The following is a 57,671-nucleotide window of genomic DNA, read 5'->3' on the forward strand; positions in this document are numbered from 1 at the left end:
GAGATATTAGCCAGTACCTGATGGGCCACTACAACTGGCTCCGGCCCCATCAATTCAACAATGGACTGGCTCCGGCCAAAGCTGAAGAAAAACTCAAAACCGTGTCCGGAATGAGTTGACCACTACAACCACCTCCCGGTCAGTCAGCAGATTGACACTGACCTTGGCCGGATTGTTGAGGGTATTGAACAGGTCAGTACGGACTTTCTCGATATTTGATAGGCCTGCAACGCTGAACTGCCCATCCTTTTCGCGCACGCCAAGCAGTACCACCCCACCCTGAGTGTTAGCAAAAGCAGAGTAGGTCAACCAGAAATCCTTAGGCAACTCTCCCTTCCCATCCTGCCCCTGAGCGAGCTTGCATTCGAGCTCGACAGATTCAACCAGCGAGGGCAGGTCTTCAAGGGTGTGGGGATTGAGTGACATCAAAGACTTCCTAAATGATCAGCCCGCTTCACGTAGCTGCAAAAGGTCGAAGAAAAAAGATACGTGCAGGGATTGTACTCAGTCTTCTATACCAGTATGCAACTTGACGAGCGGAGACTGATCGTGGACGGGTGGAACCGATTCCCAGTGACCCATCAGCAGGAGGATGTCACTCCTCACGACTGTTTAGGCGCAGTCCATGCAATCAGTGCTGGGAAACCGGCCTAACTGCATACGAAACACCGAAAGAGGCTCACCGCAAGGTGGGCCTTTTTTGTGTGTGCTTAAAAAACCCCACCATGCTGTCTTCCCTGCCTAGCGACCCGAGGCATTCCCTGCTGCCTGCAAGCAGCCCGCTTACGGATTCGCAGCGCCCTGCCCGTCATGTCCCGTAGTGAATGATTGCCATCATTCAACAGTGTTAATTAGCCATCATCTCCTTTAAGATCGCCGCGCTTTTGTGTGTGGCGCTTGGCCATCATTCGCTTTAAAAAGCACATGCATGGAAGCGCCTGGATTATCAGCCGATGTTTAAGGAAGAATTTGTGTCCCCTGTTCTATTCCGTAAAAGCCTGCTTGCTCTCGCCATCACGACCTGTGCCCTGCCTGTTCATGCGCAAACGCTGCAACTGACCGATGCCGGCCTGACCCTCGAACGCCAGCAGTTCAGCGAAAACGTCGAAATCACCGGGTCGATGAATCACACCCAAGAGGGTGTGGACGCGCTTCATATCCTGGGTTCGGACTTCGCCAAAGACCTGGTCTTCAACGCCACGATTACTTCAAGCAATAGCTCGGGTGGCGGTATCGACATGGACAGTTGGTACAACCCCAACCCGTCGAACGGCGACGTGATGTGGGCCAACAACACGGTCGGCGGCAACCTGATCAATAAAGGCAGTGTTACTTCCCAAGGCAACGGCGCCACCGCGTGGCTGGTCGATCCTGCCGTCGTGGGTGGTGACGTGATCAACGAGGGTCTGCTGAGCGCCAAAGGTGACCCGGACGTAGGCGAGGATTACCGCGATGTTTCGCGCGCCCTGTACATTTCGGGCTCGACGCACATCAAGGGCGACGTCAAAAACACTGCCTCGGGCAAGATCATTGCTGAAGGCACCGATGCCAAAGCCTTTCAAATGGAAGGCGGCCAGCTGGACGGCCGATTCATCAACAACGGCCTGATTCAAGTGACCGGTGCCGGCAGCACCGCCGTTGATGTGACCAGCTCCGAGCGCTGGAACGGCGTGAGTAATGTCAACGACCGCGCCGATGTACGCGGGATCGAGAACAACGGCACCATCATTGCCATGGGCGAAGATGCCGAAGGCATTCGCGCCGACGGCGTCAGCTTTGCCAGCGAGCAAGCGCATATCGTTAACAACGGCCTGATTCAGACCCAAGACGCCGCCATTGTGATCGGCGGTTTTGATATCGATGGCATCAATCAGGGCGGCGCGCTGAAGGTTGTCAACAACGGCACCCTCTTGTCCCAGGACGAAGCGGTAGATGCGTCGGAAAGCGATGGCCGCGTGTACCTGACACTGGCTGACGGCAGCAAGACCACCGGCAACCTGATCGATCTGAGCATGATCGAAGTGACCGGCAACGCTGCGTTCACGGGCACCGACACCACGGCTGACGGCGCCAACATCCGCATGAAAAATAATGGCTGGGTGGATGTCGGCAGCGCGTCGTCGCCCGCGCACCTGGACCTCGGCCTGCCTCACACCACGCTGGACGGCAACCTGTACGTTGCTGGCAATTCGTCGCTGGGGCTGAACCTGAGCGCTGCCACCGATGCCCGCCGCCCAGTACTGGCGGTCAGTGGTACGGCTGAATTCGGCAAAGGTTCGCAGATCCAGCTGGCCGCCAAAGGCAATGATTTCCGTACCGATGGCACCACCTACACGCTGGTGCAAGCCAATGACCTGCAAGACAACGGGTTGACCGTCACCAGCAGTTCGTCGCTGCTGAATGTCGATAGCTACGTGGTCGAGAACAACCAGATTGTGAGCAAGGTCACTGCCAAAGGCGCGGCGGAAGTGGGCAATGTCATCGCTGACATCGGCGGCTCGCACAATGCGCAACAAGCGGGCGCCGCGTTCACCGAAGTCACTCGCCAATTGGCCATGCTGAGCCCGCAAGACCCGCTGTTCCAGCACTACGTCAACGCGTCCAATAACCCTGAAGCGCTGAAAAAGCTGGCGGAACAACTGGCGCCTGACGTGAACGGCGGCGCAACCCAAGCGGCGACCACCAGCCAGACCCTGATCAGCAACGTGACGGGCAACCGTACCGGCGGCGGACGCGGCCTGTCTTCGGGCGACACGCTCAAGGAAACCGGCGTCTGGGTGCAAACCCTGTACAGCGATGCCAACCAGGACATGCGCGATGGCGTGGCCGGGTTTAATGCGTACAGCCGCGGGATCGCGGTCGGTGCGGACGGCAAGCTCAACGATCAACTGACGCTGGGTCTGGCGTACAGCTACCTGAACACCGATGTGAATGGTAAGGCGGGCAGCAAGACTGAAGTCGACAGCCATGCATTCACGCTGTACGGCGGTTTTGAGCAGGGCAATTACTTCGTTGACGCTGCGCTGACGTACGGCATGAACGACAACGACAGCCAGCGCAACATCGGTAACACCAAAGCCAAGGCCGACTACGACAGCAACCTGTTCGGCGTGAACCTGGTGGGTGGTTACACCTACCACATCACGCCCGACCTGCTGATCGAGCCACGCATCGCTGCGCGCTACAGCCTGGTGGACATCGATGGCTACCGCGAAAAAGGTTCGTCGGCTGCCTTGAAGGTCAAGGATCAGCGCTACGAAGTGGCCGAACTGGGCGCAGGGTTCCGGGTCGCGGCCAGCTACCCGCTGGGTCAGGGCACCCTCACGCCACAGGCCAAGTTGATGGCGTTCCACGATTTTGCCGCTGACGAAGCCAGCAGCACGTCGACCTTCACCCTCGGCAACACGCCGTTCGTCACCAGCGGCGCTGGCGCTGTGCGTAACAGCTACGAAGCCGGTATCGGTGCCGATTACCATCTGGGTGCCGTGACGCTGGGCCTGAATTACGACTATGTCGGCAAATCAGGTTTCGACGCCGATACGTTCTCGGCCAAAGTGCGTTACGACTTCTGATGAAGCCTTCAGGCCCCAACCCGCGCTCGCGGGTCGGTGTCTGGCCGTGGGGCATGGCGCTGTGTATCAGCGCCCTGCTCGGCGGTTGTCAGACGCCACTTCAGGCGATGCAGGAACAGGCTTCACGCCATCAGCAACGGCTTGAAGTTATCCACACCCCACATTTCCCGCTGATGGTGGCCTTGCCTTCGTCAGCCCCCGTTTCGTCGCGCATTCGCGTGTACCTGGAAGGTGACGGCCATGCCTGGGCAACGTCACGCCAGCCCAGCCTGGACCCCAGCCCTCACGACCTGATGATGGCTCGCCTTGCGTTCAGCGATCCCGTGCCCAGTGTGTATCTGGCCCGGCCGTGTCAGTTTGTCAGCGCCCGCGCCTGCACGCCGGTGATGTGGACGGACCGACGTTTCAGCCCCGAGGTGCTGTCGAGCCTCGATCAGGCGCTGGATCAGATCAAGGCACGGCTGGGCAATCAGGCGTTTGAGTTGGTGGGCTATTCAGGCGGCGCCGCGCTGGCATTGCTGCTGGCCAGCCAGCGCGAGGATGTTGCGCAAGTGCAGACCCTGGCCGGCAATCTCAGCCCGCGTCAGTGGGTGGCGCTGCAACAGCTCAGCCCGCTGACCGGATCGCTGGACCCCCTGGACAGGCGCCAGCGCTTGACGCAGATCGTGCAGCGGCATTTTGTGGGCAGCGATGACCGCATCGTGCCGCCGCAATTGCTCGCCCGTTACCGTGACGCCTTGGGCACTGCGCGCTGTCTGCAAGCGGTTGTCGTACCCGGCGCCCGCCACGGCAGCGGCCTGGAACAGGCCTGGCGCCGGTGGCGCGATCAGCCGATTACCTGCCAGCCCTGAACAGCAAAACGCCCCGACCGGTGATCCGGCTCGGAGCGTTTTTCGTTCAGCTGTTGCGCCTGTTGGTCAGGCCGACGGCATCAGAACACGTTGATCGGGTAATCAACGAAGACGCGCAGCTCGTTACCTTCTTTGTTGTACTTGTCGGCGTTGTTCGACACGCGCAACCACGAACCGCGTACACGCACGCTCAGGTCTTTGACCGGGCCGCTTTGTACAACGTACTTGGCCTGGTTGTAGATTTCGCGCTCGGTGCCACGGCCACGGTCGGAACCGTCGTCGATGTTGCTGCCGCGAACGTAAGCGATGTTGTAGGTCAGACCCGGAATGCCCACGGCGCCGAAGTCGAAGCCATAACCCGCTTGCCACGAACGTTCGTCCTTGGCGTTGAAGTCGGACCAGTAGGAGTTGGCCAGCAAGATGGTGTTGCCGCCGTCGCCCACGCCGCCCGCATTGCGATAGCCGCCGTACGGGTAGCCGATTTCACCGGTGCTTTGCTGGTACGCCAGGATCAACGAGTGAGCGCCAAATGCGTAGGTGGTCGCCAGGCTCCAGATTTTGTTGTCCTGACCGTCGACTTCCAGCACATCGCGCGCGTAATCGGAGTTGACGTGCGTGCGGTAGCCGTTGAAGTCAAACGTCAGCGACTGTTTGTCTTGCAGCGGCAGCACGTACGTCATGCCCAGGTATTGCTTGCGCAGCACGTCTTCCATGTCGGAGGCGTACAACGAGGCGGAGAAGTTGTCGGTGAACTTGTAGCTGCCGCCGAACACGTTGATGCTTTTCAGGTCGCCGCTGTCACGGGCGTCAGCGCTTTTACGCGACTCGGCAGTGAAGCGACCGACGTTGATTTCCAGACCGTCGATTTCTTTGGACGTCAGTAAGGTGCCGGTGAAGCTTTCTGGCATCAGTCGCGAGTTGTCGTACATCAGCACCGGCAGAGCAGGCATTTGGTCGCCGTACTTGAGCACGGTGTTGGACACACGGAATTTCACCGCAGCGCCCGCTTTGGCGATGTCTTTGGCTGCTTTGCCGCTATCGCCCACCTTGAAGAAGTCGATACCGCCCGCGCCGCTGAGGTTACCCTCGCTGCCCAGACGAAGGGCGTAAATGCCGAAAGCGTCCACTCCCACACCCACGGTGCCCTGGGTGAAGCCGGAGGTGAACGTGCCCAGGAAGCCTTGGCCCCACTCGGCTTTGCGGTCTACACCGTTTTTGTAGTCACGGCTGATGTAGGCGTTACGCGCCAGCACATTCAGATGGCTGTCTTCTACAAAACCTTTTGCGTCAGCTTGATCGTTAGCCATGGCCTGGGTAGCACTGAGTACGCCCAACGCGAGAAGACCTATCCGTTTGTTCAACATATTATTTTCCTTATTGCTGGATAAAGGCGCGCTGTGGGTTTCAAGCTGAAACATTGAGTGGTGGTTGCTTCACAAAAACAAAAAGGCCCGCACGAAGACGCAATGCAGGCCTTTCGAAGAGTTGGTGTATGGCTTATAGCCACAGGCGTTGGCAGGAATCCTAGCCGTCGTTACATCCGGGTGTCAATTTGATGAAACTTCTAGGGCCTTCGAATGTCGCGCGATCAATGGGGATCAACGCGTTCAGGGCTCTGCACACCCGTTCAGGCCGCAGGCTGGCGCAGGGTTGGAGGGGTCTTTGGCGCCCTCAGCGTCTTGTTGTCGCAGCCAGTGGGCAAAGGCCTGTGGCTTGCCCAGCCAGGGGCTCACATCCACAACGTGATACTGTCCCGCCCGCTCTAGCACCAGGGTCGGGAAACCCTGCCCGCCGACATCGGCCAATAGCCGGCGACTGGCCTTGAAGTGCGCGTGCGTCACTTCGCCGTTGCACGCGTCATAAGCCGTTAGAAACGCGTCCACTTCCAGGCCCATTTCCGCCGCCACGGCCATTAGTACGTCTTCGTCTGCAATCCGGCGCCCTTCTACATAGTGGGCCGTCTGCAAACGCCCCAGCAGTTCAAGGCCGCGCCCGGCCAGTTGCTCGGCGGCCAAAATCGCAGTGGTCGGCGGCGCCGAGTCGAACACCGCGCGGGTGTCACGCAACAAACCTTCGAAATACGCGTCGCCAAACGCCTGCCCGGTGTACTCGGCAATGCGTTTGTCATGGGGCATTACATAGTCACGCAACTGTGCGGACACCGGGCGGCGATGACTGCCAGTCATCATGCCGCCGCTGTGGGCGACCACCGGCACAATCTCGCGGGCAGCGTCAATCAACGGCTTGGCGCCGTAGCACCATCCGCACAGGGGGTCGTAGATGTAATGCAAGGTTGTAGCAGCGGTCATGAACGGTCTCAAGCGAAGTGAAAATCAGGCGGCACGCCTGGGGCTGTCTGCGTTTCATGGCAGCCGCGACGCGGCTTGCCTTGAAACGGGAACAGATCCTAGCGCCGAGACCTGCCCCGAAAAACGCTGAATGGGTGTTTAGTGTGTTTCGTGAATCGTTCAGATCGATTGTTTACTACGGGTCAATCGTTACAGCAACATTCAGACACAAACTTTCCGTTGAAGCGACTGGTAATGATAAACAGCTACTAACAAGAACCATTACCATTCGCGCCCTAAAAAATAGAACCTGTCTTAACCTTCACGGAAGTTTCTCAACCATGCGTTCCCTCTGCCGCTTTACGCCCTTCACATGGGGGCTGTGTGCATGCCTGTACGTCGGATTCAGTTCCGCTGCCACCACCCTTCCCGAAACCTCGGTCAATGCCGCCGAAGCCGAACTCGATGACCCGCGGGTCAAAGAAGTCACGACCGCGACCCGTACCGCGACGCCTGCACGCTATGTGCCGCAGGCCATTGATTCGGTCAAAACCAGTCACGTGATGGTGTACGGCATCAACACGCTGGGCCAGGCCCTGAGCGGCATTCCCAACGTCAGCAGCACGGCGGACACACGCTTCGACAGCCTGCGCATTCGCGGCTTCGACGCCAGCAACGATTTCTACCTCGACGGCATTCGCGACGACAGCCAGTACGTGCGCGACTTGCACAACATTGAACGCATCGAAGTGCTCAAAGGCCCGGCCGCCGTGCTGTATGGCCGCGGCAGTCAGGGCGGGATCATCAACCGCGTCAGCAAAACCCCTCAATACGGGCGCCCGTCCAGCATTCAGGCGCAAGGGGGCACGGACGATTTGCGCAGCCTGTACGCCGACCTCAGCGCCGACCCGAGCGACACCCTCAGCCTGCGCCTGAACATGGGCAACGAAGACAAAAACAGCTTCCGCGATCACGTCAGCGGCAACCGCCAACTGTTTGCGCCGTCAATGAGCTGGCAAATCACCCCGGACCTCAATTGGTTGGTGCAGTACGAATACAGCCGCTACAACCGCACCCCGGACCGTGGCATCCCGAGCGTTGGCGGACGGCCTGCCGATGTCAGCCGTGGCACCACGTATGGCGGGCAAAACGATTTCATCGACGATAAGACCCAAAATCTGCGTTCACGGCTCAGCTATGACGTGAACGAGAACTGGCAACTGCGCCACACCCTGGGCATTTTCAAACTCGACAGCCAGTTCGAAAACACCTACCTGACCGGCTACGACGCCAAGACCCGCAAGGTGAACCGCCAGAGCTGGCAGCAGGACATGACCACCCGCAATGTCTTCAACAATCTCGAAATCGAAGGCGTGTTTGATACGTTCGGGCTGGAACACCGCGTGCTGACCGGCCTGGAGCTGGGCAGCCAGCGCCGTGACCCCAAACTGTACAGCGCCAAGGGCGTGCCGGGCGTTGACCTGTACAACCCGGATCGCCGCCTTCGCCCGACCGGCCCGTTGGTGCTGTCCAGCGACAACCACACCGAAGTCGACAGTCAGGGCCTGTATGTCCAGGACCAGATCCGCCTCAACGATCAATGGCAGGTGCTGGCCGGTTTGCGCCATGACCGGTTTGAAGTCGACACCACCAGCAACCTGAAAAACCTCTCGCAAACCCGCAACAGTCACGGCACCAGCCCGCGCCTGGGGGTGGTCTGGACGCCGCTGGAAAACCACTCCTTCTATGCCTCGTGGACCAAAACCTTCTCCCCGGTGGGCGGCGGTTTGATCGGCATTACGCCGGGCGCCGCGGGCAACACCAACGACCTGAGCCCCGAGCTGACCAAGCAAAAAGAAATCGGCGTGAAAAGCGACTGGCTGAACGAGCGCCTGAGCACCACGCTGGCGGTTTATGAACTGGAGCTTTACAACCGTCGCACCAAAGACCCGGAAAACCCGGAAATCACATTGCTGTCGGGCTTGCAGCGTTCGCGCGGCATCGAGCTGACGGCCAGCGGCAAATTGGGCGGCAACTGGTACATGCGCGGGGGCGTCGGCGTGCAGGACGCCACCGTGGTCAAGGACAACAACGGCTTTGAAGGCAAGCGCATCAATGGTGTGGCCAAGCACAACGGCAGCTTGTTCCTGACCTGGAAACCGGAAATGGGCTGGTACGCCGAAACGGGTCTGACGTTGGTGGGGCAACGCTTTGCCGATAACCAGAACACGGTGGTATTACCGGGTTATGGCCGTTGGGATGCATTGGCGGGGTATCGGGAAAAAGACTGGGAAGTCAGCGGCGCGCTGACCAATCTCACTGACCGCGACTATTACGCGTCCGCCACCAGCGGCTCGCAAATCATGCCCGGCGAACCTCGTAGCCTGGTGGTAACCGGCAAATACAGCTTCTAACCGTTGAACCTGTCACCGTGGCGAGCAACGCGGGGTTGCCTGGGGCACCGTCTTCACGGCCTCGTGCCTCGCCAACGGTGACAGTCAACCGTTCAACTCATCAATACTCCCGACAGGGCCTCCAGTTCTGCCTCGCTGAACAACCCGGCCGGGTAGCGTTCGCGAAGAAGTTGATAGGCAGACTGGCCTGGCGTGTTGCAAGGTCCTTTGCGTTTAAACCAATTGGCCAGAACGATCAGCGACTCGTGACTCACAGGTTGTGGTCGCGAACCTCGCTCGCACAATACGTTCATGACAGCGCTCTCCAGGTACTTGAGCGGCAAATGTACTCAAGGTGTGTGACAGAACATCGCCGCGAGCAGCGCGACATGCCCAGACATGGCTCCCTTTCAAGATTTTTAACAAACTCTTTTCACCCTTTTATACGCGTCATTACGGACTCACCTTTTGACCTGAAACAAAAAACCCGCCGTTCTGGCGAGCGGCGGGTTATTTATTCATCCAATAAGGCGACGAAGCGTCTGGATCAAGCCTTGTGGGGGGCTGGCTGTTGTTGCGTCAGGCAGTGGATGTTGCCGCCGCCCAGCAACAATTCGCGGCCCGGCACCATCACCACTTCATGCTGCGGGAAGAGGTCTTGCAGGATGGCCTTGGCTTGCGCATCCATCGGGTCATCAAAGCTTGGGGCGATGATGCCGCCGTTGACGATCAGGAAGTTCACGTAAGAACCGGCCAGCCGCTCCGAAGGATTGCGGTCCTGGCTGCCCACCACTTTGTCGACGCCGTCGCACTCTTCCTGGGTGGCGTGCAGCGGCCCCGGAATCGGCATTTTATGCACGACAAACGGGCGGCCTTTGGCGTCGGTGCTGGTCAACAACACCTTCATGGCCGCATGGCAGCGCACGTAGTTCGGGTCGCGCTCGTCGTCGGTCCAGGCCAGCAGCACTTCGCCGGGGCGCACGTAGCAGCAGAAGTTATCCACATGGCCGTCGGTTTCGTCGTTGAATAGACCGTCCGGCAGCCAGATGATCTTGCTCACCGCCAGGTTGGAACGCAGCACGTCTTCGATTTCTTCGCGGGACAAATGCGGGTTGCGGTTGCGATTGAGCAAGCACTCGGCCGTAGTAATCAGCGTGCCCTCGCCATCCACATGGATCGAGCCCCCTTCGAGCACGAAACGTTCGGTGTAATAACGCGGGCACCGCTCGATTTCCAGCACCTTGCTGCCCACCTGCTGGTCGCGGTTCCACGGCGCATACAGGCCGCCTTCAAAACCGCCCCATGCGTTGAAATCCCAGTTCACACCGCGGACTTCACCGTGGTCGTTGATCACGAACGTCGGGCCGCTGTCACGCACCCACGCGTCATCGCTGGACATCTCGACCACACGAATATTCGGCACATTCAGGCGGGCACGGGCATTTTCGTACTGGCCGGCAGACACGCAGACCGTCACCGGCTCGAAGCGCGCGATGGCCTTGGCCACCGCCGCGTGCGCGGCCTGCGCCGGCTTGCCACCCAAACGCCAGTTATCCGGGCGCTCGGGCCAGATCATCCAGGTTTGGGTGTGCGGCGCCCATTCGGCCGGCATGTAGAAACCGTCTGCGCGGGGCGAACTGTGCAAAAGAGTGGTCATTGAAATCAGGACTCCGAAAATCCGTCGAGGTTGGATTGAGCCAGCGCACGGCCCGCCATCAAAGAACAGTGGACGCCGCTCAGAGGCACGTCAACACGCTGCCCACTTATAGCCGATAAATATCCATTTTTAAAACGCTTTCAGAGGATCGGTAGGATTTTTTTGGTCGTTTAGTCGATATATATCGATAAATACCCCTAAAAAGCTTACCCCGCCTGTCACCTGCGCCCTTGTGGCCACACCGTAGCACTTGCACCGCCCTGCACATCCCCACAAGCTATGCGCCAATTGTTTGTACACCGTCAGGGAATAAGGGATATCCACATGCGCATTTTAGTCACCGGCGGCGCCGGGTTTATTGGTTCAGCTCTGATCCGTCACCTGATCCAGAACACCGGGCACGAGGTGCTTAACCTCGACAAACTGACCTACGCCGGTAACCTTGAATCGCTGCAAAGCATCGCCACCAACACCCGCTACGAGTTCGTGCAGGCCGACATCGTCGACCAGGCGACCGTCAGCGCCGTAATCGAGCGCTTCCAGCCAGAAGCGATCATGCACCTGGCGGCTGAATCCCACGTTGACCGTTCCATCGACGGCCCTTCGGACTTCATTCAGACCAACATCGTCGGCACCTACAGCCTGCTGGAAGCCACGCGCGCTTATTGGCTCACGCTGGCAGAACCGGCGAAAAGTGCGTTCCGTTTCCACCACATTTCCACTGACGAAGTGTATGGCGACCTGCATGGCGTCGATGACCTGTTCACTGAAACCACCCCGTACGCACCCAGCTCGCCGTACTCGGCCAGCAAAGCCGCTTCGGACCACCTGGTGCGCGCCTGGAACCGCACTTACGGCTTGCCGGTGCTGCTGACCAACTGCTCGAACAACTACGGCCCGTTCCACTTCCCGGAAAAACTGATCCCGCTTGTGATTCTTAATGCCCTGGCGGGCAAACCACTGCCGGTCTACGGCAATGGCCTGCAAGTGCGTGACTGGCTGTTCGTGGAAGACCATGCCCGCGCCCTGCTTAAAGTCGTGACCGAAGGCGTGGTGGGCGAGACCTACAACATTGGCGGCCACAACGAACAAAAGAACATCGACGTGGTGCGCGGCATCTGCGCCCTGCTTGAAGAACTGGCGCCACAGCGCCCGGCGGGCGTGGCGCAATTCGCTGACCTGATTACCTTTGTCAAAGACCGTCCGGGCCACGACCAGCGCTACGCCATCGACGCCAGTAAGATCGAACGCGAGCTGGGCTGGGTGCCGGAAGAAACCTTCGAGACCGGCCTGCGCAAAACCGTGCAGTGGTACCTGGACAACCTTGAGTGGTGCCAGCGCGTTCAGGACGGCAGTTATCAGGGCGAGCGTCTAGGCTCTACAGAACCCAAAGACCTGATTGCATGACCGTGGGCTCGCCTGAATTGAAAATACTGATTAGCGGTAAAACCGGCCAAGTGGCCATGGAACTGCAAAAACGTCTGGCTGATATGGGCGAGCTGATTGTGCTGGGACGCGATGAGCTGGACCTGAGCCAGCCCGAGCAAATACGTGCGCAGGTGCGGGCCCACGCACCCGACCTGATCATCAACGCGGCCGCCTACACGGCCGTGGATCAGGCCGAAAGCGACGTTGATGCCGCCAATGCGATCAACGCCACTGCACCCGGCATCTTCGCTGAAGAAGCCAAGGCACTGGGCATCCCGCTGATTCATTACTCCACCGACTACGTGTTCGATGGCAGTAAAGAAACGCCCTACACCGAAGACGACATCACCCACCCGCTGAGCGTCTACGGCCACAGTAAAGCGTTGGGCGAAAAAGCCATCGCGGCGACGGGCTGCCAGCACCTGATACTGCGCACCAGTTGGGTGTATTCCTCCCACGGTAAAAACTTCCTGCTGACCATGCAGCGCTTGCTGCAAGAAAAGCCGGAACTGCGCATCGTGGCCGACCAGATCGGCGCGCCTACGTGGGCGGGCACCATTGCCCAGAGCACGCGCACATTAATTGAGCGCTGGCAAACAGGCCACACCGGCCCCTGGGGCGTTTATCACCTCACGGCCCATGGCCAAACCTCATGGTTCGGGTTTGCCCAGGCCATCGGCGAACAGCTGATTGCCTTGGGCAAGCCGTGCGCCGTGCTCGAAGCCATCCCTTCGAGCGACTACCCAACCCCCGCCAAACGCCCGCTTAATTCACGACTGGATTGCAGTCGGTTAACGGCCGACTGGGGCGTCACTCAGCCCGACTGGCACACGGCGTTGCGCACGTGCATGGCCGAGCAAGGCTAAACATCGGGCGCGGATGGCTAAAATCCGCAGGTATACTGCGCCGTACTTTTGCGGCGTAGTTTCAACATGATCAAAACCCCTCCCGTGCCTCGCAGACCCCGCTGGCGCAGCCTCGCCTTGCTGGCCTTGTGCCTGGCGCCCTTGTTGTGGCCGTTGCAGCATCTGGCCGAGCGCTATTACCGCAGCGAGCTGGCCGGGCAAAATCGCCAGACCCTGGATCTCTACGTCGCCAACCTGCTGGGCACGCTGCATCGCTATGAAGTGCTGCCGCAGATCCTCGGCGAACTGCCAGCCCTGCGCGCGTTGCTGGCAGACCCGGAAAACCCGCAAATCCTCAGCCACGCCAACCAGTTGCTCAATGACATCAGCACCCAGACGGGCGCCGAGGTGATGTACCTGATGGATGCCCACGGCGACACCCTCGCCGCCTCCAACTGGGACAAACAGGACAGCTTTATCGGCCGCAACTTCGCCTTTCGCCCGTATTTCAGCGAAGCGATGGACGGCAAACTGGGGCGCTTCTTCGGGCTGGGCACCACCTCGGGCAAACGCGGGTATTTCTTTGCCGCGCCCGTGCTCGACGGTGACAAGAAAATCGGCGTGCTGGTGGTCAAGGTCGACCTCGATCACACCGAGCGCCTGTGGGGCCAGACCCCGGAACAATTGATGGTCACCGACCCCAATGGCGTGGTCATTCTCACCTCGCGCCCGGAGTGGCGGTTCAGGGCCACCCGCGAACTGTCACAGCAGGAACAGCAGTCGATCTTTGCCATCCTGCCCTACCCGACCCGCGACCCGAAGCCGCTGAACCTGAACCTCAGCAACTGGCTGGTACAAACCCAGGACATCGACGAGACCGGCTGGAGCGTCAACATCCTCGCACCGCGCACCTTGATCGACCGCCCCGTTCGCACCGTGCTGGCCATTGGGGGCGCCACGCTGCTGGTGGTCATGCTGCTGATCGGTTTGATGATGCAACGGCGCCGACATTATCTGGAGCGTATCGCCTTTGAAGCCAAGGCCCGCCGTGAGCTGGAAATGCGCGTGGCAGAGCGCACCAGCGACCTGGAAGGATTGAACCGACGCCTGCGTGAAGAAGTGCTGGAGCGCGAGCATGCGCAACAAGAGCTGGTGCGCGCGCAGGACGACCTGGTGCAGGCCGGCAAGCTGTCTGCGCTGGGCACCATGTCAGCGAGCATCAGTCATGAGTTGAATCAGCCTCTGGCCGCCATCCGCAGTTATGCCGAAAATGCCGAAGTCTTGTTGGACCATCAGCGCATCGACGACGCCCGCGGCAACCTCAAGCTGATCAATGAGCTGACCGGGCGCATGGCCTCGATCATCGCTCACCTGCGCGCGTTTGCGCGGCGCGATCGGCACGCGCCGGAAAGCGTCGCGCTGCAACCTGCGCTGGATGACGCGCTGGCTTTGCTGGCCAAACGCCGGCGCAGCATGGAAGTCGAGTTGATTCGCGACTTGCCTGCCGCCACGCTCTGGGTTGAAGCCGGTGAAACGCGCCTGCGCCAAGTGCTGGGCAACCTGCTGGCCAATGCCCTCGACGCGCTGACCGAAAAAGGCCCGCCGAGACGATTGTGGCTAAGCGCCGAGTCCACTCAGGAAGGCGTCACGGTGTGCATCCGCGACAACGGGCCGGGGTTCTGCATGGAGGCGTTGGGCCGCGCGGGCGAACCGTTTTACACGACCAAGACCCGCACGCAGGGGCTAGGCCTGGGGCTGGCCATTTGCGACACCCTGATTCGTGCATTTGGCGGCGAACTGCTGTTTGCCAACCACAAGGAAGGCGGCGCCTTAATCACCCTTCGACTGCGCGCTGGCGCACCGGGCGTCAGCCTGCAAGCTTCAGAGGACTCCAGGTCATGAGCTCATTCATCGACTCAAACGTACAGGTCATCCTGATCGACGATGACCCGCATCTGCGCCAGGCGCTGTATCAAACCCTGGACCTCGCTGGCCTTCACGTCCTGCCGCTGGCCGAGGCCACCGGCATTGCCGCGCGCATCGAGCGCAACTGGCCCGGCGTGGTGGTCAGCGACATCCGCATGCCCGGCATGGACGGCCTTGAGCTGTTGGCCGAACTTCACGCCCAGGACCCGGAACTGCCGGTGCTGCTGATTACCGGTCATGGTGACGTGCCCCTCGCAGTCCAGGCCATGCGCGCCGGGGCCTACGATTTTCTGGAAAAACCCTTTGCCAGCGACGCGCTGCTGGAAGGCGTGCGTCGCGCCCTGGCCTTGCGCGCGCTGGTGCTGGACAACCGCAGCCTGCGCATGGCCCTGAGCGACCGCCAGCAACTGAGCACGCGGCTGGTCGGCCTCTCGCCCCCGATGCTGAGACTGCGCGAACAGATCGGCGCACTGGCCGCCACCAAGGCCGATGTGCTGATTCTGGGTGAGACCGGCTCCGGCAAAGAAGTGGTCGCAAGGGCATTGCACGACTTGTCGAGCCGCCGCGACGGCCCGTTCGTGGCAATCAATGCCGGGGCGCTGGCCGAGTCTGTGGTCGAAAGCGAACTCTTCGGCCACGAGCCCGGCGCGTTCACCGGCGCGCAAAAACGCCGCATCGGTAAATTCGAATTTGCCAACGGCGGCACGCTGTTTCTCGACGAAATCGAAAGCATGAGCCTCGATGTGCAGGTCAAGTTGTTGCGCCTGCTGCAAGAGCGTGTCGTTGAACGCCTGGGCGGCAATCAATTGATCCCGCTGGATATCCGCGTCATCGCGGCCACCAAGGAAGACTTGCGTCAGGCCGCCGATCAGGGCCGTTTTCGTGCCGACTTGTATTACCGGCTCAACGTTGCCCCGCTGCGCATTGCCCCGTTGCGCGAGCGCGGCGAAGACGTGCTGATGCTGTTCAAGTACTTTGCCGACGAAGCCAGCGCCCGCCACGGCCTGACCCACAACGTGCTGCAACCGGCCCAGCGCAGCTTGCTGCTGCGTCACGCCTGGCCAGGCAACGTGCGTGAACTGCAAAACGTCGCGGAACGCTTTGCGCTGGGCCTTGAGCTGGCCCTGGACAATGAAACGGCCGAGGCGCCGCCATCGTCTAGCCTTGAGGGTTCGGGCACGCTGAGCGAGCAGGTTGAGCACTTCGAAAAAAGCCTGATCATGGCCGAACTCGAACGCTCTCACAGCTCCATGCGCAGCCTGGCCGAAGCCTTGGGCGTGCCGCGCAAAACCCTGCACGACAAGCTGCGCAAATACGGCTTGCAGTTCGACAGCGGCAGCCACGCCCACCCCGATGAACTTGAGTGATTTGACCAAAGAGGCCTGCATGAACCGCGACAGTCGTTACCTGGAATCCATCCTCCACCACGACATCCCGCTGACCCGCGAAATGGGCCTCAAAGTCCTCGGCTGGCATGACCGGCAACTGCGCCTGCAGTTGCCGCTGACGGCCAACATCAACCACAAGAGCACCATGTTCGGTGGCAGCTTGTACTGCGGCGCGGTGCTGGCGGGCTGGGGCTGGTTGCACTTGAGACTACGTGAAGCGGGCATCGAAGACGGGCACATCGTGATTCAGGAAGGCCACATCAGCTACCCGCTGCCGGTCACGCAGGACGCGATCGTGCTCTGCGATGCACCGGCCGAGGCGGCCTGGACCAAGTTTGTGAGCATGTACACACGCCATGGCCGGGCGCGCCTGACCCTGGAAACCCGGGTCATCAATGCGCACGGCGAAGAAGACGCCGTCCGTTTCAGCGGCCAGTATGTGTTGCACCGTTAAGGCAGCGACGAGGGTCGATCCCGGTTACGGTCGGGCGGGCGAGCTGCAGTAGCGTCTCGCGCCAAGGCGCGTTTGCCGGTAACGCCAAAAACGAATCATTGAGCAGCGATGCCCGCGCCGGGTAAGTGAACGGCTGGCCGTCCAGGTGCAGCACCACACCGCCCGCGCCTTCGAGCACACCTTGGGCGGCGGCGGTGTCCCACTGTGAAGTCGGGGCCAAACGCGGGTAGCAATCGGCCGCGCCCTCGGCCAGCAAACAAAACTTGAGCGAGCTGCCGACGCTGGTCAGGGTCAAGTCACCCAAATGCTCACTCAACCCGGCCAACAGTTTCTCTTGCTCCGGGCTGGAGTGACGACGGCTGGCGACCACTGTCAGCGGCTCGCCCGCAGGCGGGGTGGTGCGTACAGTGATGGGTTCGATCGTGTCGCCATCTGCGCGCCACGCCCCCAATTCTGCGCCGCCGTAATAACAGCGGCCGCTGGTAGGCATCGACACCACGCCAAACACCACACGGCCGTGCTCGATCAAGGCGACATTGACAGTGAACTCTTCAGTGCCGGCAATGAATTCCTTGGTGCCGTCCAACGGGTCGACCAGCCACCAGCGGGACCACTCGGCACGCACGTCTTGGGCGATGTTGGCGTCTTCTTCGGACAAGACAGGGATGCCCGGATCGAGTGCAGTCAGGCCGTCGAGCAGCACGTGATGGGCCGCCAGATCAGCCGCTGTCACCGGCGAATCATCGGACTTGGCGGTGACCGCCACATCAGCGCGCCAGAACGGCAAGATGGCGTCACCCGCCTGATGCACCAGTTGAATCACACCCTGAAGCAGTTTAGGGACAGGCAGGCTCACAGCGTAAATTCCCCGCGCTGGGTCAGCAGATCCCGCGCCAGATACAGCGCCGCCAAGGCACGGCCCTCGGTGAATTGCGGGTTTTGTACCAGCGTCGACAGCTCGCGCAAGTTCACTGTCTCGACCCGCATGGGCTCCGGCTCATCGCCTTCCAGACGCGACTCATACAGGTCGGTGGCCAGCACCACTTGGATTTTCTGACTCATGTAACCCGGCGACAGTGACAGCTCGGTCAGGTGCACCAACTGACGGGCGCCATAGCCCGCTTCTTCCTTCAACTCGCGCTCGGCCGCTGCCAGTACGTCTTCGCCCGGCTCGATCAACCCTTTGGGCAGCGACACTTCGTATTCGTCGGTGCCGCCACAATATTCTTCAACCAACAGGGCATGCTCGGCATCGATCATCGCCACGATCATCACCGCGCCATAACCATTGCCGCGCCCCACCAGCCGTTCATACGTACGCTCAACGCCGTTGGAAAAGCGCAACTGCACTTCTTCAACACGAAACAATCGGCTACTGGCAACAATTTCACGGGCGAGTACGGTGGGTTTTTGGCGCATAGCGGCTCCTCAATATGAACGGGTTACTATACCCCGGCTTTTCCGATTGTCTTGGTCGGATGTTTTTCAAATGCAGGAGAAGTTTTGCATGACAGCGTTACCTTGGCGCGACATTGATACCGTTCTGCTGGACATGGACGGCACGCTGCTCGACCTGCATTACGACAACCACTTCTGGCTTGAACATTTGCCCCAACGCTACGCCGAACTGCACGGTATCAGCCGGGCCATGGCTGAACTGGAGCTGATGCCGCTGTTTGAACGCAATGCTGGCCAATTGAAATGGTATTGCCTGGATTTCTGGAGCGCCGAGCTGAAGATCCCGGTGCGCGAGTTGAAACTCGAAACCGCTGACCTGATTGCCCTGCGTCCTGATGCCGATACATTTTTAGCCGCCATCAAAAACGCCGGCAAGCGGGTGATTTTGATCACCAACGCACACCGCGATTCGCTGTCTTTGAAATTGGAACGCATCGAACTTGCGCCTTACTTCGAAAGGCTGATCAGCTCACATGACTACGGTTTCCCCAAGGAAAGCCCACAGTTCTGGGATGCCTTGCACGCTGATATCGGGTTTGATCCGGCGCGCAGCCTGTTTATCGACGACACCCTGCCGATTCTGCGCAGTGCACGGGATTTTGGCGTGAGGCATTTGCTGGCCGTAAAACAGCCCGACAGCAAAAAAGGCCCGAAAGACACCGAGGAATTTGCAGCGCTGGGGGATTACCGCGACTTGCTGGAAGGGCTTTGAGTCAGGCCCGCTGAGTGGGTGAGGGATCACCACCGCATACCTGGGCAGCGACACACGTGCATGCACACCTGCAGTCGCTGCCGAAAACCGCGAGGGTTTACTCAGGGATACGCAGTGTCTGGCCCGGGTAGATTTTGTTCGGGTCTTTGAGCATCGGTTTGTTGGCTTCAAAGATTTTTTGATACTTGTTCGCGTCGCCGTATACCGTGAGTGAGATGGCGCTGAGGGTGTCGCCCTTTTTCACCACCACAAAACGCGAAGCGGCAACCACCGGGCCGGTGACCGTGATGTGGTCTTCAACGCTGGCAACACCTTCGATATTGCCCGCCGCCAGAATGATTTTTTCTTTCTCTTCCTGCGTCGCGACCTCGCCGGTCACGATCACTTTGTCGCCCTCAACGGTGGCGGTGATGTTCGGATTGCCCAAACCTACTTTTTCTACGTGCTTCTTGAGTTCTTCCGAGGCGTTGGCTTTGCCCGGTGTCAGCAAGTCGATTACTTTTTCGCCCGCTTCCTTGATAAAGCTAAAAATACTCATCGTTCACGCTCCTAGGGTTGGAATATCCAGACACACAGCGTAGACCAACATTGGACAGGCAGGTTCCGGGGCGGGCACGTTAGAATCCCCCGACGATTTGCACGTGGAGCGAGCATGGACATCAAACAACTGAAATTCCTGATCGCCCTCGATGAAACCCGTCATTTCGGTCAGGCGGCGGCCCGCTGCCATATCACCCAACCCACGCTGTCCATGCGCCTGCGCAGCCTTGAGCAAGAGCTGGGTTTGCAATTGGTCAATCGCGGCCAGCGCTTTGAAAGCTTTACCGCGCCCGGCGAGCGCGTGCTGGCATGGGCCAGAACCGTGTTGTCCGCCTACGACGGTTTGCAGGCCGAAGCGGCTGCGTGCCGCGGCAACCTGATCGGTACGTTGCGTTTGGGCGTGGTGCCGTTGTCGAGTTTTGACCCGCTGCCGTTATTGCAACAAATGCACAAGGCGCACCCCGAACTGCGGTTTGAGTTGTCCGCACTGAGTTCCGAACAGATCCTGGAGCAATTGGCCCGCAATCAGCTGGATGTGGGCGTCTCCTACCTCGACCGGCTAGACCATGAGCGTTTCGACTCGCTCACCCTGGGCGACACCCGCATGGGGCTTTTGTACGACCAACGGCACTTCACCTTCGGTGAGCAACCGTTGAGCTGGGAAGCGCTGATCGAATTGCCGTTGGCGCTGCTCAGTGGCGGCATGCATTTTCGCCAGTCCATCGATCACAACTTCCACAGTCGCGGGCTGACCCCGCAGCCCATGCTGCAAACCGATGCGGTTCATCAACTGTTGCAAGCCGTGCATGGCGGGTTGTGTTGCGCGGTCATGCCGCTTGAAGGCGGCCTTGAAGCCCTGACTGACGACCTGCGCCTGCACCCGATTGCCGATGCGCAAACCCTCGCCACGCTGGGTTTGATCATGCGCCGCGAAGCGCCACGGTCGGCACTGGCAGAAGCCTGCTTCGCGCTGTTTCAAAAATCATCAACTGCTTGTTGATCGACGGCATCTATCAATAGATCAGCACTAGCGATTAGACGCGACACAGTGTCGCGCCTACCCTTACTGCTGAATATACCGTCGGTACAGCCTTATGAACGCCCAGCGCCCCACGTGCGCGGCGCCCGCCCAGGATTCCCCCGCGCCCGCTGCCAGCCAGAATTACCACTACGTCACGCTGGACCACAGCAGCGGCGCTGAAACTGCCCTCGCCGAAGAAGTCGCCCTGGCGATTGCCTTCAATGGCATCAACCAAGCGGTGATGCTGGTGACGCCCACTGACCTTGAGGATTTCATCGTCGGTTTCAGCCTGGGCAGCGGCATCATTCAAGACCCCAGCGATATTTATGACCTCAAGCTCAGTGGCGCGGGCTCGGCGCAGTATGCCCACGTTGAAATCGCCAGCCGTGCGTTCTGGAACCTCAAACAGCAACGTCGCCAACTGGCAGGCACCAGCGGCTGCGGGCTGTGCGGCGTCGAAGCCGTGGAGCAAGCGCTGCCCGAGCTGAACGTCCTGCCCGGCGCGCCCTTGCCGCCCGCACAGTGGCTCGACGGCCTGCGCCAGCGCATCAGCGCGTTTCAACCGCTGGGCCAGCACTGCGGCGCGGTGCATGCGGCCGTTTACATGGACGCCAGCGGCCACCTGCTGATGGGCCGCGAAGACATTGGCCGACATAACGCGCTCGACAAGTTGATCGGGGCATTGGTGCGTCAACGCATCGACCTGAACGGCGGCGCGGCGATTGTCACCAGCCGTTGCAGCCTTGAACTGATTCAAAAAGTGTTGCGCGCAGGCATCCAGACCCTGATCAGCCTGTCCTCGCCTACGGGCCTGGCGCTGCAATGGGCCCGCCGCCACAACCTCAACCTTATTCATCTGCCGCAAAAAAGCGCACCGCGTGTGTACAGCCCGGTGCAGGAGAATCCCGCGTGAGCACTCATCATCAAGCCGACCAAACCCCAACCCCTCGCTACAAGCCCTATAAAGGCCCGGCAGGTGGCTGGGGCGCGCTGATCAGTGTGGCGCAAGCCTGGTTGACCAGCGACAACGCTCTGAAAAACCTGCGCATGATGCTCAAGACCAACCAGAACGGCGGTTTCGACTGCCCCGGTTGTGCCTGGGGCGATTCGCCGGAAAGCGGGCTGGTCAAATTCTGCGAGAACGGCGCCAAAGCTGTTAACTGGGAAGCCACCAAGCGCCGGGTCGATGCCAAGTTCTTTGCCAAACACAGCGTCAGCGCGCTGCTGGAGCAAAGCGATTACTGGCTCGAATATCAGGGCCGCCTGACCGAGCCCATGCGTTACGACGCGTCCACCGACCGCTATGTACCCATCACGTGGGATGGCGCCTTCGCGCTGGTTGCCAAGCACCTGCTGAACCTGACGAGCCCCCATCAGGCGGAGTTCTATACCTCGGGCCGCGCCAGCAACGAAGCGGCGTATCTGTATCAATTGTTCGTGCGCGCCTTCGGCACCAATAACTTCCCCGATTGCTCGAACATGTGCCACGAAGCCAGCGGCGTTGCGCTTGCGCAAAGCGTGGGGGTCGGCAAGGGCACAGTCACGTTCGATGACTTCGAACATGCCGACGCGATTTTCGTGCTTGGGCAAAACCCCGGCACTAACCACCCGCGCATGCTTGAACCGCTGCGCGAAGCCGTGAAGCGCGGCGCCCAAGTGGTGTGCGTCAACCCGCTCAAAGAGCGCGGCCTGGAACGCTTCCAGCACCCACAACACCCGCTGGAAATGCTCACCAACGGTGACCGCCCGACCAACACCGCTTACCTGCGCCCGGCACTGGGCGGCGACATGGCGCTGTTGCGGGGCATGGCCAAGTTCCTGCTGCAATGGGAACGCGGCGCTCAGGCGGCTGGGGAGCCGGCGGTCTTCGACCACGCGTTCTTGAATGAACACACCGCCGGCGTGCTGGACTACATCGCCAGCCTGGATGACACCCCGTGGGACGCTCTGGTCGAGCAATCGGGCCTGACGCTGGCAGACATCGAACGTGCCGCGCGCATGTACCTCAAAGGCAAGAACGTCATCATGTGCTGGGCCATGGGCATCACCCAGCATCGCCACTCGGTGCAGACCATTCAGGAAATCGCCAACCTGATGCTGTTGCGCGGCAACATTGGCCGTCCCGGTGCGGGTCTGTGCCCGGTGCGCGGCCACAGTAACGTGCAAGGCGACCGCACCATGGGCATTAACGAGCGCCCGCCCGTGGCATTCCTTGATGCACTGGAGCGTCGTTTCAAATTCAATGTGCCGCGTGAAAACGGGCACAACGTGGTGGAAGCCATCCACGCCATGCTCGAAGGGCGCGCCAAGGTCTTTATCGGACTGGGCGGCAACTTTGCCCAGGCCACGCCCGACAGCCCGCGCACGGCCCAGGCCCTGCGCAATTGCGACCTGACCGTGCAAATCAGCACCAAGCTCAACCGCAGCCATTTGATGCACGGCAAGGAAGCGCTGATCCTGCCTTGCCTTGGCCGAACCGACATCGATATCCAGGTGCAAGGCCCGCAAGCGGTCACGGTGGAAGACTCGTTCAGCATGGTTCACGCCTCCAATGGCCAGTTGCAGCCCTTGTCGAATCAGATGCGTTCGGAACCGGCCATCATTGCCGGCATCGCAGCGGCAACCTTGGGAACGCACCCGATTGACTGGAACGGGGTCGTCGAAGATTACAGCCGCATTCGCGAGCTGATCGCTGACACCATTCCCGGCTTCAAAGACTTCAACACCCGCGTACAGCACCCCGGCGGGTTCTATCTGGGTAACGCCGCAGGTGCCCGCCAGTGGAATACACCTGCGGGTCGCGCCACCTTCAAACCCAACGTGCTGCCACGGGATCTGGTCGACGAACGCACACGTGCGACAGGTCGCCTGCCGGACCTGATCCTGCAATCGATGCGTTCCCACGATCAGTACAACACCACCATTTATGGGCTGGACGACCGTTACCGCGGGGTCAAGGGCCAACGCAACGTGCTGTTTGTGAACGAAGCCGACATTATTCGCCTGGGCTTCAAGCCGGGCCAATTGGTAGACATTGTTTCTATCTGGGATGACGAGCACGAGCGTCGGGTTAAAAATTTCACCTTGCTGGCGTTTGATATCCCGGCAGGGCAAGCGGCCGCCTACTACCCCGAAGTCAACCCATTGGTGCCACTGGAAAGCACCGGGGATGGCAGCCACACCCCGACATCCAAGTTCGTGGCCATCTGCCTTGAGGCCGCCACGCCGTCGACACTGATCATGGCCAAAGCGAGCTGACGCACAACGCCTGCAATCTCTGAAGCCACCGCGTCACCCAGTGCGATGAAAACCCGCCAAGTGTCCCATTGCGATTCGAGGACAACCTTGGCGGCGGTGACGCGGGAGTGGGCGGGTAGGCGTTGGTGCCCGCATCAAACGGTTAGCTGCCTGGTGGTTATGGCGGGGGCTGTTCCCCCCTCACATACGCCAAGACGTCTGCAAGCGCTTCGCGACAGCATCGGTATGCTTTTTATAACAAAACGCCCTAGACCCGCGAGGCCCAGGGCGGTAAAGATGTCAAAGACTCAGTATCCCGATAGTCGCAAGGCTGCGCCGCTTAAGTGAACAGCATTGCATCTTCGGATGGTTTTTATGTGTGGCGACCTTGCTAATCAGCTTCTACCGTCATATCAAAGTCTCCGTAAAAGTTAACATAAGGAATGGTTGAATAGATCACAGAGTCGATACTCTTTATGAATGGCTTAATCGTTATCTCTTTATTGACAGGCCTGTACTCAAACTGAGGCAGGGTGTAAAGATGCTCATCAATATTTAACACCAATGACTGGACATGACTGGCGATGCCTTTGAAAACCTCAACGTGCACAAGGTCTTCGAGCCCGGGAATTAAATGACCGTACAGATCAGCAGCTCCGTTGTAGCCATGTAGTTCAAAATCAGGAAAGACGGTCGCTGAATATTTTATTTTCACACTGTTTTCGGCAACTACATAGAGCTGCAGATGAATATCCAGAGGACGTTTAAATTCTATCCACCATTCAGGATCAGGCAGAACAGGAATATCAACCCTCACCCGTCCACTCATCGATATGAGCAGGGCAATAATATCGCCACCTAATTCCATCGAAAAATGATCAAGTTTAATGGTAGCGCCTTGCTGAGAAAAGCTTTTCTCTAAAGGGTTCCAAAACTCTTTATCCAAATAATCTTTTATTTTTGATTGACTTATATGAGCGATAAACGTGTTTTCATTCAAATTGCTTTGCGCTAACGCTACCGGGGATTGTTCTGTGTTATCGGCGGGCAAGTCTGTGGCTGTTGAAAAAAAATTAATGCGCAAAATTTGCTCTGTTGGAATGTTTGGCGGGGTAGGCCACTTGACCAAATGGACATTGGCAATGTCCGGGAGAAATGGAGGAGGCACGATACGTATATTAAATAGGTTCAGATATTTTTGTATATATTGCTGGAAATTAGCTTTGTTGCGCTTAAGGATGGCATCGACGAACGGGTCATACGGTGTAAGTACGATAGCCGAATCCTCTCCGAGCTGTAATGCAAATTGGTCCTCCTCTTTAACAAAGTCAATACGGGCACTGTAGGACGCCTGAATGTAGGGAGGGAGCAGGCCGTTGTGTTGTACGAAGATTACCATCGTGAACTTTAATGTGTCGATGTAGCCAGGGACGATCGTGGGGGCTGAGCTAAGCATCCACGTGATGCTCATCCCGAGTTCGTCATCTTCATATACTCCCCAAAGCTCATCAATGAGTAAATCGACGTATTGAGTGATTTTTAGATTAATGAAGGTATACGGTATGGTGAGTGCGAAATGTGCATTAGGGTTATGGTTGATACGTGCCGATGCAACGTTGGCCACCGCTCTCAAGTCGCCGAGTGCCAGGCGTGCATACTGGGTAGCCACCTGCGACAATCCCGCTAAGGATGCATCCGTCGACAGATGAATGTTCAGCTCATTGACGAACTTCTGGAGTGTGTCTTCACGATTAAGAATTTGTTTAATGACGCTTACAAAAATAGATTCTAATTCGATATCAATCGCGAGGTTTTCGTTGGTGACTTCGGGGTTAAACGAAATGGCCGTAAATTCAACCTGTGCCGTGTCCAACTGTTCCTCAACTTCAAGTGTGGCGTTAAAGACCCCTTGCACATCGCTGACACTTTTAATCGTTAAAGCCAGTGTTCCTTCCGGCATTAAGTTACCGTCAATTCTAATAATCAGCCTGCCTGAACCAACAATTTCCGCAGGCACATCAGTTGGGCGGTCATACCCTGCCTGAGTGTTAGGGTGCTTGGCCTTGAAGCTGACCCGATTGCCGTCAACAATAATTTCAGGCTTATTATTTGCGTCGAATCTTACTTGTGTATTGCTCAGACCTTTTAATACTATATCTGCGTAGACCACTTCAATCTTCGATTCGAGGATATCAAACGATCCCATGTCGATTCGTTCGATCACGAGAGGGTCAAGTGATTGCTTATCCGGGTCGTGCAATAAATTTGAAATATAGAAGTCGGAGGTCGGAGTGAGCAGGAGGTTTTTTAATGCTTGAACCAGCTGATTATTTAGCATGACACTCTCCCTAATTAAGTTTGTTTTGTAAGACTGTGCGCACTAAGCGTGTAAAGTTGGCAGACAGCTCGTTCTTTTGTTTTGCCAATGCCTCCATCAAGTGAGTTTTAATCGTGGTATGGACCTGTTCTTTATCCAGCACTTTTTTGATGACTTGTTCTAAATAAGTGTCACGCGGCTCTAACGTAACCGTCATCTCCACCAAGCCTGTCTCCCATAAAAAAACAACTTCACTGACGATAATCTCAAGGTCGCTGACATTATTTCCGCCCAGCGCCAGATCAAGCTGCATGTGACTTTCAAGTAATGAGGCGGTGACAAGACCTTTGAGCGGCAGAGGCTCTATACCCTGTTGAACCAATGAGAAATGGCTTTGCATGGTTAAAGGTGGTGCTGGCGGTAAGGCCGCGCTGCCTTCGGGTAACACACCAAAATCTATAACCACGGCAATATCGGGTGATGTCAGAACACTGGTATCCAGTGGTATGAAGGCATTGGAAAGCCCAGTTAGGCTAAGGTTATTGAGTTGTATGTCGGTGTAGTCGAGCCCGCTCTGTTCTTGATCTGGAATCACTATGTGAGGGTTCGTATAAGGTTCCAATACCGGCTCTGAACTATTACGCAATAACAACGGTAAATACCAGTCATTGCCCGGCTCATTGAGTGCAACACGCAAACGATCGAAAAAATATACATCTAACGGTGTTGCGCCTTGCTGGTGATCACTGTCATCAGGCAAGCCTTGTGCGGGTAATACGCCAAATAGCCCATCCAGGCTAGCGTTCAGGTGTTCTGTAAGTTCAGCACTGATAGAAACAAGGTTGTCAGGTTTATTGAGCATGCTCGCAACGGTGTCGAGCATGCTCACTTGGCCGTCCGCCTCATTGAGCGCCATTTTGATATACATGATTAATGCGTCTTCATCCTCCAGACCATCTTCCAGTGTCAAATCGTCAAATGTCAGCTTGGGACGCTCATCTGTCATAGCGTCCAGGGACAAATTTCTCAGTGTGACTAAGGTTGAACGCGGCTCTGCGCTATCGACAGTCTCTAGCGTTAACGGTGCGTTCAGTACACAGTTACTAAATACCGCAGTGAAGGCACCTGTGCCTGTAATAGATTCCTTGCGACCTTCTTCGGTATCGGTGGGTTCGACCCACAACGCCTGAGCGATTCGATACCTGCCTTTAAGGGTCAGTGGCGGCATTTCCAGACCTTGGGTCGGATCCGGGTAATGGTTTGGCACGAACTTAGCCTGGATGTCATAGCCTTGCGTTACGGGCTGTGAGCTAGCCTGCTCAACCCATATATTTTGCAAACCGACCAGACTCACGTCACTCAACAACAACGCCGGATTCGGTAGGTCGGGGTCAACAATTGCATATCTACTGTTAAAGATGCTCCAGCTATTGGCAAATAGACCGGCTATGTAGTCGCCATGTTCGCCATTTAAAAACCCCAAATCCTGCTCCTTTGAACGGATAGGTAGCAGAGTGTTGCCGCCCTCGTCGCTCATTTCAGTCAGGAGACGTGGTAACCAAAGTTTGGTATTAGCGGGATCGTTCAGCCGTGGTTGTAAGGAATCAAGGATAAAACTCATTAACGTGCTCATGGAAAAGGGCCTCCTTTACCATTATTAAAGTTGCCCGTTTAAAGGACGATTGACGACATACAGGGCCAGGTCTTCCAGTGCTGAGCGATAGGCTGATAGAGGAAAGCCTTGAAGATAAAAGAGGGCTTGTTGCGCTTCGCGTTGCGCTTGTGTGTACGCCACGTCAATGGCACCACATTCACGTAGCCCGTCGATGGCCTGCTCCAGCGCGTCACCACTTAACTGAACGTCGCCTCTGAGTGCTTGGCCGATAGCGTGCTCAGGCCCCAGTCGCTGTAACCCAAAAAGAACGGGTAAAGACAGCCGGCCTTGGACAAGATCAACGCCGCGCTCTTTTCCCGCAGTACCCTCGTGCTCTACAAGATCGAGCACGTCATCCATGATCTGGAACGCTCGTCCCAATGAGCGGCCAAAAAAGCCCGCCCGTCGAGCATCGCGCAAGCGTCCACCTGCCAGCTCAACGCCTGCATGGCAAGCCAAGCGAAACAATTCGGAGGTTTTTCGGTCGATGGTTTTGTAGTAGCGGGCAAGCGCTGCATCAATATCCGCGGGCAAACTGCGATCCAGTTCATCCAGTTCACCGCGGCAAATATCGAACGCCGTATCGAGCACCAGGCGCACAAGGCCCATATCTCTATCTGTCTCAACCGTGTGCGCAAACCCGCGTAACGCTTGTACAAACTGCAGGTCGCCCACCAGCAAGGCCGTTTTGATGCCACGGGCTGCCGAAACCGATGGCAGCCCGCGGCGCAACGCTGCTTCATCAACAATGTCATCGTGGATCAAGGTCGCCACATGCAGCATTTCCAGTGACGCTGCCCCTTTATGAACTTTTGGATTTAACGGGCTGGCACCGGCGATCATCCGAGCCGCCAGCAGCATCACGACTGGGCGAATTTTTTTTCCGCCGGTAAACATCTGGCGCTCAATGTTCGTCAGATAGGGCGATTGGTCCTGAAGTGCCTGATCAATCTCCTGACGAAACAGTGCAAGATCGTCGCTGAGCAGCGTTTCACTGATCAAGGTGAAAGGCGACTCGCCAGGTACTGGAGGGGGGCACGCAAGGGAGCAAAAAGAGAGGTTTGGCATCACCCATCCCGCCTGGCCAGTGCGCGCAGGTAACGGGTCAACTGCGAGCTGATGCGGTCAATCAGTAGCCCGCGAATAAAGCACGTATTGGCGTCGGAGGCAGGGCCTGTGCACAGTGGCAGTTCCGGAATTCGTAAGGTCGTGGCCCTGAGTTTGACGGTCAGCGCACCGTCTGGCTGCTCAGTCAGCACATAATCAAACTCACTCTGTGCCAGATTGACTTCAAAGTTGGCGCTGCTGACTTCGATACGTTGTTTAGGGTCGCGTTGGCGGACTCCCGCTTGGTAAATTGCTTTCAGTCGCTGATGTGTTTCAGGGTCCATGACATAACCGTTTCTAGCGAAAAAGTCGATGTCATGGTCAGTTACAGTCTCTTGAGTAACGATTTTGCTAAACGCTGAATGCAGGGCCAACGTTTTGGCATTCGGGCCTTCAATCCGTGAGCGCCGAGAAGCATTGTTAACGGTGGCATAAACCTGTGAACGCGTCAGCCCAACCGTCTCGGAGTCTGTATTACCGGTCTCGGTTTCAATCATATCTTTGAATGTTAAGGCCGCTATCCCGGCTTCTTCAAAGCCTCCACCCATACACGCAAAATATAAATAAAGGCTCTGCGCAAAAGAAGTAGAGTTGTAGCTGGCGTTTTTACTACCAAAACCACGATCAGCGGGGTTGATCACACTTCCATTCTTTAAGGCCGCAGACGTATAGATGCCCATTTCTTCTGTGGCACCATCTTCTTCCCAGTGCTTGCGGAGTTGTTCGTTTTGGGTGAATACATCATGATAAGCATCGTTGTGCTCGTTGTAACGACCCACTAACTCACGGCCATTGGCCGTTTCATTTAAATTGGCGCGCTCTTGCTCAAGCTGCACAAATCGGAAATAGCGCTCCTCGGTCCATTCTGGGGGGACTTCGCCGTTGGTACTGGGCAAGCGGCCCAAGAGGCCGCCTGTGTCCATCGTAACCCGCGGATTCTCGAGGCAGAACAATTCGTAACGGCCTTTAAGTGCCGCTGGATTCAGCGTGACTTTAAGTTGACGCTTGTCGAATCCCGACTCAACAGATGCCAGACTCACAGGCGTCACCGAAAGTTCGTTTAACGACAACAGCAATTCTCCACCTATCTGACTTCCGGGAAGGTCGATATGGTGACGTAATGAATAAGGGCCGCACTCGCTAATTGAAAAAAAAGGTGGCAGAACCCCGTCAAGCGAGTCGGTGCTGTGGGGGGAAGTGATAGATGAAACAAAGTGATCAAGGAGCATTAGACGATCTCCTTGTTAAGGCCGGCTGGAGCCGCTGTAACGGTCAGCTTAGGCAATATCTTAAAAACGTCTTCACCGTCTACGTCATGACTGCCTGTGCTGAGTGAGTCGAGCGACAGTTGCATGTTGTTAAATGGAATACTTTCGACTTTCATGACTTCGAATTTATTTGAACCTATTAGTTCCTCCAGGGCACCGGCATTATCATTCACTATTTTTTCTGCGATGGGCTCTAGTATTGTCGACATAATGGCTTCCATTCCACCGCCGCGCGGAGTCAGTTCAAACTCCACATCCGGTAATTCCCCTACGACCGCATTGATACTGCCGCCCTCAAAAACAATGCTCACCGCCATCCATACCGGCGTATTGTGAAACGCAACATCGTAATATAACTTCATAACGGTCTCCGTCACACACACAGATAAGTAGTTAAACTATGTTCAGAAATAACCCCAGAGGGCGAAAGCGCATCCCTGAGGGGTTAGCATAAAAAGCGCCTCGTCCGTTAATGTAAGTTCAGCATCTACGCTCATGTCGGCAGTGCCCTTTATAACTAAAGGTGAGACGGTATCCAATGCCAGACTGGGGAGTGCTTTCACTGTATAAGACCAATCTGCAAGACTATTAAAAACGCCTGTCTCTTCTTTAATAAATTCGCCGTTGGACGCGAACGCAGCCGTCAATGCACTATTGAAAACGTCTCGACTCAACAGGATAAAAGCCGGATCTTGCGCGATAGTAAGACTGGTAATATCCAAAGGGCTCTGATTGCTCTTCAACGTCGCTGCACCCAACAGATATTTCTCTTTCAAGATAACCTGCAAGGGATTGAACTCCAACCCGCGGAGATCAATCTCCGGGAGTTTAATCACAGCCAGTGCCTGTTCGGCCGTATCGAAGATAACCGGCAGAACTAAAAGATTGAAGATCTGCTTATCAATATCCTGAAATTCACTTTGATCGATCCTGAGCGCGACCAACGTGATTTTTATCGCCGAATTTGAAAAATCCAGCGTTGCATAGGCAATTACATTGTGTGCCGTGCCAGATTGCAGTTCAGTGTCTTTAATTCCCCATTTGACATCAATAACAGGAATAGTTAACTGCAACATTGGGTCGCTGGGAACCGGGCGATTGGCTTCTTCATTAGTCTGGCCGTCTTTTCCTAGAGCAATAGCCCACACACTGTCGACAGGGGTACCGAACACAAACTCAGGGGCTTGTGTAACATGCCATTCAAAAACCAGGGTCAACCCCATCTCCTCGATTTCTTCGCTGCCTTTGAATAGGCTATCACCGTCTGATGCGACATTATAATATTCGCTTAAATAACGATTTATTTCGGATGTAGATAACCCAATCGCCAAGTCGAAATTACTCATTGCTTGCCTCGTCCACGGTTAGGCATATCCATTCTGAATGTTGGATATAGTGTTTGGCTGCATACAGTGGTGCATGCTTCGGAATGTCGATGCACTTATTGTTTTTTAGTTTTCGTTTATCGCAACTGAAAACTAACTCTTAAAGACAATAATCAGCCCAACCCTATGGCTGCACTACATTTCGAGCTTTTTTTCAGGACAAGTCTAATAAAAGAAGTCTTGCAAAAAAGACAGGCTCAAAATAGTCGCTTTATTTATCAAAAGTACGATTTCACTCAATGCGTCCAGAAGCATCCTCGACCTTTTTTATGAATAGCGCTACTGTCAGAAATGACAGTATGCGAAAGGATCATGTCCTTTGAATTTGCACGATTGAATCAAGCCCATCAGCGCCGCTGACCTCTGACCGCTGTGCAGCGAACCTGCAAAGTGGCAGTTCTTACGTCCAGGCATGCAAGACATCCATTAGGGTTATGTGCATGCAATTGATTTCGCGTGCTCACTTTGTGCACGTCCACCAAACGTTGTTTTAGGTGTACGGTCCCGGAATGAAAGAGTGCGGATAGCACGGGGTAAGTCAGTGGCAGTATTCTTGAAGGGCTGTGGGTGGCGTCCAGAGGAGGGTGATCCCGTTAAGTTCGGCCTCCAATGCAGTCTTGTTCGCGTTCCATTTCACCTGCACGGTGCGTACTGAGTCATCACCTGACGCGCCGGTGTGAATGCCGTAGATCTGCGTGACCCCTTCGGCATCACGTCGGAACTGAAAGCGCACCCGTGTTGTGGGCTTGCTCATGCAGCGCAGTTGTTCGTCAATGTGGAATGTGCCGTCACTCGCAACACGGGCCAATCCGGCATCCGCACCGATGGCCACTGCAATGACCTCTGACGCGGAAGGCAAAAGCATGGAAGCTGGCTCGGTGGCGGTTCTTGCTTCTATGCAGCACCCGTTTTCAGCCACGCAGGATGTGGCGAAGACCAAATCAGTGCGTGGCTTGGGAGATGGCCACTCATCTTTTGAGCGATACACCGGCTCTGGCAGAGGCGGTTTTTGCCAAGCTGCCCAAGAGGCACCACCGTTTGGACGTTTCGGTTTCCAGAGGGGCTCGAAAAAAGAGTCGTCGTTACCTTCCTTCTTCATGCGAATTGCCTGTCAAATCATCTGAAGCAGGAAGGCTGCAGTCGAATCTGAGGCTTGGTCAGTTCGACCTCGTAACCGTGTGTGTCTATAAGTGAAGGGCAACAGGGGGATTTAGCGTGCAACGACCGGGCGCGCGCTGTCGTCCCCCTACCCTCGCCTGAGCCCACATGACACGACGCTTTTTTTGGACACAAAAAAGGCCGCTTTCCTGAGAAAGCGGCCTGTCCGAACTAATGCTCAGACCGTGCAAAATCCATTAAGTTCCCTGGTAAAAACAATAACTTAGCAAATTGTGTACAACTCGTGTTACTGGTCGGATTTTGATTGTAACCAACCGCGTACAGCCTCAGGATCGCGCCGTCATCCCTTTGAGGCTTACTTATGAAGCTCACCTCGATTCTCTTGTTGTCCCTTGGCCTGGTCAGTGGCGTAGCCTCGGCCGGTGGCACCACCGAGGCCGGTGTAGGCGGCGCATTAGGCGGGGTTCTTGGCGCCGTGGTTGGACAACAACTCGGCGGCTCGACCGGATCGGCCATTGGCGCAGGCGTAGGCGGCGCGGCCGGTAGTGCCGTGGGTGCGGACAAACGCAGCCGTGGCGAAGCGGCCATCGGTGGCGCCCTGGGCGCAGCGGGCGGTAACGTCTTGGGCCGCAGCATGGGCGGCAGCACGGGCGGCCTTGTCGGCGCAGCCGCTGGCGGCGGCGCAGGCGGCGCGTTGGGCAACTACATGGGTAATAAAAGCGACGCCGATGATCGCGATTACCGTGATCGTGGCAATCGTCGCTACTACCGCGACGATCACCCAGGCCGGGGCCATGCTTACGGCCATCGCAAGAAGAACAAGCATCGTCATCATTGATGACACCCAAACGGGAGCCCACACAGGCTCCCGTTTTTGTTTGTCGGCAAGCCGTCTTCCGCCCCTAAATTGTTTCAATGCATTACGCCCGCCCCTTTCGCGTCAATCATGCAACCTGCATGACCCAGCAAAATACTCAGACTTCTAACCCATTGTTAAACATTGGTTTTTTATAAATCCGGTGTTGGCACACCCCCTGCAATCTCTTGAATGAAGGCTGCACTTCTCACCATTTCAGGAGCACAACAACAATGATCGGGACTACAGAACACTATCCCGCTGCCCTGCAAGACAGCTCTGGCCACTCCGGTGTGTCCTGGGCCGCAATCTTTGCAGGTGCCGCCGCTGCCGCCGCACTTTCCCTCTTGCTGCTGATGTTGGGCGCAGGCTTGGGCTTTTCAGCCGTATCGCCGTGGTCAGGCGAGGGCGTAGGCGCCAAAGGATTGGGCATCACCGCCATCATCTGGCTGGCCGTGACACAAATTATTGCCTCGGGCATGGGCGGCTATCTGGCCGGTCGTCTGCGGGTCAAATGGGCCAACATGCATGGCGATGAAGTGTATTTCCGCGATACCGCCCATGGTTTCCTCGCGTGGGCAGTGGCCACACTGGTGACCGCCACCTTGGTTGCCGGCTCGGTCAGCAGTGTGATTGGCAGCGGCGTACAAGCCGGTGCGAACGTCGCGTCAGGTGCAGCCACCGCCATGAGCAGTGCAGCCGGTAGCGCTGCGGGCAACCACGCCAACAACGGTGCGGGCAACAGCTCGGATTATTTCATCGACACGCTGTTTCGCGATGATCGCGGCACCGCCGTCAGCGAAGACGCCGCCCACGGCATCGTGACGCGCATTTTCGTCCGCAGCCTGGGCAATGATGGCCAACTGAGTGCAGACGACCGTACCTACCTGGCACAAATCGTCGCTCAGCGTACCAACCTGACTCAGCCAGAAGCCGAGCAACGGGTTGACCAGGTCTACGCCAAGGCCCATCAGGCCATTGAAGAGGCCAAAGTCAAAGCCAAAGAAGCGGCTGACACGGCTGCCAAGGTCGCTGCCTGGACCACGCTGTGGATGTTCATCACCCTGCTGATCGGTGCGTTCTTCGCCAGCCTGTGTGCCACGTTCGGCGGTCGCCGTCGCGACGCAGTGACTTACATCGACCACACCACGACCACCACGGTTGTCCGTTAATTCAGGAGAATATAAATGCGCTCATTACTGCTGTTTTTCCTCGGTATCCCAATCCCGATCATCATCCTGATTGCGCTGTTTGTTCACTGACAGCACACCAACGGCCTTCCTTGTGAAGGCCGTTTTTTTGCGCGCTACACCGGCAGGCACGTGGTCGATTTGATTTCAGACAGCGCCACAATCGAGTTCACTTCCTGAATGCCGGGCACCATCGACAGTTGTTCGAAGAAGAAACGCTCATAGGCCTCGATGTCCGGGGTCACGATCCGCAACAAAAAATCCACCGACCCCATCAGCACGTAGCACTCCAGCACCTGCGGGAACCCACGGATCGCATCCGTGAATTGGGTAAAGTTGGAGCGTCCGTGGGCATTGAGTTTGACCTCAGCAAAGATCTGCGTATTCAGGCCCACCTTTTTGCGATCCAACAAGGTCACCTGCCCCCGAATGATGCCTTCCTCTTTCATGCGCTGAATCCGGCGCCAGCAGGGGGACTGCGACAAGCCCACTTTTTCTGCGATCTGTGCGCTGGACAGTGAAGCGTCTTCTTGCAGAAGGGCCAAAATCCTGCGGTCGTAAGCGTCCAGTTCACCTTGCATAAATATTCCCGATTATTAGCTCATTAGGAATTGATCAAGTCTTAATTGATCAAATTCCGATCATCATAGATAAATAATTTCCGACAGTGCATGTGAATATTTCTCCAGCCGAAATCAGGAGTCATTGCATGCCACATCTTGAAGCCGTACCCACCGCGACACGCGCCGATGTCTGGGCCGTAAACACTGCCCCCTGCACAGTGCGTTATCAGATTGTGGCGGAGGCTGAAGCCGATGTGCTGTGCCGCGCACTGAACCTGTTTGCCTTGCAGCAGTTGATTCCCCAGCAGGTAGAGGTCATGCGCGAAGACGATGTATTACGCATAGACATCGTCAGCGATGAGCAAAGCTGGCACCGCGCCCAGGTGATCGGCGAAAAACTGCGCAACCTGGTGAGTGTCTGTGAACTGGTGATGCATCAGGTGACGTGCAGCCCGTCCCGCCTGCTAAAGCGCTCGCAATAGCTGGTATTGATTGGCAGTCGCCACAGCCCGGTGCGCGGCTAGGCTTGGGTATTCAAGGCCAGACAAGGACCTGTCTGCGCTTGTGCATTGCCAAGGAGTCTTCATGCACGCCCATCCTGCCGCCGATCGCCCGCTTGACCTTGAACAGCTGCTGCCGGGTCTTATTGCTCAAGGGTTAATCGCCCAGCCACTGGCCGATCAGGTGTTGACGCGTTATCGCACCTCCAGCCTGGACCCCGTCCACCCGCTGGTGTTTCTGGCGGCGCAGCAATTACCCGACCTGACGCGCCCCGGCAAAACCCTCACGCTTGAGCACCTCACGGCTTGGCTTGCGCAACAATGCGGGCAGCCCTACGTGCGCCTCGACCCCTTGAAAATCGATGCCGCCAGCGTCACGGGGCTCATGTCCAGCGCGTTCGCGCAGCGTCATCAAATTCTTGCGATTGCAGCCGATCAACACGCGATCACCGTTGCCAGTGCGCAACCCAATGTGAGGGGGTGGGAGGCCGATTTGCGCCAGGCCCTCAATCGCCCCATCAAGCGGGTTTTTGCCAACCCCCTTGAGATTGCCCGACTCGGAGCGGAACTGTTCCGTTTGGCCAAATCCGTCACCGGGGCAGCGCTTACAGATCAAAAAACCACCCACTTGCCCAACCTTGAACAGTTGATAAACCTTGGCACGGGCAATCAGGAACCCGATGCCAACGATGCCCATATCATCCATATCGTTGACTGGTTGTTTCAGCACGCGTTCGAACAGCGGGCCAGCGATATCCATATCGAACCCCGGCGCCAACAAGGGGCCGTGCGCTTGCGCATTGATGGCATGCTGCACAGCGTTTATCACTTTCCGCCGCAGGTCACGACCGCAGTGGTCAGCCGCCTGAAAAGCCTGGGCCGCATGAATGTCGCTGAAAAACGCAAACCTCAAGACGGCCGCATCAAAACCAAAACACCGGCAGGGGCCGAGGTGGAGCTGCGTCTGGCCACCCTGCCCACCGCCTTTGGCGAAAAAATGGTGCTGCGCATTTTCGACCCGCACGTTTTACTCAAGGGTTTTGACCAACTCGGCTTCAGCGTTGAAGACATGCAGCGCTGGGACCGTATGACCCGTCAGCCCAACGGCATTATTTTGATCACAGGCCCAACGGGATCGGGCAAAACCAGCACGTTGTACGCAACGCTCAAGCAATTGGCCTCACCGCAGATCAACTTGTGCACGCTGGAAGATCCCATTGAAATGATTGAGCCTGCCTTCAACCAGACACAGGTGCAGCCCAACATAGATTTAACCTTTGCCAACGGGGTGCGTGCGCTCATGCGCCAAGACCCGGACATCATCATGCTCGGTGAAATACGTGACCTGGAAACCGCTGAAATGGCGATTCAAGCCGCACTGACCGGGCACTTGGTGTTGTCGACGTTGCACACCAACGATGCACCCGGCGCCATTAACCGTTTACAGGAACTCGGGGTGGCGCCCTATTTGATCAAAGCAACCTTGCTGGGCGTGATGGCCCAGCGATTGATACGAATCTTATGCCCGGACTGCAAAAGCGAACACCGCGTGTCACCCGATGACTGGCACAACTTCGCACCCGGCAGCCCGGCGCCCTCCAGCGTTTTTGCCGCCACAGGCTGTGATCACTGTCGGGAGACTGGCTACAACGGCCGAGCTGGCATTTACGAGATCATGTTGATGACTGACACGCTCACAGCATTGATTAGCCATGACACCGATATCAACGCCCTGCGCAGAGCGGCCTGTGAAGAAGGCATGCGCCAATTAAGACTGGCGGCGGCGCACAAAGTAACGACGGGCGTTACTTCCATGGATGAAGCCTTACGCGTCATTACCGCTTAGTTGAATTATTTTGAATAATATTTAACCGATTAAGGCGTGCGTTCGAGGGATACAATTTTTTCCGGATTTATCTCGAGTCACCTCAAACAAGGAATGGTTATGGAATTCAGCTATGTTGTTTTGCTCTTTGTCGTATTGGCGCTGTCTTTGCTTTTTATGGGGTTCAAAGTTGTGCCCCAAGGCTATGAGTGGACAGTAGAGCGCTTCGGGCGTTACACCAATACGCTTAAACCCGGCCTGAACATCATTATTCCCGTCATGGATAGCATCGGGCGCAAGCTCAATGTTATGGAAAGTGTGCTGGATATCCCGCCACAAGAGGTCATTACGTCCGACAACGCTACGGTACAGATAGATGCCGTATGTTTTTTCCAGGTCGTTAATACCGCCCAGGCGGCCTATGAGGTCAACAACCTCGAACATGCCATTCGCAACCTTCTACAAACCAACATTCGCACGGTGCTTGGCTCAATGGAGCTGGATGCCATGCTCAGCCAGCGTGACGGTATCAATGAAAAACTGCTGCGCACGGTAGATGAAGCAACAGCGCCATGGGGGATCAAAATCACCCGAATCGAGATCAAAGACATCAGCCCGCCTGCGGATTTGATGGCCGCCATGTCAGGCCAAATGAAAGCCGAACGCATCAAGAGGGCGCAAATCCTGGAAGCCGAAGGCTTGCGCGCCTCTGCGATTTTGACGGCTGAAGGTAAAAAACAAGCCCAGATTCTCGAAGCCGAAGGCGGTCGGCAGGCAGCATTTCTTGCCTCTGAAGCCCGTGAACGTCAGGCGGAAGCAGAAGCGCGCGCGACCCAAGTGGTTTCCGAGGCCATTGCAACCGGCAACGTGCAGGCCATCAATTACTTTGTGGCGCAAAAATACGTTGATGCCTTGGGCAAAATCGCGTCTGCCGACAACAGCAAAGTGATCCTCATGCCACTGGAGGCCAGCCAAGTGATCGGAGCAGTGGGTGGAATCGGCGAAATAGTCAGAGCCTCATTCGATAAAACGAAGGGCTAATACATGTTGGAACTCCTGCAAAACCTCAACCACTGGGACTGGCTGGCTCTGGCAGCAGTGCTACTGATCTTGGAGGTGTTCGGTACAGGCGGGTATTTGCTGTGGGCCGGGCTTGCCGCTGCTCTTGTGGCCGGGTTGAAGTTTTTGATACCCGAGCTGGCCTGGACGCTGCAATTGCCGCTGTTTGGCGTACTGGCCATCCTGACGGCGGTGTACTGGTGGAAACGCCAGCGCACTTCGCCCGCCTTGAGCGATCAACCTTTCCTCAACCGCAGGGGGCATGAACTCATAGGCCGCACATTCCTCGTTCAACAAGCCATTGTGGATGGACGAGGGAAAATCAAAGCGGGCGACAGTGTATGGATGGCCGAAGGGCCTGACGCCGAGGTGGGCACGGCCGTGCGGGTGGTCGCTCAGAATGGGGTCGTGCTCACAGTAGAAATTGTGACGTAAGGTTACGGAACTCTCTAACACTGACTAGAATCAAAGTTGGTAGTTCATTTATCCGGAGTTTCCCATCATGCGTCTCAAATATGCTGTTGCCGCTGCCGCTTTGTTGACCCTTCCTGTTGGCTCAGCGATGGCCGACAGCTTCTGGCGCAACGTCCTGTCGTCCGGTGCGACCACGGGTTCCACCTACCTGACGTTCAAAAAAGACCGTAAGGTCATCGCCGCACAAGATGACGCAGGCAGTTTTGTGGCCAGCAACGGCGAGATCCGTGGGCCATACCTGGAGTCGGCCATGCAGGAGGTTCGCGCGCAGAACCCGAACCTGAAAGTGAGTGACATGGATTTGGCCAACGCGATTCTGGCAAAAAACGCGACCGCTGAATAAAACCGGCCTGTCGCCTCTGGCGTGCTGGCTCACTCATCTGGCGGTGATGCGTTGCCCTGCTTCACCGCCAGACGTTTGGTACACCCTCAGTGGCAAACGCTGATGGGTGTTTATAGAGTGCTCATCGACACCATCGGAAATGTTGTTTGGGTGTGAGTATCCAGAGGAAATGAGTCAGCACCGCTGCTGACCTTAACTTTCAAAAGCCGATTTTCAAGGCGTATTACACGTGAGATGAAAGAGGTGCTCATCGTCACTTAAACGCCTACCTGTTAATCCCTCGATGTCAGTGAGTTGGATAATGCACAACACCGTCAAACACTGTTAATCCGACAACATAGTTAGACTGTAAGAAAATTCCCCGAATGTACTGCCATATGATCGCTATGCCTCAACATCCCTGAATAACTTCAAGCCTGTTGGAAGGGCCTGACCTAAGATTTTTAAAATCTGCGCGGCCTGTTCACTGCTTAATAGCCATCCACCTTCTGCCATTGCGTTAAGACTTTTATGGCCGAGCGCTTAAACAATTGATCGTTAAAAAGTGGTTGATATCACGTTAAACACTTAATCAAATCATCGTCAGTAGGGTCAGGTATAAAACCACTGATACTCAGGCACATAAGCATTTCTGTATGACTGCTGTTTGATCGATTTTCCGTTTTATACACCCGTGGGGGCGCCATGCTCACCTACGTGTTTACCTTGCTTGTCGCAGACCTCAACGGCTCCATGCTGGTTGATAGTCCCCTTCATAACGCGCTTCATTCAGCCTTCATACAGAAATTTCACCTGATGTGATCCATGCTCTGGGTATGATTTGGGCCATGTGCTATTGCTCTATGGTCTCTCATTACTCATTCACATCGGACGTCACGCCTTTATGAGCTCGCTGCCCTTCTTGCCGTTTTCCAAACCAACCATCGATGAAGCCACCATTGCTGCCGTGGGCGACGTGTTGCGCTCGGGCTGGATCACCAGCGGGCCAAAGGTTCAGGCATTCGAGGCGCAATTGTCCGAGTACGTGGGCGGTCGCCCGGTGCGCACGTTCAACTCCGGCACGTGCACCATGGAAATCGCCCTGCGCATCGCAGGGATCGGTGCAGGTGACGAAGTCATCACGACGCCGATCTCATGGGTCGCGACTGCCAATGTGATTCTCGAGGTCGGCGCTACGCCGGTGTTTGCCGATATTGATCCGATCACCCGCAATATTGACCTGAAGAAAGCCGAAGCCGCGATTACGCCACGCACCAAAGCCATCATTGCGGTTTACCTCTCCGGCCTGCCGGTGGACATGGACGCCCTTTACGCTCTGGCCAAAAAACATAACCTGCGCGTGGTCGAAGACGCCGCTCAGGCCCTAGGCGCGAGCTGGAACGGGCAGCGCATCGGCGCACGCGGGGATTTCGTGTCGTTCAGTTTCCAGGCCAACAAGAACATCACCTCGTCCGAGGGCGGGTGTTTGGTGCTCAATAACGAAGAAGAAGCGCGGCTGGCTGAGAAATACCGCCTGCAAGGCGTCACCCGTACCGGATTCGATGGCCTGGATGTCGACGTTCTGGGCGGCAAGTTCAACATGACTGACATTGCGGCTGCCATCGGTCTCGGGCAGTTCGCCCATATCGAGACGATTACCGCGCACCGCCGTGAATTGGCCAGGCATTATTTCGAGTGTTTCGGCCCTGGTTTTGAAGCCGAATACGGCGCGCAATTGCCTGTGGCTGATTTCAGCACTACCAATTGGCACTTGTTCCAGCTAGTGCTGCCTGAGCGCAAGGACGGCCAACCGGCACGGGCTACGTTCATGAAAGATATGCAGGCATTGGGCGTGGGCGTGGGCTATCACTACCCGCCCATTCACTTGCTGAGCCTGTATCGCGCGCAAGGTTTCAAAGAAGGGATGTTCCCCGTCGCAGAACGCGTAGGGCGGCTGATTGTGTCATTGCCGATGTTCACGGCGATGACCAAAGCCGATGTGGAGCGGTCGGTTAAAGCCGTCAAGGCCGTGTTGCTGAACGCGTAACCGATTTCGCTGCCGGTAGAGAGGTCTACCGGCAGCGACCGTCCCGCCGTGGCTTACTCGCCAATGGCGGCTTTGTAGCCAGCGGCATCCAGCAGTTTGTCCAGCTCAGCGGTGTTGCTTGGCTTGAGCTTGAAGATCCAGCTCGCGTAAGGATCGCTGTTCAGGCTTTCAGGGCTGTCGGCCAGCGTCTCATTGACCTCGATCACTTCACCGGACACTGGCGCATAGATGTCCGAGGCGGCTTTTACCGACTCCACGACGCCTGCAGTGTCGCCTGCGGCAAACACTTTGCCCACTTCGGCCAACTCAACGAACACCACATCCCCCAACGCTTCCTGAGCGTGCTCACTGATACCCACAGTGACAGTGCCGTCCGCTTCCAGACGGGCCCACTCGTGACTTTCGGCAAAGCGCAGCTCAGCGGGGATATTGCTCATATTCAGTGTCCTCAATAAGAAATGTCAGCCGCTTGCACACAGCGCAAGCCTGCCGGTAAACGTTAGATCAAGGCTTTGCCTAGACGTACAAACGTGGGTTTGACCACGCGAACCGGGTACCACTTGCCGCGAATTTCGACTTCAGCACGGTCACCCGTGGCGATCGGAACGCGGGCCAAGGCAATCGATTTGCTTAGCGTAGGAGAGAAACTACCACTGGTTATCTCTCCTTCGCCAACACCAGCAATACGAACAACCTGATGAGCCCGTAGGACGCCTCGCTCTTCGAGCACCAAACCCACCAGTTTCAGCGGCACGCCCCCTGCTTTTTCGGCCTCCAGCGCTTCGCGTCCGATGAACAGGCGCGAAGCCGGTTCCCAGGCGATGGTCCACTCCATGTTGGCGCAAAGGGGCGAGACCGACAGGTGAATGTCTTGACCATAGAGGTTAAGACCCGCCTCCAGGCGCAACGTGTCACGCGCACCGAGGCCGATTGGAGAGATACCTGCACCGACCAGATCGTTGAAGAACGCTGGCGCCTGATCGGCGGGGAGCACTATTTCCAGCCCGTCTTCGCCGGTATAACCGGTGCGGGCAATGAACCAGTCCCCTGCGTCCAGTCCTTCGAAGGGTTTGAGCTGGTGAATCACATCGCTGCGGGCCTGGCTCACCAGTTCAGCGACCTTGTGCCGGGCCTGTGGGCCTTGAATCGCCAGCAGCGCCAGCTCCGGGCGTTCCTGCAACTGCACGTCAAAACCGCGGGACTGGGCCGTCATCCACGCCAGGTCCTGATCGCGGGTCGCTGCGTTGACCACTAAGCGGTAACCGTCGGCCCTGAGGTAAACGATCATGTCGTCGACCACGCCACCCTTTTCATTGAGCATGGCGCTGTAGAGCGCACGGCCAGGGGTGTGAAGACGCTCGACATCGTTGGCCAGCAAATGCTGAAGCCATTCCTTGGCCTGCACGCCGCCGACGTCAATCACGGTCATGTGCGAGACATCAAACACTCCACAGTCCCGACGCACTTCGTGGTGTTCCTCCACCTGCGAGCCGTAATGCAAAGGCATGTCCCAACCGCCAAAATCGACCATCTTCGCGCCGAGGGCGAGATGCAGGTCATACAAAGGCGTACGCTGTCCCATGGGTTCCTCCTTCCGGGATTGGCGAAGGTGCGGACAGGCGTGCAAAGTGTTTCAAGCTAGTTAAGTTAGCTTTCTTACACTGCGCAGGGAACCTGGCCTGATTGACAGACCGCACCGAATGCCGCGCATTGTAGCCGCATGCCGGAGCACTGACACCTAGCCGATTCGATGGGCCGAGCGTCGAATCAACCCGATGACCGGCAACAGTCCCACCAGTACCAGCGTCAGGGCGGGCAGTGAAGCACGAGCCCATTCGCCTTCACTGGTCATTTCGAAGATGCGCACGGCCAGTGTGTCCCAGCCGAAGGGCCGCATTAGAAGGGTTGCGGGCATTTCCTTGAGCACGTCGACAAACACCAGCAGCGCCGCACTCAATGTCCCCGGCAACAACAACGGCAGATACACTTTGAAAAACAGTCGCGGGCCACTCACGCCCAAGCTGCGTGCAGCTTCGGGCAACGACGGACGAATGCGCGCCAGGCTGTTTTCGAGCGGGCCATAAGCGACGGCTATAAAGCGCACCAAATACGCCAGTAACAAGGCTGAAAGGCTGCCCAGCAGCAAGGGCTTGCCCGCGCCGCCCAGCCAACCGGAAACCGGAATGACCAGTTCGCGATCCAGATAACTGAAGGCCAACATGATCGACACCGCCAATACCGAACCGGGTAGCGCGTAACCCAGGTTAGCCAGGCTCACCCCGGCACGGATGGTCGGTGTCGGCGCCTGACGCCGGGCAAACGCCAGCACCAGAGCCACACAGACCGTGATAAGCGCCGCCATGCCGCCCAAGTACAAAGTGTGCAGTATCAGGCCCGTGTAACGCTCATCGAGGTCAAAGCGCCCACGTTGCCAAAACCACACCACCAGTTGCAGCATCGGGATCACAAACGCACACGCAAACACCAGCGCGCACCACCCGCTGGCCAACCAGGCTTTAGGCCCGGTGAGGTGATAGAGGGCCTTACCGCGCGGACGCTCGTTACTGGCACGACTGGCGCCCCGGGCGCGGCGTTCGCCATAGAGCACGATCATCACCACCAGTAACAGCAGGCTGGCCAGTTGCGCGGCGGTTGAGAGACTGAAAAAGCCGTACCAGGTTTTGTAGATCGCCGTGGTGAACGTGTCGAAATTGAACACCGACACGGCGCCGAAATCAGCCAGCGTCTCCATCAGCGCCAACGCCACCCCGGCGCCGATGGCCGGGCGCGCCATGGGTAAGGCCACGCGCCAGAACGCCTGCCACGGGCTTTGCCCCAGCACCCGCGCCGCCTCCATCAACCCTTTGCCCTGCGCCAAAAATGCAGTGCGCGCCAGCAAATAGACATACGGGTAGAACACCAGAATCAGCACGATGATCACGCCACCGGTGGAGCGCACGCGAGGCAAACGCAGCCCCGTGCCGAACCATTCGCGCAGCAGCGTTTGAACCGGTCCGGCGAAGTCCAGCAAGCCGACGAACACAAACGCCAGCACGTAGGCCGGGATCGCGAACGGCAACATCAGCGCCCAGTCGAGCCAGCGTCTGCCCGGGAATTCGCACAAGCTGGTCAACCACGCAAGGCTGACGCCCAGCAGGCTGACGCCGATCCCGACCCCGATGATCAGCGTCAGCGTGTTGCCCAGCAGACGCGGCATTTGTGTGTCCCACAGGTGGTTCCAGATCTGGCTGTCCACGCTTTGCCAGGACAACAGCAAAACGCTCAGGGGCAAAAGCACCAGGGCAGCGATGCTAAAAACCAGCGGATACCAGCGACGTTGGGCGGGATGTGCCACAAAAGACTCTCGGAAGGAGGGAAGGACCAGCGATTGTATGTTGCGTTGTTACACGATGTGGAGGGGGAAGGCTGCGCGCGGCCCGAATAGAGGCCGCGCGCCTTCGAACAGACCGCCCGTCAGCGCCCTCTGCGCGAGGGAGAGGGTTGGCTTTAGACCGGGCTTAATTCCAGCCCGCGCGGTCCATCATGCGGATGGCTTCAGCCTGACGTTTGCCAGCCACTTCGACTGGCAAAGCGTCTGCCTTGAACTCACCCCAACTGGCCACTTCGGCAGAAGGCGGAACGCTCGGGTTCGCCGGGAACTCCTGATTCGTGCCTGCAAAGATCAACTGCGCCTGCGGCGTGGTCATCCACTCGACCAGCGCCTTGGCGGCTTGCGGGTGCGGAGCGTATTGGGTCAAACCAATACCCGACAGGTTGACGTGTACACCGCGATCAGCCTGATTGGGCCAAAACAACTTCACGGCCAGGTCGGGCTTCTGCTTGTGCAGGCGGCCGTAGTAGTAGGTATTGACGATGCCCACGTCGCACTGACCGGCGTTGATCGCCTCCAGCACCGCGATGTCATCCGAGAACACATCAGTGGACAGGTTGTTCACCCAGCCTTTGAGGATCTCTTCGGTTTTGTCGGCACCGTTCACTTCGATCATGGTGGCGGTCAGCGACTGGTTGTACACCTTTTTGGCGGTGCGCAGGCACAGGCGGCCTTCCCACTCTTTATTGGCCAGCGCTTCGTAGGTGGACAGCTCTTCAGGTTTGACCCGGTCCGTGGAGTAGGCGATGGTCCGCGCACGCAGGCTCAAGCCCGTCCACGCGTGGGAAGAAGAGCGGTATTGCGGCGGGATGTTTTTATCGATCACTTCGGACGTGAACGGCTGCAGGATGCCCATTTGCTCGGCTTGCCACAGGTTGCCCGCGTCCACGGTCAACAACAGGTCGGCAGTCGCATTTTGGCCCTCTGCCTTGATGCGCTGCATCAGCGGCGCTTCCTTGTCCGTGATGAACTTGACCTTGACCCCGGTTTTCGCGGTGTAGGCGTCAAATACCGGCTTGATCAGTTCGTCGATGCGCGAGGAATACACCACCACTTCGTCGGCAGCGTAGACGCTGCTCGCAAAAACGCTCAGGGCCAGGGCAGTCAGTAGACGCTTGGGTGCCAACATGGGGGGCGGTCTCTCTAGATGCGAATCGGGCGTAAATGGTAGTGAATCACATTTGCCAGCTCAACCTAACTCGCCCCCGAGGCGTTACCAGATGTTGCAAAGACCGGGACAGGCTCCGATCAGGGCTTGGCCAGCGGCGGCAGATCCCCGGTCAACCCCAGCGCCTGACGCACGAACACCGCTTTGGCCTCGGGCATTTGGTTGACCCACTTCAGGCCGCTGTTGCGCAGCAAGCGCGCGGTGAGCGAATCCGCCTGAAACAGTCGCTGAAAGCCTTCCATCGCCGCCATCAACGCCAGGTTGTGCGGCATACGACGACGCTCGAAACGGCTTAGTACTTTGATGTCGGCCAGACGTTCGCCGCGGTCAACCGCGTGCAACAACACGTGGGCCAACACCGCCGCATCAAGGAAACCGAGGTTGACGCCCTGCCCGGCCAACGGGTGGATGGTGTGGGCGGCATCACCGATCAGTGCCAACCCTTCGGCGACATAGCGTTTGGCGTGACGTTGGCGCAAAGGCACACAGACCCTCGGGTCTGCGCTCAGTACCGGCCCGAGCCGCCCTTCGAACGCCCGCTCAAGCTCACGGCAGAAACCGTCGTCATCCAGCGCCATCAAACGTTGGGCTTCTTCAGGCGTGGTGGACCAGACAATCGAGCACCAGTCCTGCTGGCCATCGCGCTCCAAAGGCAAAAATGCCAAGGGCCCGTGGTCAGTGAATCGCTGCCAGGCGGTTTGCTGATGCGGCTGGGCGCAGTGAGCGCTGGTGACAATGGCGTGATGCATGTAGTCCCATTCGCGGGTCTCACAGCCCGTGAGGCGGCGCACCGCCGAGTGGGCACCATCGGCTGCGATCACCAGCGGCGCGCGCAAGGTGCGACCGTCCGCCAGCGTCAGCAGCCACTCGTCCCCTGAGCGGCGCATCTGTTCCAGCCGCGCATTGGCCAGCAATTCGATGTCGCTGCCCTGCAAACACTCCAGCAGCGCATCCTGCACCACACGGTTTTCTACGATATGACCCAGCACGTCGGCGTGCACGCTGGCCGCCGAGAAATGGATCTGGCCTGTCCCGCTGCCGTCCCACACGTGCATGTGCGAATAGGGGCTGACGCGGCGCCGGACGATACCGTCCCACGCACCCAGGCGTTGCAGGATGCGCTGGCTGGCGGCCGACAAGGCGCTGACCCGAGGCTCGAAGACGTCGTCGGTACTGAACGGTTTGACGCTCAGCGGGCCGCCATCGAGCAGCAAGATTTTCAAGCCGCTGTCCTTGAGCGCCAGCGCCAAGGCACTTCCGACCATTCCGGCCCCAACAATCAGCAGATCTGCGCGCATTTCCATGCTTTAAGCCTGTGTCGTGAGCGGCAAGCGCCGCACGTGAAAAAAGGATCGACAAGGGGCGCGAACGCCCCCGGCCATCATCAACTGTCTGCGCGGGTGCCCAGGCCCATGGCCTGACGGGCAAACCAGCGTTTGGCTGGAGGCAGCAGATCAAGCCCCAGCAAGCCCAGGTTGCGGCCGAACGACACCAGCGTCTGATCGCTACCAAACAACCGCGTCACCTGGTCTGAAAAACCAATGGTCAATTGCTGGTCGAGTTTTTGCCGCTGTTGATAACTCAACAACGTGGCCAGATCGCCGGGGTGTTTGTCGCTCGCCAACAACGCGTCGGCCAAAGCCTGGGCATCGCGCAGCGACAGGTTAAAACCCTGACCGGCAATGGGATGCAGGCTGTGGGCGGCATTCCCCAACACAGTCAGGTGCGGGCGTACTTGCTCTTGCGCCTCGATCAGCGTCAGCGGATACAAATGCCGCGCCCCGACTTGCTTGAGGGTGCCCAGGCGATAGCCGAACACGCCCTGCAATTCACTGAGGAAGCTGCGCTCATCCAGCGCTGCCAAACGCTCGGCGTCCATCCCCAGGCGGGTCCACACCAACGCGCAACGGTTTTCCGGCAGCGGCAGCAAGGCCATCGGGCCTTCGTCGGTGAAACGCTCAAAGGCCATCCCGCCGTGGGCTTCACTCGGGGTGATGTTGGCGATCAGCGCACTTTGGTCATAAGGACGCTTGCTGACATGAATCCCCAACTGCTCGCGCAAGCCCGAACGCCCGCCATCGGCCAGCACGGCGAGGTCGCAGTCAAGCGTGGTTTCATCGTGGAGGGTCAGGCGATAGCCGTCTTCAAGCGGCTGCAGGTGGATAACTTCAGCGGGGCAGCGCCAGGTAATGACGTCAGGGTCCAGGTTTTTCCACAGGCACTGGCCCAGCCAGGCGTTTTCGACCACGTACCCCAGCGCTGGCACACCTTCTTCAATGGCGGACAAGCGTGCGGTCGAAAAACGCCCGCGGTCGGACACGTGAATGTCCTTGATCGGTTCGGCGCGGGTGGCGATGGACTGCCACAGCCCCAGTCGCTCATAGATCTGCCGGGCGCCATAGCTCAAGGCCGAGGAACGCGCGTCGTAGCTGGGCTGGTAGCTATTGCCGGGAGCGAAGGGTTCGATCAGGACGATTTTCCAGCCCCGCGCCTTGGCGCCAGCCTGCAACGCCAGCGCAAGGCTCGCACCCACCAGCCCGCCGCCAATGATGGCCAGATTGACCCGACTCATGCTGCGTTCACCTTGGCCGCAGCCATCAAGGCCTCGATATCGGCCACCGTTTTCGGCACATCGCCGGTCAAAATCTCACAACCGTTTTTGGTGACCACTACGTCATCCTCGATCCGCACACCGATGCCGCGCCATTTTTTGGCGACGGTTTGATTGTTAGGGCTGATGTAGATGCCGGGCTCAACGGTGAGGGTCATGCCGACTTCCAGCACGCGCCACTCACCCCCGACCTTGTACTCACCCACGTCATGCACATCCAGCCCCAGCCAATGACCGGCGCGGTGCATGTAGAACGCTTTATAGGCTTGGCTGGCGATCAGCTCGTCGACTTCGCCCTGCAATAACCCCAGCGCCACCAGCCCCGCCGTTATCACGTGAACAGTCGCCTCGTGGGCCTGATTCCAGTGTTTGTTCGGCGCGATTTCAGCGAACGCGGCTTCTTGCGACGCCAGCACCAGGTCATAAATTGCTTTTTGCTCGGGCGAAAAGATCCCGTTGACCGGAAAGGTGCGGCTGATATCGCTGGCATAACAGTCGATCTCGCAACCCGCATCGATCAGCACCAGATCGCCGTCCTTGAGCAGGGCGTCGTTCTCTTGGTAGTGAAGGATGCAGCTGTTGTCACCCGAAGCGACAATCGAGCCATACGCTGGCATTTTTGCCCCGCTTTTACGGAATTCATAATCCAGCTCGGCTTCCAGACTGTATTCATGCAAGCCCGGACGGCTGGCTTGCATGGCACGGATATGAGCACGGGCCGAAATCTGCGCCGCGTGGCGCATGACTTTGATTTCTGCCGCCGATTTATACAGGCGCATGTCATGCAGCAGATGATCCAGGGCAACAAATTCGTTGGGCGGCTGAGCGCCGAGGCTGGCCTTGGAGCGGATGGTGTTGATCCACTCCATCAAATGGCGATCGAATTGCGGGTTGCTGCCCATCGCTGAGTACACCCGGTCGCGGCCTTCAATCAGCCCCGGCAGGATGTCGTCGATGTCGGTAATGGGGAATGCATCGTGCGCACCGAAATCGCGCATGGCGCCTTCCTGCCCGGCCCGCAAACCGTCCCACAGCTCGCGCTCAGGGTTGCGTTCGCGGCAAAACAGCACGAATTCGCCATGAGCCCGGCCGGGGATCAACACGATCACCGCTTCAGGCTCAGGGAAACCGCTCAAATACTGGAAGTTACTTTCCTGGCGGTAGACGTGCTCGACGTCACGGTTGCGGATCGCCACGGGGGCCGCGGGCAATATCGCGATACTGTTGGGTTCCATCTGCGCCATGAGCGCCTTGCGGCGGCGTGCGTATTCCGATTTCGGGATATGGATCATGGGCAGACGGGTTTCCTCTTGGTGATCGATCAGTGCAACGAAGGCTTGGCGGCCGCTGACGCTTCAGGCTTTTTTGTTTCGGTGAACAGCAACAGCGGCGCAACGCGCAAGTATTCCATCACTTCCATGTAGTCGCTTTCACCGTCTTCAGATTCTTCCAGCGCGTCCTGCACCTGTGCGATGGCCGCCAGGTCTTGCAGCACTTCCTTGCCTTCGATGCTCAACGCGTTATCACGGTAGTTAAGCCCGAAACCGGCCAGAAAACCCTGGCACCACTCACCCAGTGCAGTGGCGCGATCAGGCAGCGGCGCGTCGTCTGTTGGCAGCAACAGCACGACGGTCATGTCGTCACTGGTCAGTTCGCCCTTGACCATCTCTTGCAAACCGATCAAGGCATTGCGTACGTTGTCACTGATTTCATTTTCGCTCTGGAACAGCTCTGTGGCATCGGCCAGCCAGTTGTCAGGTTCAAAGCCGGCACCGGCCGCACTGCGACCCAGCAACAGGCCGTGCAACTCGGCAGGCGATACGTTAATGCCGCTGGTGCTCAGCAGGGCGGCAAAGGCTTGGTACGGGGAGTTCTGAATAGGCATGGTCAGCTAGGCGCCAAGCGGCGCTATGTCTAGAATGGAGGCCTTGTATCCTAGCATCGGCAGACGAGCCAGACCATCGAGGCGTCAACTGCCCTGATCGTCACCCTCCATCAGAAAATACACAGTAGGACACAATGGAAGACACCGACCTGCATGAACTGATGGCTAGACTCGAACGCTTGATTAGCCGGGTCGAGCAACTTAAAAGTCAAAACGGACTCTTACTAGCTCAGGAAAAGACTTGGCGCGAGGAACGCGCGCACCTCATTGAAAAAAACGAAATCGCCCGACACAAGGTGGAATCGATGATTTCGCGCCTCAAAGCCCTGGAGCAAGACTCATGAGTTCAAGCAATAGCGTCACCGTGCATATCCTCGATAAAGAATATTCGATCATGTGCCCCCAGGAAGAACGGACCAACCTGGTGAGCGCCGCCCGTTACCTGGACGGCAAAATGCGCGAAATCCGCAGCAGCGGCAAAGTCATTGGCGCCGACCGCATCGCCGTCATGGCCGCGCTCAATATCACTCACGATCTGCTGCACAAGCAGGAGGTCGCCGAAGTTCAGACCAGCAGCTCCACCCGCGAACAAGTGCGAGACCTGCTGGAACGCGTGGATCTGGTGCTTGCCACTGATCCGAACGAACGTCAAAGCTGATTCAAAAGGTTTCTTTGGGGTATACTCGCGCCACTCCCTGGAGTATTCGCCAGTTAGCGATGTCCCTGAGCCGATTCGCACTACCCTGGAGCTTGCACGTTGGACCGGTGTGCATGTCCGCTAGACGGAAAGCCTTAAGGTCTACTGCAACTTCCACCTTGAACTTTCGGGTTCAAGGGCCAAGCCGACAGCGGTACGTCGGGGAGCCTGATTTTTCCAGTGCAATGCCAGCCCTCTGCTGGCATTGGCTTTCTCGGTGTCGACCTTGAACAGCACGCCACCTACCCGCCCGCAACTTCGCCGACAACTGCGCAATGCCCGCCGCGAACTGTCGCCCTGCGCGCAACGTCTGGCCGCCCGCGGCCTGTACCGGCAACTGGCGCAACATCCTTTGTTTCGCCGCGCCAAACACCTCTCGCTATATCTGCCCACCGACGGTGAGATCGATCCGCGTCTGCTGCTGCGCGAAGCGCAACGCCGGGGCAAGATCACCTACCTGCCGGTACTCAGCGCGTGGCCGCGGACCAAAATGGTGTTTCAACGCATCGCCCCTGGCGAGAAGCTGATCCCCAACCGCTTCCGTATTCTGGAGCCACGCATCAACCCCGCACGCCAACGCAAGGTCTGGACACTCGACCTGGTGTTGCTGCCATTGGTGGGGTTCGATGCGAAGGGTGGAAGGCTGGGCATGGGCGGCGGGTTTTACGACCGCAGCCTGGCGTATCTGGGACGCCGACAGAGCTGGCGCAAACCGACACTGTTAGGCCTGGCCCACGAATGCCAAAAGGTCGAAAGCCTGACACAAGCCAGTTGGGACGTACCGTTACAAGGCACGGTGTCAGACAAACAGTGGTACGTCGCCCACACATCGCCAAGGCATCACGTTGAGTGCGATGCCTGAAACGCGTTAACGCAAGAAAGTTTAGCGTTTGAAAGGTTGTACTTGCTGTTGAGCCAGTTCAATCGGCGCGTCGGTCGAGTTGGACCACAAACTTTGCGCATACCCCGTCGTCACTACGCCCAAACCGAACAAAAAAGCCAAAACCCACAGTACATCCGGTTTGCGTTTCATCGATTGCCCCCCTTCAGGCAAATCAACACGATGACAGCAACGGTTTTTTTATAGGCCGTGCAGCAGCGTCAAGCTTAAAATCCCGGCATTCTGCGACAACCCGTAACGACACGCAAACGATGGCGTCAACCGGCTGTCGGTTTATCAAAATGTTTCAAGAAAGATGATTCACATCATGTTTCAGGAGAAGAAAAATGGCCCATTGGTTGATGAAATCCGAGCCTGACGAGTTCTCGATCAAGGACTTACAGAAAGTCGGTGAGGCGCGCTGGGACGGCGTTCGTAACTACCAGGCACGTAATTTCATGCGTGCCATGGCGGTGGGCGATGAGTTCTTTTTCTACCATTCGAGTTGCCCGCAACCCGGCATTGCCGGGATTGGCCGCATCGTCGAAGCGGCCTACCCCGACCCCACCGCGCTCGACCCCGACAGCCCTTACTACGACCCCAAAGCCAGTGCCGAGAAAAACCCGTGGAGTGCGTTGCAAGTAGCTCACGTGCACACATTTCCTCAGGTGATCAAGCTCGACTACCTCAAACAACAGGCGGCGCTGGCCGAGATGCCCCTGGTTCAAAAAGGCAGCCGCCTTTCAGTCATGCCCGTCACAGACGAACAATGGGCGACGGTGCTGGGGCTGCTCTGACGGGCAGCCACGCCCTGCAGGCTCAGGCGTGCGCCTGCAAACGGGCAAATCACTTCGGCAACCTCGCTCAATAGCGTCTAGGCTTTGACCTTCCTTTGATTGGCATCAAACCGCCCCGGCAGTGAGACCGTCAAACTAGAGCGCTCTGTGAGACAGGATGTTGGCATGTCGAAGAACAACCGTGTATCCCATTATTTCGTTATTCCGTTGGTGATCCTGCTGGTGGCGGCAGGCGGGTTCGGTTACTGGAAGTCCCAGCATGACCGACTCCCCGAAGGCATCAGCATGGGCAACGGCCGACTTGAATCCACTGAAGTCCAGATCGCCGCCAAAATCCCCGGTCGCCTTGCGCAAGTGCTGGTCGACGAGGGCGATCGCGTGACCAAGGGTCAACTGCTGGCACGCATGGACACCCGCACCCTCGAAGCCTCGCGCAATCAGGCCGAGGCCGAAGTGCTGCGAGCCCGGCAAACCCTGGCCGCCAACGAGGCCAACGTACAACTGCGCCAAAGCGAAAAACTGCTCGCCAGCCAGGAACTCAAACGCTTCCGCCAACTGGCCCAGCGCGGCTTTGCCAGCGGCCAGCAACTCGATCAGCAACAAGCACGTTTTGACACCAGCAATGCTGCCGTGGTCGCCGCGCAGGCTCAGGTCGCCGCTGCCAAGGCCGCGATCCATTCCAGCGAAGCGCAAGTGGCACAGCTCACCAGCGAGATTGACGACAGCAGCCTGCGGGCGCCCATCGACGGTGTCATCCAGCTGCGCCTTGCCGAGCCCGGCGAAGTGCTGGGCTCGGGCGGACGCGTGTTCATGATGATCGACCCCAGCGACCAGTACATGAACCTGTATTTACCCGCTTCAGTGGTCGGCAAACTGACCGTCGGCGCGCAAGCGCGCATCCTGCTCGACGCCCTGCCCGACACGCCACTGCCCGCAAAAATCAGCTTCGTGGCCGCCAAATCGCAGTTCACCCCCAAGGAGGTCGAAACCCGCGACGAGCGTCAAAAACTGGTGTTCCGCGTCAAACTTCGTCTCACCGACCCGAGCGCCGTGCCTCAGGCTAAACCCGGAATGCCCGGCGCCGGGTATGTGCGCACTGCCGACGTGGACTGGCCGGCCAATCTGCAATGAGCAACCTGGCGCTCAACGCCAGTGGCATCTGCCACCGGTACGGTAAACAGCAGGCGCTGCTCGACATCACCTTCAGCTTGCCTAAAGGCACGCGCTGCGGGCTGATTGGCCCGGATGGCGCGGGCAAGTCGAGCTTGCTGGGGCTGATTGCCGGGGTCAAAAAGCTCCAGCAAGGCAGCCTTGAGGTGCTCGGCGGGCCGATTGACGATCGCCGCCATCGCAACACGCTTTACCCGTTGATTGCCTTTATGCCCCAAGGGCTTGGCGGCAACCTGTACCCGGAGTTGTCGATCAGCGAAAACATTCGCTTTTTCGGCACGTTGTTCGGCCTGTCCAAAGACGACTGCGAACAACGCATGGCCAACTTGCTCAAGGCCACGGACCTGGAGCGATTTGCCGAACGACCCGCAGGCAAGTTGTCCGGCGGTATGAAGCAAAAGCTCGGGCTGTGTTGCGCGCTGATTCACGAGCCCGACCTGTTGATCCTTGACGAACCGACTACCGGCGTCGACCCGCTGTCCCGTCGGCGCTTTTGGGAACTGGTCGACGACGTACGCAGCCAGCGCCCGCAACTGACATTGCTGGTTGCCACGGCCTACATGGAAGAAGCGGAACAGTTCGAGCACTGCCTGATGCTCGACCGCGGCGCATTGATTGCGACCGGGCTCACGCAGGAACTGGCGGCGGTCGCATCCACCGGCAAACTGGACGAAGCGTTTACCCACTATCAGGGCGATACCGGCCACAGCAACGAGCCGCTGGTGATTGCGCCACGGGTCAGCGACAACAGCGATATCGCCATCGAAGCCCATGACCTGACCCTCAAATTCGGCGACTTTACCGCCGTGAACAACGTCAGCTTCGCTATCGGACGCGGTGAAATCTTCGGGTTTCTGGGCTCCAACGGTTGTGGCAAGACCACCACCATGAAAGTGCTGACCGGGTTGATGCCCGCCACCGAAGGCAGCGCCAAACTGCTCGGTAATCCGGTGGATGCCAAAGACCTGGCCACACGCAAACGCGTGGGCTTCATGTCCCAGAGTTTCTCGCTGTATGGCGAGTTGAGCGTGCGGCAAAACCTGGTCTTGCACGCCCAGTTGTTCGACTTGCCCAAAGAAGACAGCCGCGTGCGGATTGAAGAGCTGATCGAGCGTTTTGATCTGGCTGATATTGCCGAGCAACAGTCCGGCGAGTTGCCACTGGGGTTGCGTCAACGTCTGTCGCTGGCCGTGGCGGTATTGCATCGCCCCGAAGTCCTGATCCTTGACGAGCCCACCTCGGGGGTTGACCCGGCCGCGCGCGACGACTTCTGGCGACTGCTGATCGAACTGTCGCGCGATCAGGGCGTGACGATTTTCTTGTCCACCCACTTCATGAACGAAGCCCAGCGCTGCGACCGTATTTCGTTGATGCACGCCGGCAAAGTACTGGCCTGCGACACCCCCGATGCGTTGCAGCAGCAGTTTCACGGCGAGACGCTGGAAGCCGCATTCGTCACGTGCCTGGAGCAGGCGCAAAACGAGCAGGAGTCGAGTGCGGCGCCCGCGTCCGAAGCGGCTGCGGCGGTGGTCAATGCGCCACCACCGCCCAGCAAAAGCGGCTTCAGCCTGACCCGGCTGATAGCCGTCGCCAGCCGCGAATCCAAAGAGCTGCTGCGCGATAAAGTCCGCATGGCGTTCGCCTTGCTGGGCGCGCTGTTCATGATGGTGATTTTTGGCTACGGCATTTCACTGGACGTGGAAAACCTGGCGTTCGCCGTCTACGACCAGGACCAAAGCCCGCAAAGCCGCGCGTATCTGGAGGCCTTCCGCAGCTCGCGTTACTTCGAAGAACACGCGCCCATCTACAGTGCAGAAGAACTGCACAAGCGTCTGCAACGTTCAGAAATCAAAATCGCACTGGAAATCCCGCCGGGTTTTGGCCGCGACCTGTACGCAGGGCGCCAGCCCACCGTCGCCGCCTGGCTGGATGGCGGCATGCCATTCCGTGCAGAAACCAGCCGTAACTATGTTGAATCCGTGCACCAGGCCAACCTTGAACAACTGGCCGCGCTGAGCAGTCTGGCGCAAAACAAACAAGGTGGCGCCAAGCTCGAAACCCGTTTTCGCTACAACCAGGACGTGGTCAGCGTGAATGCCATCGGCCCGGGCGTGATGGCGCTGATTCTCGCCTTTATCCCGGCCATGCTGACGGCGCTGGGGATCGTGCGGGAAAAAGAGCTGGGGTCCATCACCAACTTCTACGCCACGCCCCTGACCCGGCTTGAATTCTTGCTGGGCAAACAGGTGCCGTACCTGGTGGTGAGTCTGGTCAATCTGGCGCTGCTGGTGGCGATGAACCGCTGGCTGTTCGGCGTGCCGTTCAAAGGCAGCGCACTGACGCTGGCGCTCGGCGGGCTGCTGTACGTGTTGTCGACCACCAGCATGGGGCTGTTGATTTCAGCGTTCACCCGCACCCAGATCGCGGCAATTCTCGGCACCATGATCATCACCAGCCTGCCGACGATCCAATTCTCCGGGCTGATCGTGCCGCGCTCGTCACTGGACGGCTCTGCGGCGCTGATGGGCATGCTGTTCCCTGCCGGGCACTTTCTCGATATTGCGGTCGGTACGTTTACCAAAGCCCTGGATTTGCGCCAGCTGTGGCCGCAATGCCTGGCGTTGCTGGGCTTCTTCGTCGCCTTTACCGGCTTGAGTCTCATCATGCTCAAGAAGCAGGAGGTTTGATGCACCAGCTCTCGCACATCCTGCGCCTGGGGATCAAAGAACTCACAAGCCTGCGCCATGACAGCGTGCTGCTGCTGTTTTTGTTCTACGCCTTCACGGTAGCGATTTACATGCCGGCGGCGGGGTCAATTATTGGCGTGCACAACGCCAGTGTCGCGATTGTCGATGAAGACCACAGCGCCTTGTCACGTAAACTCAGCGAATCGTTGCTGCCGCCGGAATTCAACACCCCGCAAGCGTTGCCTTACGATCAGCTGGATGCGTCCATGGATGGCGGCCAATACACCTTCGTCATCAACGTACCGGCCAACTTTCAGGCGGACCTGCTGGCCGGGCGCGAACCGGGTTTACAGGTCAACGTGGATGCCACGGCCATGAGTCAGGCGTTTATGGGTGCAGGCTACATTGGGCGCATCTTTCAACGTGAGCTGCTCAACTACACCGGTCAGGCCGACGCCGCCGCGAACACGCCAGCACGGATCAGCGCCCGTGCGCTGTTCAACCCGAACCTTGAGGGCGGCTGGTTTTTGGCGGTGATTCAGATCGTCAACAACATCACCATTTTGGCCATTGTGCTGACCGGCACCGCGCTGTTGCGCGAGCGAGAACACGGCACCCTCGATCACTTGCTGGTGCTACCGCTGACAGCGCTGGAAATCATGCTGGCAAAAATCTGGAGCAACATGCTGGTCGTGGTGCTCTGCACCTGGGTGTCGCTGGAGATCATCGTCAAATGGGCGCTGGGCGTGCCGCTGGCCGGATCACTGGCGTTGTTTCTGGGGGTGACGGCGCTTTACCTGTTTGCCAGTACCGCCCTGGGGATTTTCCTCGCCACCCTCGCCCGCTCAACACCGCAGTTCGGCTTGCTGGCCATCCCGGTCATCATCCCGATGCTGTTGCTCTCGGGTGGCAGCACGCCGCTGGACAGC

General features: G+C 57.8%; 54 protein-coding genes, 1 other RNA gene and 1 pseudogene (1 of these 56 running past the window's edge). 30 read left to right on the top strand and 26 right to left on the bottom strand.

The window, feature by feature from the left end:
* On the top strand, positions 1-119 hold a 119-nt coding region (locus TU74_RS23495), incomplete at its 5' end, for an IS3 family transposase (protein ID WP_048377417.1).
* Here the strand turns inward: TU74_RS23495 and TU74_RS13345 are convergent.
* The gene (locus tag TU74_RS13345; RefSeq protein ID WP_048376813.1) at positions 94-426 is read right to left on the bottom strand and encodes an AlbA family DNA-binding domain-containing protein; all 333 of its coding nucleotides are present in this window, start codon (positions 424-426) and stop codon (positions 94-96) included. The genes TU74_RS23495 and TU74_RS13345 overlap by 26 nt on opposite strands.
* Positions 427-971: 545 nt before the next feature.
* Between TU74_RS13345 and TU74_RS13350 the strand changes: the two genes are divergently transcribed.
* On the top strand, positions 972-3,572 hold the full coding sequence (locus TU74_RS13350) for an autotransporter family protein (RefSeq protein ID WP_053070007.1): 2,601 nt from the start codon (positions 972-974) through the stop codon (positions 3,570-3,572).
* Positions 3,572-4,423, top strand: a complete 852-nt coding sequence (locus TU74_RS13355; protein ID WP_048376815.1) for a dienelactone hydrolase family protein — start codon at positions 3,572-3,574, stop codon at positions 4,421-4,423. The genes TU74_RS13350 and TU74_RS13355 overlap by 1 nt, the downstream gene beginning before the upstream one ends.
* Positions 4,424-4,503: 80 nt before the next feature.
* Here TU74_RS13355 and TU74_RS13360 read toward each other — a convergent pair whose 3' ends face one another.
* Positions 4,504-5,787, bottom strand: coding sequence for an OprD family porin (locus TU74_RS13360; RefSeq protein WP_047272864.1), 1,284 nt, complete (start codon positions 5,785-5,787; stop codon positions 4,504-4,506).
* Positions 5,788-6,030: 243 nt separating this feature from the next.
* Complete coding sequence (locus tag TU74_RS13365) at positions 6,031-6,732, bottom strand: DsbA family protein (protein WP_048376816.1); 702 nt, start codon at positions 6,730-6,732, stop codon at positions 6,031-6,033.
* A 320-nt stretch (positions 6,733-7,052) separates the two neighbouring features.
* On the opposite strand from TU74_RS13365, the gene TU74_RS13370 reads away from it, so the two are divergent.
* Positions 7,053-9,125 carry a TonB-dependent receptor gene (locus TU74_RS13370; RefSeq protein ID WP_048376817.1) on the top strand — a complete coding sequence of 691 codons (2,073 nt, stop codon included), beginning with the start codon at positions 7,053-7,055 and terminating at the stop codon, positions 9,123-9,125.
* Positions 9,126-9,217: 92 nt separating this feature from the next.
* Here the strand turns inward: TU74_RS13370 and TU74_RS13375 are convergent, their stop codons facing one another.
* The gene (locus TU74_RS13375) at positions 9,218-9,418 is read right to left on the bottom strand and encodes a hypothetical protein (RefSeq protein ID WP_047272861.1); all 201 of its coding nucleotides are present in this window, start codon (positions 9,416-9,418) and stop codon (positions 9,218-9,220) included.
* 233 nt (positions 9,419-9,651) lie between these two features.
* Entirely contained in the window at positions 9,652-10,761 is a 1,110-nt protein-coding gene (aguA, locus tag TU74_RS13380; protein WP_047272860.1) for an agmatine deiminase, read from the bottom strand.
* Between the two features lie 324 nt (positions 10,762-11,085).
* On the opposite strand from aguA, the gene rfbB reads away from it, so the two are divergent.
* The 5 genes from rfbB (at position 11,086) to TU74_RS13405 (ending at position 16,802) form a co-directional block, all read left to right on the top strand.
* The gene (gene rfbB / locus TU74_RS13385; protein ID WP_047291735.1) at positions 11,086-12,168 is read left to right on the top strand and encodes a dTDP-glucose 4,6-dehydratase; all 1,083 of its coding nucleotides are present in this window, start codon (positions 11,086-11,088) and stop codon (positions 12,166-12,168) included.
* Entirely contained in the window at positions 12,165-13,055 is an 891-nt protein-coding gene (rfbD, locus tag TU74_RS13390; protein ID WP_420912164.1) for a dTDP-4-dehydrorhamnose reductase, read from the top strand. Before rfbB ends, rfbD begins: the two co-directional genes overlap by 4 nt.
* Positions 13,056-13,121: 66 nt before the next feature.
* Positions 13,122-14,936: a sensor histidine kinase gene (locus TU74_RS13395; protein ID WP_047291736.1), complete on the top strand. Its 1,815-nt coding sequence runs from the start codon at positions 13,122-13,124 to the stop codon at positions 14,934-14,936.
* A complete protein-coding gene (locus tag TU74_RS13400; RefSeq protein ID WP_048376818.1) occupies positions 14,933-16,327 on the top strand; it encodes a sigma-54-dependent transcriptional regulator in 1,395 nt (464 codons plus the stop codon). The genes TU74_RS13395 and TU74_RS13400 overlap by 4 nt, the downstream gene beginning before the upstream one ends.
* A gap of 19 nt (positions 16,328-16,346) precedes the next feature.
* Positions 16,347-16,802 (top strand): thioesterase domain-containing protein, encoded by a 456-nt coding sequence (locus TU74_RS13405; protein ID WP_048376819.1) that lies wholly within the window; start codon positions 16,347-16,349, stop codon positions 16,800-16,802.
* On the opposite strand, the gene cysQ is transcribed toward TU74_RS13405, so the two are convergent.
* Both cysQ and nudE read right to left on the bottom strand, forming a co-directional pair.
* Positions 16,774-17,658 carry a 3'(2'),5'-bisphosphate nucleotidase CysQ gene (gene cysQ / locus TU74_RS13410; protein WP_082149875.1) on the bottom strand — a complete coding sequence of 295 codons (885 nt, stop codon included), beginning with the start codon at positions 17,656-17,658 and terminating at the stop codon, positions 16,774-16,776. The genes TU74_RS13405 and cysQ overlap by 29 nt on opposite strands.
* Positions 17,655-18,221, bottom strand: a complete 567-nt coding sequence (gene nudE / locus TU74_RS13415) for an ADP compounds hydrolase NudE (RefSeq protein ID WP_047272854.1) — start codon at positions 18,219-18,221, stop codon at positions 17,655-17,657. Before nudE ends, cysQ begins: the two co-directional genes overlap by 4 nt.
* A gap of 88 nt (positions 18,222-18,309) precedes the next feature.
* Between nudE and yrfG the strand changes: the two genes are divergently transcribed.
* The gene (gene yrfG, locus TU74_RS13420) at positions 18,310-18,972 is read left to right on the top strand and encodes a GMP/IMP nucleotidase (RefSeq protein ID WP_048376820.1); all 663 of its coding nucleotides are present in this window, start codon (positions 18,310-18,312) and stop codon (positions 18,970-18,972) included.
* A 97-nt stretch (positions 18,973-19,069) separates the two neighbouring features.
* Here yrfG and lysM read toward each other — a convergent pair whose 3' ends face one another.
* Positions 19,070-19,510, bottom strand: coding sequence for a peptidoglycan-binding protein LysM (gene lysM / locus TU74_RS13425; protein WP_048376821.1), 441 nt, complete (start codon positions 19,508-19,510; stop codon positions 19,070-19,072).
* Between the two features lie 114 nt (positions 19,511-19,624).
* On the opposite strand from lysM, the gene TU74_RS13430 reads away from it, so the two are divergent.
* From TU74_RS13430 to TU74_RS24170, 4 genes and pseudogenes are all read left to right on the top strand, one after another.
* On the top strand, positions 19,625-20,512 hold the full coding sequence (locus TU74_RS13430) for a LysR family transcriptional regulator (protein ID WP_047279786.1): 888 nt from the start codon (positions 19,625-19,627) through the stop codon (positions 20,510-20,512).
* Positions 20,513-20,606: 94 nt separating this feature from the next.
* Positions 20,607-21,446: a formate dehydrogenase accessory sulfurtransferase FdhD gene (fdhD, locus tag TU74_RS13435; RefSeq protein WP_048376822.1), complete on the top strand. Its 840-nt coding sequence runs from the start codon at positions 20,607-20,609 to the stop codon at positions 21,444-21,446.
* Positions 21,443-23,791 (top strand): FdhF/YdeP family oxidoreductase, encoded by a 2,349-nt coding sequence (locus tag TU74_RS13440; protein WP_048376823.1) that lies wholly within the window; start codon positions 21,443-21,445, stop codon positions 23,789-23,791. Before fdhD ends, TU74_RS13440 begins: the two co-directional genes overlap by 4 nt.
* A 141-nt stretch (positions 23,792-23,932) precedes the next feature.
* Positions 23,933-24,118, top strand: a pseudogene (locus tag TU74_RS24170) (IS4 family transposase); the annotation flags it as partial.
* A 43-nt stretch (positions 24,119-24,161) separates the two neighbouring features.
* Here the strand turns inward: TU74_RS24170 and TU74_RS13445 are convergent.
* The 7 genes from TU74_RS13445 to TU74_RS23500 all read right to left on the bottom strand — a co-directional run bounded on the left by TU74_RS13445 (position 24,162) and on the right by TU74_RS23500 (position 32,600).
* Positions 24,162-26,108 carry a hypothetical protein gene (locus TU74_RS13445; RefSeq protein WP_048376824.1) on the bottom strand — a complete coding sequence of 649 codons (1,947 nt, stop codon included), beginning with the start codon at positions 26,106-26,108 and terminating at the stop codon, positions 24,162-24,164.
* 10 nt (positions 26,109-26,118) lie between these two features.
* Entirely contained in the window at positions 26,119-27,720 is a 1,602-nt protein-coding gene (locus TU74_RS13450) for a hypothetical protein (protein ID WP_048376825.1), read from the bottom strand.
* A gap of 24 nt (positions 27,721-27,744) precedes the next feature.
* Positions 27,745-28,743: a polyprenyl synthetase family protein gene (locus TU74_RS13455; RefSeq protein ID WP_048376826.1), complete on the bottom strand. Its 999-nt coding sequence runs from the start codon at positions 28,741-28,743 to the stop codon at positions 27,745-27,747.
* A gap of 65 nt (positions 28,744-28,808) precedes the next feature.
* Positions 28,809-30,077 (bottom strand): hypothetical protein, encoded by a 1,269-nt coding sequence (locus TU74_RS13460; RefSeq protein WP_157315164.1) that lies wholly within the window; start codon positions 30,075-30,077, stop codon positions 28,809-28,811.
* Positions 30,077-30,478, bottom strand: coding sequence for a hypothetical protein (locus TU74_RS13465; RefSeq protein WP_047291760.1), 402 nt, complete (start codon positions 30,476-30,478; stop codon positions 30,077-30,079). The genes TU74_RS13460 and TU74_RS13465 overlap by 1 nt, the downstream gene beginning before the upstream one ends.
* 42 nt (positions 30,479-30,520) lie before the next feature.
* Positions 30,521-31,462, bottom strand: a complete 942-nt coding sequence (locus TU74_RS13470) for a hypothetical protein (protein WP_048376828.1) — start codon at positions 31,460-31,462, stop codon at positions 30,521-30,523.
* Positions 31,463-32,039: 577 nt separating this feature from the next.
* Positions 32,040-32,600, bottom strand: a complete 561-nt coding sequence (locus TU74_RS23500; RefSeq protein WP_082149876.1) for an S-type pyocin domain-containing protein — start codon at positions 32,598-32,600, stop codon at positions 32,040-32,042.
* A gap of 381 nt (positions 32,601-32,981) precedes the next feature.
* Between TU74_RS23500 and TU74_RS13480 the strand changes: the two genes are divergently transcribed.
* Positions 32,982-33,458 carry a glycine zipper domain-containing protein gene (locus tag TU74_RS13480; RefSeq protein WP_047272847.1) on the top strand — a complete coding sequence of 159 codons (477 nt, stop codon included), beginning with the start codon at positions 32,982-32,984 and terminating at the stop codon, positions 33,456-33,458.
* A 251-nt stretch (positions 33,459-33,709) separates the two neighbouring features.
* A complete protein-coding gene (locus tag TU74_RS13485; protein ID WP_047279789.1) occupies positions 33,710-34,648 on the top strand; it encodes a hypothetical protein in 939 nt (312 codons plus the stop codon).
* Positions 34,649-34,782: 134 nt separating this feature from the next.
* Here TU74_RS13485 and TU74_RS13490 read toward each other — a convergent pair whose 3' ends face one another.
* On the bottom strand, positions 34,783-35,247 hold the full coding sequence (locus tag TU74_RS13490) for an Lrp/AsnC family transcriptional regulator (protein WP_047272845.1): 465 nt from the start codon (positions 35,245-35,247) through the stop codon (positions 34,783-34,785).
* 128 nt (positions 35,248-35,375) lie between these two features.
* Between TU74_RS13490 and TU74_RS13495 the strand changes: the two genes are divergently transcribed.
* From TU74_RS13495 to TU74_RS13515, 5 genes are all read left to right on the top strand, one after another.
* Positions 35,376-35,711: a hypothetical protein gene (locus TU74_RS13495; protein WP_047291769.1), complete on the top strand. Its 336-nt coding sequence runs from the start codon at positions 35,376-35,378 to the stop codon at positions 35,709-35,711.
* A gap of 103 nt (positions 35,712-35,814) precedes the next feature.
* Complete coding sequence (gene tfpB, locus TU74_RS13500) at positions 35,815-37,575, top strand: type IV pilus assembly ATPase TfpB (protein ID WP_048376829.1); 1,761 nt, start codon at positions 35,815-35,817, stop codon at positions 37,573-37,575.
* A 99-nt stretch (positions 37,576-37,674) separates the two neighbouring features.
* A complete protein-coding gene (locus tag TU74_RS13505; protein ID WP_047272842.1) occupies positions 37,675-38,595 on the top strand; it encodes an SPFH domain-containing protein in 921 nt (306 codons plus the stop codon).
* 3 nt (positions 38,596-38,598) lie between these two features.
* Positions 38,599-39,048: an NfeD family protein gene (locus TU74_RS13510; protein WP_047272841.1), complete on the top strand. Its 450-nt coding sequence runs from the start codon at positions 38,599-38,601 to the stop codon at positions 39,046-39,048.
* A 67-nt stretch (positions 39,049-39,115) separates the two neighbouring features.
* Positions 39,116-39,430 carry a DUF2388 domain-containing protein gene (locus tag TU74_RS13515; protein ID WP_047272840.1) on the top strand — a complete coding sequence of 105 codons (315 nt, stop codon included), beginning with the start codon at positions 39,116-39,118 and terminating at the stop codon, positions 39,428-39,430.
* Positions 39,431-39,814: 384 nt separating this feature from the next.
* Here TU74_RS13515 and TU74_RS24680 read toward each other — a convergent pair whose 3' ends face one another.
* Positions 39,815-39,925 carry a pyocin S6 family toxin immunity protein gene (locus TU74_RS24680; protein ID WP_241485564.1) on the bottom strand — a complete coding sequence of 37 codons (111 nt, stop codon included), beginning with the start codon at positions 39,923-39,925 and terminating at the stop codon, positions 39,815-39,817.
* Between the two features lie 388 nt (positions 39,926-40,313).
* On the opposite strand from TU74_RS24680, the gene TU74_RS13520 reads away from it, so the two are divergent.
* Positions 40,314-41,456: a DegT/DnrJ/EryC1/StrS family aminotransferase gene (locus tag TU74_RS13520; RefSeq protein WP_048376830.1), complete on the top strand. Its 1,143-nt coding sequence runs from the start codon at positions 40,314-40,316 to the stop codon at positions 41,454-41,456.
* A gap of 53 nt (positions 41,457-41,509) precedes the next feature.
* On the opposite strand, the gene gcvH is transcribed toward TU74_RS13520, so the two are convergent.
* The 8 genes from gcvH to TU74_RS13560 form a co-directional block, all read right to left on the bottom strand.
* Complete coding sequence (gcvH, locus tag TU74_RS13525) at positions 41,510-41,893, bottom strand: glycine cleavage system protein GcvH (protein WP_048376831.1); 384 nt, start codon at positions 41,891-41,893, stop codon at positions 41,510-41,512.
* 62 nt (positions 41,894-41,955) lie between these two features.
* Complete coding sequence (gene gcvT, locus TU74_RS13530) at positions 41,956-43,038, bottom strand: glycine cleavage system aminomethyltransferase GcvT (protein WP_047279794.1); 1,083 nt, start codon at positions 43,036-43,038, stop codon at positions 41,956-41,958.
* Positions 43,039-43,194: 156 nt separating this feature from the next.
* The gene (locus tag TU74_RS13535) at positions 43,195-44,811 is read right to left on the bottom strand and encodes an ABC transporter permease (RefSeq protein ID WP_048376832.1); all 1,617 of its coding nucleotides are present in this window, start codon (positions 44,809-44,811) and stop codon (positions 43,195-43,197) included.
* Between the two features lie 163 nt (positions 44,812-44,974).
* Positions 44,975-45,976, bottom strand: a complete 1,002-nt coding sequence (locus TU74_RS13540) for an extracellular solute-binding protein (protein WP_048376833.1) — start codon at positions 45,974-45,976, stop codon at positions 44,975-44,977.
* A gap of 119 nt (positions 45,977-46,095) precedes the next feature.
* Positions 46,096-47,313, bottom strand: a complete 1,218-nt coding sequence (locus TU74_RS13545; RefSeq protein WP_193790970.1) for a 2-octaprenyl-3-methyl-6-methoxy-1,4-benzoquinol hydroxylase — start codon at positions 47,311-47,313, stop codon at positions 46,096-46,098.
* An 86-nt stretch (positions 47,314-47,399) separates the two neighbouring features.
* On the bottom strand, positions 47,400-48,587 hold the full coding sequence (gene ubiH, locus TU74_RS13550) for a 2-octaprenyl-6-methoxyphenyl hydroxylase (protein WP_048376835.1): 1,188 nt from the start codon (positions 48,585-48,587) through the stop codon (positions 47,400-47,402).
* Complete coding sequence (gene pepP / locus TU74_RS13555; protein ID WP_048376836.1) at positions 48,584-49,918, bottom strand: Xaa-Pro aminopeptidase; 1,335 nt, start codon at positions 49,916-49,918, stop codon at positions 48,584-48,586. The genes ubiH and pepP overlap by 4 nt, the downstream gene beginning before the upstream one ends.
* Positions 49,919-49,947: 29 nt before the next feature.
* Positions 49,948-50,511, bottom strand: a complete 564-nt coding sequence (locus TU74_RS13560; RefSeq protein WP_047291779.1) for a YecA/YgfB family protein — start codon at positions 50,509-50,511, stop codon at positions 49,948-49,950.
* Between the two features lie 134 nt (positions 50,512-50,645).
* Between TU74_RS13560 and TU74_RS13565 the strand changes: the two genes are divergently transcribed.
* The 4 genes from TU74_RS13565 to TU74_RS13575 all read left to right on the top strand — a co-directional run bounded on the left by TU74_RS13565 (position 50,646) and on the right by TU74_RS13575 (position 52,070).
* Positions 50,646-50,855: a TIGR02449 family protein gene (locus TU74_RS13565; protein ID WP_047272830.1), complete on the top strand. Its 210-nt coding sequence runs from the start codon at positions 50,646-50,648 to the stop codon at positions 50,853-50,855.
* Entirely contained in the window at positions 50,852-51,169 is a 318-nt protein-coding gene (locus TU74_RS13570) for a cell division protein ZapA (protein WP_047279798.1), read from the top strand. Before TU74_RS13565 ends, TU74_RS13570 begins: the two co-directional genes overlap by 4 nt.
* 31 nt (positions 51,170-51,200) lie before the next feature.
* Positions 51,201-51,378: non-coding RNA, 6S RNA (gene ssrS, locus TU74_RS23510), on the top strand.
* Positions 51,379-51,434: 56 nt separating this feature from the next.
* A complete protein-coding gene (locus TU74_RS13575; protein WP_047291988.1) occupies positions 51,435-52,070 on the top strand; it encodes a 5-formyltetrahydrofolate cyclo-ligase in 636 nt (211 codons plus the stop codon).
* Between the two features lie 21 nt (positions 52,071-52,091).
* Here the strand turns inward: TU74_RS13575 and TU74_RS24465 are convergent, their stop codons facing one another.
* A complete protein-coding gene (locus TU74_RS24465; protein ID WP_088500203.1) occupies positions 52,092-52,241 on the bottom strand; it encodes a hypothetical protein in 150 nt (49 codons plus the stop codon).
* Between the two features lie 194 nt (positions 52,242-52,435).
* Here TU74_RS24465 and TU74_RS13580 point away from each other — a divergent pair, with 194 nt between their 5' ends.
* The 4 genes from TU74_RS13580 to TU74_RS13595 all read left to right on the top strand — a co-directional run.
* Positions 52,436-52,885, top strand: coding sequence for an EVE domain-containing protein (locus tag TU74_RS13580; RefSeq protein ID WP_048376837.1), 450 nt, complete (start codon positions 52,436-52,438; stop codon positions 52,883-52,885).
* 165 nt (positions 52,886-53,050) lie between these two features.
* Positions 53,051-54,016 carry an HlyD family secretion protein gene (locus tag TU74_RS13585; protein WP_047291783.1) on the top strand — a complete coding sequence of 322 codons (966 nt, stop codon included), beginning with the start codon at positions 53,051-53,053 and terminating at the stop codon, positions 54,014-54,016.
* Complete coding sequence (gene rbbA, locus TU74_RS13590; RefSeq protein WP_048376838.1) at positions 54,013-56,742, top strand: ribosome-associated ATPase/putative transporter RbbA; 2,730 nt, start codon at positions 54,013-54,015, stop codon at positions 56,740-56,742. Before TU74_RS13585 ends, rbbA begins: the two co-directional genes overlap by 4 nt.
* Positions 56,742-57,671, top strand: the 5' portion of a protein-coding gene (locus TU74_RS13595; RefSeq protein WP_048376839.1) for an ABC transporter permease. 189 nt of this gene lie beyond the right edge of the window; the window shows 930 of its 1,119 coding nt (coding positions 1-930); the start codon lies at positions 56,742-56,744; its stop codon lies off the right edge, out of view. The genes rbbA and TU74_RS13595 overlap by 1 nt, the downstream gene beginning before the upstream one ends.

Source organism: Pseudomonas lundensis, assembly GCF_001042985.1.
Taxonomy (GTDB): domain Bacteria; phylum Pseudomonadota; class Gammaproteobacteria; order Pseudomonadales; family Pseudomonadaceae; genus Aquipseudomonas; species Aquipseudomonas lundensis.

Bases quoted from the DNA above. Each gene is read 5' to 3' on its own strand.
- fdhD (WP_048376822.1), top strand. From the start codon at position 20,607: ATGAACGCCCAGCGCCCCACGTGCGCGGCGCCCGCCCAGGATTCCCCC.
- TU74_RS13560 (WP_047291779.1), bottom strand. From the start codon at position 50,511: ATGCCTATTCAGAACTCCCCGTACCAAGCCTTTGCCGCCCTGCTGAGC.
- TU74_RS13540 (WP_048376833.1), bottom strand. From the start codon at position 45,976: ATGTTGGCACCCAAGCGTCTACTGACTGCCCTGGCCCTGAGCGTTTTT.
- TU74_RS13580 (WP_048376837.1), top strand. From the start codon at position 52,436: ATGGCCCATTGGTTGATGAAATCCGAGCCTGACGAGTTCTCGATCAAG.
- TU74_RS13505 (WP_047272842.1), top strand. From the start codon at position 37,675: ATGGAATTCAGCTATGTTGTTTTGCTCTTTGTCGTATTGGCGCTGTCT.
- rfbD (WP_420912164.1), top strand. From the start codon at position 12,165: ATGACCGTGGGCTCGCCTGAATTGAAAATACTGATTAGCGGTAAAACC.
- lysM (WP_048376821.1), bottom strand. From the start codon at position 19,510: ATGAGTATTTTTAGCTTTATCAAGGAAGCGGGCGAAAAAGTAATCGAC.
- TU74_RS24465 (WP_088500203.1), bottom strand. From the start codon at position 52,241: ATGAAACGCAAACCGGATGTACTGTGGGTTTTGGCTTTTTTGTTCGGT.
- TU74_RS13465 (WP_047291760.1), bottom strand. From the start codon at position 30,478: ATGAAGTTATATTACGATGTTGCGTTTCACAATACGCCGGTATGGATG.
- rbbA (WP_048376838.1), top strand. From the start codon at position 54,013: ATGAGCAACCTGGCGCTCAACGCCAGTGGCATCTGCCACCGGTACGGT.
- TU74_RS13495 (WP_047291769.1), top strand. From the start codon at position 35,376: ATGCCACATCTTGAAGCCGTACCCACCGCGACACGCGCCGATGTCTGG.
- TU74_RS13565 (WP_047272830.1), top strand. From the start codon at position 50,646: ATGGAAGACACCGACCTGCATGAACTGATGGCTAGACTCGAACGCTTG.
- TU74_RS13585 (WP_047291783.1), top strand. From the start codon at position 53,051: ATGTCGAAGAACAACCGTGTATCCCATTATTTCGTTATTCCGTTGGTG.
- TU74_RS13405 (WP_048376819.1), top strand. From the start codon at position 16,347: ATGAACCGCGACAGTCGTTACCTGGAATCCATCCTCCACCACGACATC.
- TU74_RS13510 (WP_047272841.1), top strand. From the start codon at position 38,599: ATGTTGGAACTCCTGCAAAACCTCAACCACTGGGACTGGCTGGCTCTG.
- TU74_RS13450 (WP_048376825.1), bottom strand. From the start codon at position 27,720: ATGAGCACGTTAATGAGTTTTATCCTTGATTCCTTACAACCACGGCTG.
- TU74_RS13480 (WP_047272847.1), top strand. From the start codon at position 32,982: ATGAAGCTCACCTCGATTCTCTTGTTGTCCCTTGGCCTGGTCAGTGGC.
- ubiH (WP_048376835.1), bottom strand. From the start codon at position 48,587: ATGAGTCGGGTCAATCTGGCCATCATTGGCGGCGGGCTGGTGGGTGCG.
- TU74_RS13460 (WP_157315164.1), bottom strand. From the start codon at position 30,077: ATGCTCCTTGATCACTTTGTTTCATCTATCACTTCCCCCCACAGCACC.
- TU74_RS13355 (WP_048376815.1), top strand. From the start codon at position 3,572: ATGAAGCCTTCAGGCCCCAACCCGCGCTCGCGGGTCGGTGTCTGGCCG.
- TU74_RS13370 (WP_048376817.1), top strand. From the start codon at position 7,053: ATGCGTTCCCTCTGCCGCTTTACGCCCTTCACATGGGGGCTGTGTGCA.
- TU74_RS13400 (WP_048376818.1), top strand. From the start codon at position 14,933: ATGAGCTCATTCATCGACTCAAACGTACAGGTCATCCTGATCGACGAT.
- TU74_RS13395 (WP_047291736.1), top strand. From the start codon at position 13,122: ATGATCAAAACCCCTCCCGTGCCTCGCAGACCCCGCTGGCGCAGCCTC.
- TU74_RS13445 (WP_048376824.1), bottom strand. From the start codon at position 26,108: ATGCTAAATAATCAGCTGGTTCAAGCATTAAAAAACCTCCTGCTCACT.
- TU74_RS24680 (WP_241485564.1), bottom strand. From the start codon at position 39,925: ATGGCAGAAGGTGGATGGCTATTAAGCAGTGAACAGGCCGCGCAGATT.
- TU74_RS13360 (WP_047272864.1), bottom strand. From the start codon at position 5,787: ATGTTGAACAAACGGATAGGTCTTCTCGCGTTGGGCGTACTCAGTGCT.
- rfbB (WP_047291735.1), top strand. From the start codon at position 11,086: ATGCGCATTTTAGTCACCGGCGGCGCCGGGTTTATTGGTTCAGCTCTG.
- yrfG (WP_048376820.1), top strand. From the start codon at position 18,310: ATGACAGCGTTACCTTGGCGCGACATTGATACCGTTCTGCTGGACATG.
- gcvT (WP_047279794.1), bottom strand. From the start codon at position 43,038: ATGGGACAGCGTACGCCTTTGTATGACCTGCATCTCGCCCTCGGCGCG.
- aguA (WP_047272860.1), bottom strand. From the start codon at position 10,761: ATGACCACTCTTTTGCACAGTTCGCCCCGCGCAGACGGTTTCTACATG.
- TU74_RS13570 (WP_047279798.1), top strand. From the start codon at position 50,852: ATGAGTTCAAGCAATAGCGTCACCGTGCATATCCTCGATAAAGAATAT.
- pepP (WP_048376836.1), bottom strand. From the start codon at position 49,918: ATGATCCATATCCCGAAATCGGAATACGCACGCCGCCGCAAGGCGCTC.
- TU74_RS13375 (WP_047272861.1), bottom strand. From the start codon at position 9,418: ATGAACGTATTGTGCGAGCGAGGTTCGCGACCACAACCTGTGAGTCAC.
- tfpB (WP_048376829.1), top strand. From the start codon at position 35,815: ATGCACGCCCATCCTGCCGCCGATCGCCCGCTTGACCTTGAACAGCTG.
- TU74_RS13490 (WP_047272845.1), bottom strand. From the start codon at position 35,247: ATGCAAGGTGAACTGGACGCTTACGACCGCAGGATTTTGGCCCTTCTG.
- TU74_RS13485 (WP_047279789.1), top strand. From the start codon at position 33,710: ATGATCGGGACTACAGAACACTATCCCGCTGCCCTGCAAGACAGCTCT.
- TU74_RS13365 (WP_048376816.1), bottom strand. From the start codon at position 6,732: ATGACCGCTGCTACAACCTTGCATTACATCTACGACCCCCTGTGCGGA.
- TU74_RS23500 (WP_082149876.1), bottom strand. From the start codon at position 32,600: ATGAAGAAGGAAGGTAACGACGACTCTTTTTTCGAGCCCCTCTGGAAA.
- gcvH (WP_048376831.1), bottom strand. From the start codon at position 41,893: ATGAGCAATATCCCCGCTGAGCTGCGCTTTGCCGAAAGTCACGAGTGG.
- nudE (WP_047272854.1), bottom strand. From the start codon at position 18,221: ATGCGCCAAAAACCCACCGTACTCGCCCGTGAAATTGTTGCCAGTAGC.
- TU74_RS13520 (WP_048376830.1), top strand. From the start codon at position 40,314: ATGAGCTCGCTGCCCTTCTTGCCGTTTTCCAAACCAACCATCGATGAA.
- TU74_RS13515 (WP_047272840.1), top strand. From the start codon at position 39,116: ATGCGTCTCAAATATGCTGTTGCCGCTGCCGCTTTGTTGACCCTTCCT.
- TU74_RS13470 (WP_048376828.1), bottom strand. From the start codon at position 31,462: ATGAGTAATTTCGACTTGGCGATTGGGTTATCTACATCCGAAATAAAT.
- TU74_RS13545 (WP_193790970.1), bottom strand. From the start codon at position 47,313: ATGCGCGCAGATCTGCTGATTGTTGGGGCCGGAATGGTCGGAAGTGCC.
- TU74_RS13345 (WP_048376813.1), bottom strand. From the start codon at position 426: ATGTCACTCAATCCCCACACCCTTGAAGACCTGCCCTCGCTGGTTGAA.
- TU74_RS13430 (WP_047279786.1), top strand. From the start codon at position 19,625: ATGGACATCAAACAACTGAAATTCCTGATCGCCCTCGATGAAACCCGT.